This is a genomic window from Paraburkholderia bryophila (assembly GCF_013409255.1).
Taxonomy (GTDB): domain Bacteria; phylum Pseudomonadota; class Gammaproteobacteria; order Burkholderiales; family Burkholderiaceae; genus Paraburkholderia.
The window spans coordinates 1,317,056-1,374,726 of the sequence record NZ_JACCAS010000002.1 but is presented as its reverse complement, the minus strand read 5'-3'; the positions used below and the strand labels follow the sequence as shown (position 1 = coordinate 1,374,726).

At 56.2% G+C, this 57,671-nt stretch carries 46 protein-coding genes and 6 pseudogenes (2 of these 52 running past the window's edge); 29 read left to right on the top strand and 23 right to left on the bottom strand.

All coding sequences use genetic code 11. The annotated features are described in order from the left end of the window. From GGD40_RS27310 to GGD40_RS27295, 4 genes are all read left to right on the top strand, one after another. Positions 1-673: the 3' portion of a reverse transcriptase domain-containing protein gene (locus GGD40_RS27310; protein WP_179745751.1), read on the top strand. Its footprint begins 632 nt before the window's first position; only the last 673 of its 1,305 coding nucleotides appear in the window; its start codon lies beyond the left edge, outside the window; its stop codon occupies positions 671-673. A 204-nt stretch (positions 674-877) separates the two neighbouring features. Beyond that, positions 878-1,684: a virulence associated protein gene (locus tag GGD40_RS27305; RefSeq protein WP_179745750.1), complete on the top strand. Its 807-nt coding sequence runs from the start codon at positions 878-880 to the stop codon at positions 1,682-1,684. 61 nt (positions 1,685-1,745) lie between these two features. After that, on the top strand, positions 1,746-4,838 hold the full coding sequence (locus GGD40_RS27300) for a DEAD/DEAH box helicase (protein ID WP_179745749.1): 3,093 nt from the start codon (positions 1,746-1,748) through the stop codon (positions 4,836-4,838). Positions 4,839-5,127: 289 nt separating this feature from the next. Next, complete coding sequence (locus GGD40_RS27295) at positions 5,128-5,832, top strand: hypothetical protein (protein WP_179745748.1); 705 nt, start codon at positions 5,128-5,130, stop codon at positions 5,830-5,832. A gap of 644 nt (positions 5,833-6,476) precedes the next feature. Here GGD40_RS27295 and GGD40_RS27290 read toward each other — a convergent pair. The 3 genes and pseudogenes from GGD40_RS27290 to GGD40_RS27280 form a co-directional block, all read right to left on the bottom strand. Then, positions 6,477-6,857 (bottom strand): annotated as a pseudogene (locus GGD40_RS27290) (Rieske 2Fe-2S domain-containing protein); the annotation flags it as partial. A 129-nt stretch (positions 6,858-6,986) separates the two neighbouring features. Then, complete coding sequence (locus GGD40_RS27285) at positions 6,987-7,952, bottom strand: PDR/VanB family oxidoreductase (protein ID WP_179745747.1); 966 nt, start codon at positions 7,950-7,952, stop codon at positions 6,987-6,989. Further along, positions 7,952-8,089, bottom strand: a pseudogene (locus tag GGD40_RS27280) (aromatic ring-hydroxylating dioxygenase subunit alpha); the annotation flags it as partial. The pseudogene GGD40_RS27280 and the gene GGD40_RS27285, both read right to left, overlap by 1 nt. Between GGD40_RS27280 and GGD40_RS27275 the strand changes: the two are divergent. Both GGD40_RS27275 and GGD40_RS27270 read left to right on the top strand, forming a co-directional pair. After that, positions 8,080-9,219, top strand: a complete 1,140-nt coding sequence (locus GGD40_RS27275) for a PD-(D/E)XK nuclease domain-containing protein (RefSeq protein ID WP_257030602.1) — start codon at positions 8,080-8,082, stop codon at positions 9,217-9,219. The pseudogene GGD40_RS27280 and the gene GGD40_RS27275 overlap by 10 nt on opposite strands. Before the next feature lie 93 nt (positions 9,220-9,312). Next, positions 9,313-9,648 (top strand): annotated as a pseudogene (locus tag GGD40_RS27270) (transposase); the annotation flags it as partial. A 1,261-nt stretch (positions 9,649-10,909) separates the two neighbouring features. Here GGD40_RS27270 and GGD40_RS37060 read toward each other — a convergent pair. Further along, positions 10,910-11,107: pseudogene (locus tag GGD40_RS37060) on the bottom strand (SOS response-associated peptidase family protein); the annotation flags it as partial. A 98-nt stretch (positions 11,108-11,205) separates the two neighbouring features. On the opposite strand from GGD40_RS37060, the gene tnpA (GGD40_RS27265) reads away from it, so the two are divergent. Further along, positions 11,206-11,613 carry an IS66-like element accessory protein TnpA gene (gene tnpA, locus GGD40_RS27265; RefSeq protein WP_257030601.1) on the top strand — a complete coding sequence of 136 codons (408 nt, stop codon included), beginning with the start codon at positions 11,206-11,208 and terminating at the stop codon, positions 11,611-11,613. 97 nt (positions 11,614-11,710) lie between these two features. After that, a pseudogene (gene tnpB, locus GGD40_RS37440) lies at positions 11,711-11,866 on the top strand (IS66 family insertion sequence element accessory protein TnpB); the annotation flags it as partial. Here the strand turns inward: tnpB and tnpA (GGD40_RS27255) are convergent. Next, positions 11,810-12,355 carry an IS66-like element accessory protein TnpA gene (tnpA, locus tag GGD40_RS27255; RefSeq protein ID WP_257030723.1) on the bottom strand — a complete coding sequence of 182 codons (546 nt, stop codon included), beginning with the start codon at positions 12,353-12,355 and terminating at the stop codon, positions 11,810-11,812. The pseudogene tnpB and the gene tnpA (GGD40_RS27255) overlap by 57 nt on opposite strands. Positions 12,356-12,715: 360 nt before the next feature. On the opposite strand from tnpA (GGD40_RS27255), the gene GGD40_RS27250 reads away from it, so the two are divergent. Then, positions 12,716-13,045, top strand: coding sequence for an MbcA/ParS/Xre antitoxin family protein (locus tag GGD40_RS27250; protein ID WP_218901319.1), 330 nt, complete (start codon positions 12,716-12,718; stop codon positions 13,043-13,045). 87 nt (positions 13,046-13,132) lie between these two features. Here the strand turns inward: GGD40_RS27250 and GGD40_RS27245 are convergent, their stop codons facing one another. Further along, positions 13,133-13,525, bottom strand: coding sequence for a hypothetical protein (locus GGD40_RS27245; RefSeq protein ID WP_179745744.1), 393 nt, complete (start codon positions 13,523-13,525; stop codon positions 13,133-13,135). Positions 13,526-14,169: 644 nt separating this feature from the next. Between GGD40_RS27245 and GGD40_RS27240 the strand changes: the two genes are divergently transcribed. Further along, positions 14,170-14,490 carry a hypothetical protein gene (locus GGD40_RS27240; RefSeq protein WP_179745743.1) on the top strand — a complete coding sequence of 107 codons (321 nt, stop codon included), beginning with the start codon at positions 14,170-14,172 and terminating at the stop codon, positions 14,488-14,490. A 164-nt stretch (positions 14,491-14,654) separates the two neighbouring features. On the opposite strand, the gene GGD40_RS27235 is transcribed toward GGD40_RS27240, so the two are convergent. Together GGD40_RS27235 and GGD40_RS37435 are read right to left on the bottom strand one after the other, a co-directional pair. Beyond that, a complete protein-coding gene (locus tag GGD40_RS27235) occupies positions 14,655-15,905 on the bottom strand; it encodes a TniQ family protein (protein ID WP_179745742.1) in 1,251 nt (416 codons plus the stop codon). A 304-nt stretch (positions 15,906-16,209) separates the two neighbouring features. Further along, on the bottom strand, positions 16,210-17,301 hold the full coding sequence (locus GGD40_RS37435) for a TniQ family protein (protein WP_179745741.1): 1,092 nt from the start codon (positions 17,299-17,301) through the stop codon (positions 16,210-16,212). 297 nt (positions 17,302-17,598) lie between these two features. Between GGD40_RS37435 and GGD40_RS27225 the strand changes: the two genes are divergently transcribed. The 4 genes from GGD40_RS27225 to GGD40_RS27210 all read left to right on the top strand — a co-directional run bounded on the left by GGD40_RS27225 (position 17,599) and on the right by GGD40_RS27210 (position 22,616). Then, entirely contained in the window at positions 17,599-17,889 is a 291-nt protein-coding gene (locus GGD40_RS27225) for a hypothetical protein (RefSeq protein ID WP_218901317.1), read from the top strand. A 322-nt stretch (positions 17,890-18,211) separates the two neighbouring features. Continuing rightward, positions 18,212-19,228 (top strand): hypothetical protein, encoded by a 1,017-nt coding sequence (locus tag GGD40_RS27220; protein WP_179745740.1) that lies wholly within the window; start codon positions 18,212-18,214, stop codon positions 19,226-19,228. Next, positions 19,225-21,261, top strand: a complete 2,037-nt coding sequence (locus tag GGD40_RS27215; protein ID WP_179745739.1) for a transposase — start codon at positions 19,225-19,227, stop codon at positions 21,259-21,261. The genes GGD40_RS27220 and GGD40_RS27215 overlap by 4 nt, the downstream gene beginning before the upstream one ends. Beyond that, on the top strand, positions 21,258-22,616 hold the full coding sequence (locus GGD40_RS27210; protein WP_179745738.1) for a hypothetical protein: 1,359 nt from the start codon (positions 21,258-21,260) through the stop codon (positions 22,614-22,616). The genes GGD40_RS27215 and GGD40_RS27210 overlap by 4 nt, the downstream gene beginning before the upstream one ends. Positions 22,617-22,781: 165 nt before the next feature. Here GGD40_RS27210 and GGD40_RS36695 read toward each other — a convergent pair whose 3' ends face one another. After that, entirely contained in the window at positions 22,782-22,943 is a 162-nt protein-coding gene (locus GGD40_RS36695; protein WP_184000889.1) for a hypothetical protein, read from the bottom strand. A gap of 356 nt (positions 22,944-23,299) precedes the next feature. Further along, entirely contained in the window at positions 23,300-23,845 is a 546-nt protein-coding gene (locus GGD40_RS27205) for a DUF3331 domain-containing protein (protein ID WP_179745737.1), read from the bottom strand. 1,021 nt (positions 23,846-24,866) lie between these two features. Between GGD40_RS27205 and GGD40_RS27200 the strand changes: the two are divergent. Further along, positions 24,867-25,190, top strand: a pseudogene (locus GGD40_RS27200) (class I SAM-dependent methyltransferase); the annotation flags it as partial. 260 nt (positions 25,191-25,450) lie between these two features. On the opposite strand, the gene GGD40_RS27195 reads toward GGD40_RS27200, so the two are convergent. After that, complete coding sequence (locus GGD40_RS27195) at positions 25,451-26,155, bottom strand: dienelactone hydrolase family protein (protein WP_179745735.1); 705 nt, start codon at positions 26,153-26,155, stop codon at positions 25,451-25,453. A gap of 428 nt (positions 26,156-26,583) precedes the next feature. Between GGD40_RS27195 and GGD40_RS27190 the strand changes: the two genes are divergently transcribed. After that, complete coding sequence (locus GGD40_RS27190) at positions 26,584-27,423, top strand: alpha/beta fold hydrolase (RefSeq protein WP_179745734.1); 840 nt, start codon at positions 26,584-26,586, stop codon at positions 27,421-27,423. A gap of 344 nt (positions 27,424-27,767) precedes the next feature. On the opposite strand, the gene GGD40_RS27185 is transcribed toward GGD40_RS27190, so the two are convergent. The 3 genes from GGD40_RS27185 to GGD40_RS27175 form a co-directional block, all read right to left on the bottom strand. Beyond that, positions 27,768-28,385, bottom strand: a complete 618-nt coding sequence (locus GGD40_RS27185; protein ID WP_257030600.1) for a TetR/AcrR family transcriptional regulator — start codon at positions 28,383-28,385, stop codon at positions 27,768-27,770. Between the two features lie 340 nt (positions 28,386-28,725). Then, the gene (locus tag GGD40_RS27180) at positions 28,726-29,091 is read right to left on the bottom strand and encodes a winged helix-turn-helix transcriptional regulator (RefSeq protein ID WP_179745733.1); all 366 of its coding nucleotides are present in this window, start codon (positions 29,089-29,091) and stop codon (positions 28,726-28,728) included. Positions 29,092-29,378: 287 nt separating this feature from the next. Further along, on the bottom strand, positions 29,379-30,236 hold the full coding sequence (locus GGD40_RS27175; RefSeq protein ID WP_179745732.1) for an alpha/beta fold hydrolase: 858 nt from the start codon (positions 30,234-30,236) through the stop codon (positions 29,379-29,381). Between the two features lie 500 nt (positions 30,237-30,736). Between GGD40_RS27175 and GGD40_RS27170 the strand changes: the two genes are divergently transcribed. After that, positions 30,737-31,372 (top strand): TetR/AcrR family transcriptional regulator, encoded by a 636-nt coding sequence (locus GGD40_RS27170; RefSeq protein ID WP_179745731.1) that lies wholly within the window; start codon positions 30,737-30,739, stop codon positions 31,370-31,372. A gap of 514 nt (positions 31,373-31,886) precedes the next feature. Beyond that, entirely contained in the window at positions 31,887-32,819 is a 933-nt protein-coding gene (locus tag GGD40_RS27165; RefSeq protein WP_179745730.1) for an alpha/beta fold hydrolase, read from the top strand. A 215-nt stretch (positions 32,820-33,034) separates the two neighbouring features. On the opposite strand, the gene GGD40_RS27160 is transcribed toward GGD40_RS27165, so the two are convergent. Beyond that, a complete protein-coding gene (locus GGD40_RS27160; RefSeq protein WP_179745729.1) occupies positions 33,035-33,676 on the bottom strand; it encodes a TetR/AcrR family transcriptional regulator in 642 nt (213 codons plus the stop codon). 400 nt (positions 33,677-34,076) lie between these two features. Here GGD40_RS27160 and GGD40_RS27155 point away from each other — a divergent pair, with 400 nt between their 5' ends. The 3 genes from GGD40_RS27155 to GGD40_RS27145 are packed head-to-tail and all read left to right on the top strand — an operon-like array spanning position 34,077 to position 36,985. Beyond that, positions 34,077-35,240 (top strand): amidohydrolase, encoded by a 1,164-nt coding sequence (locus GGD40_RS27155; protein WP_257030599.1) that lies wholly within the window; start codon positions 34,077-34,079, stop codon positions 35,238-35,240. Between the two features lie 42 nt (positions 35,241-35,282). Continuing rightward, positions 35,283-35,492, top strand: coding sequence for a DUF3311 domain-containing protein (locus GGD40_RS37430; protein WP_179745728.1), 210 nt, complete (start codon positions 35,283-35,285; stop codon positions 35,490-35,492). Next, a complete protein-coding gene (locus tag GGD40_RS27145; RefSeq protein ID WP_179745727.1) occupies positions 35,489-36,985 on the top strand; it encodes a sodium:solute symporter family protein in 1,497 nt (498 codons plus the stop codon). Before GGD40_RS37430 ends, GGD40_RS27145 begins: the two co-directional genes overlap by 4 nt. A 591-nt stretch (positions 36,986-37,576) precedes the next feature. Here the strand turns inward: GGD40_RS27145 and GGD40_RS37425 are convergent. Next, the gene (locus GGD40_RS37425; RefSeq protein ID WP_179745726.1) at positions 37,577-38,074 is read right to left on the bottom strand and encodes a DUF302 domain-containing protein; all 498 of its coding nucleotides are present in this window, start codon (positions 38,072-38,074) and stop codon (positions 37,577-37,579) included. Positions 38,075-38,426: 352 nt separating this feature from the next. After that, entirely contained in the window at positions 38,427-38,720 is a 294-nt protein-coding gene (locus tag GGD40_RS27135; protein ID WP_179745725.1) for a hypothetical protein, read from the bottom strand. Positions 38,721-39,397: 677 nt separating this feature from the next. Between GGD40_RS27135 and GGD40_RS27130 the strand changes: the two genes are divergently transcribed. Together GGD40_RS27130 and GGD40_RS27125 are read left to right on the top strand one after the other, a co-directional pair. Then, entirely contained in the window at positions 39,398-40,231 is an 834-nt protein-coding gene (locus GGD40_RS27130) for an alpha/beta hydrolase (RefSeq protein ID WP_179745724.1), read from the top strand. A gap of 189 nt (positions 40,232-40,420) precedes the next feature. After that, complete coding sequence (locus GGD40_RS27125; RefSeq protein ID WP_156126738.1) at positions 40,421-40,906, top strand: MarR family winged helix-turn-helix transcriptional regulator; 486 nt, start codon at positions 40,421-40,423, stop codon at positions 40,904-40,906. 94 nt (positions 40,907-41,000) lie between these two features. Here the strand turns inward: GGD40_RS27125 and GGD40_RS27120 are convergent, their stop codons facing one another. Continuing rightward, entirely contained in the window at positions 41,001-41,984 is a 984-nt protein-coding gene (locus GGD40_RS27120; protein ID WP_179745723.1) for a helix-turn-helix domain-containing protein, read from the bottom strand. Between the two features lie 223 nt (positions 41,985-42,207). After that, positions 42,208-43,698 (bottom strand): efflux transporter outer membrane subunit, encoded by a 1,491-nt coding sequence (locus GGD40_RS27115; RefSeq protein WP_257030598.1) that lies wholly within the window; start codon positions 43,696-43,698, stop codon positions 42,208-42,210. An 85-nt stretch (positions 43,699-43,783) separates the two neighbouring features. Here GGD40_RS27115 and GGD40_RS27110 point away from each other — a divergent pair, with 85 nt between their 5' ends. From GGD40_RS27110 to GGD40_RS27100, 3 genes are all read left to right on the top strand, one after another. Further along, positions 43,784-44,419, top strand: a complete 636-nt coding sequence (locus tag GGD40_RS27110) for a TetR/AcrR family transcriptional regulator (protein ID WP_179745722.1) — start codon at positions 43,784-43,786, stop codon at positions 44,417-44,419. A 79-nt stretch (positions 44,420-44,498) separates the two neighbouring features. Further along, the gene (locus GGD40_RS27105; protein ID WP_218901315.1) at positions 44,499-45,632 is read left to right on the top strand and encodes an efflux RND transporter periplasmic adaptor subunit; all 1,134 of its coding nucleotides are present in this window, start codon (positions 44,499-44,501) and stop codon (positions 45,630-45,632) included. After that, positions 45,629-48,766 carry an efflux RND transporter permease subunit gene (locus tag GGD40_RS27100; RefSeq protein WP_179745721.1) on the top strand — a complete coding sequence of 1,046 codons (3,138 nt, stop codon included), beginning with the start codon at positions 45,629-45,631 and terminating at the stop codon, positions 48,764-48,766. The genes GGD40_RS27105 and GGD40_RS27100 overlap by 4 nt, the downstream gene beginning before the upstream one ends. A 198-nt stretch (positions 48,767-48,964) precedes the next feature. Here the strand turns inward: GGD40_RS27100 and GGD40_RS27095 are convergent, their stop codons facing one another. Continuing rightward, a complete protein-coding gene (locus GGD40_RS27095; RefSeq protein ID WP_179745720.1) occupies positions 48,965-49,726 on the bottom strand; it encodes an SDR family oxidoreductase in 762 nt (253 codons plus the stop codon). Between the two features lie 581 nt (positions 49,727-50,307). Between GGD40_RS27095 and GGD40_RS27090 the strand changes: the two genes are divergently transcribed. Together GGD40_RS27090 and GGD40_RS27085 are read left to right on the top strand one after the other, a co-directional pair. Then, positions 50,308-51,786: a catalase gene (locus GGD40_RS27090; RefSeq protein ID WP_179745719.1), complete on the top strand. Its 1,479-nt coding sequence runs from the start codon at positions 50,308-50,310 to the stop codon at positions 51,784-51,786. Positions 51,787-51,946: 160 nt separating this feature from the next. Then, complete coding sequence (locus tag GGD40_RS27085) at positions 51,947-52,591, top strand: HD domain-containing protein (RefSeq protein WP_179745718.1); 645 nt, start codon at positions 51,947-51,949, stop codon at positions 52,589-52,591. A gap of 546 nt (positions 52,592-53,137) precedes the next feature. Here GGD40_RS27085 and GGD40_RS27080 read toward each other — a convergent pair. Next, the gene (locus tag GGD40_RS27080; protein WP_179745717.1) at positions 53,138-54,139 is read right to left on the bottom strand and encodes a LysR family transcriptional regulator; all 1,002 of its coding nucleotides are present in this window, start codon (positions 54,137-54,139) and stop codon (positions 53,138-53,140) included. Between the two features lie 564 nt (positions 54,140-54,703). Between GGD40_RS27080 and GGD40_RS27075 the strand changes: the two genes are divergently transcribed. Continuing rightward, on the top strand, positions 54,704-55,978 hold the full coding sequence (locus tag GGD40_RS27075) for a hypothetical protein (protein ID WP_179745716.1): 1,275 nt from the start codon (positions 54,704-54,706) through the stop codon (positions 55,976-55,978). 551 nt (positions 55,979-56,529) lie between these two features. On the opposite strand, the gene GGD40_RS27070 is transcribed toward GGD40_RS27075, so the two are convergent. Together GGD40_RS27070 and GGD40_RS27065 are read right to left on the bottom strand one after the other, a co-directional pair. Continuing rightward, positions 56,530-57,273, bottom strand: coding sequence for a TetR/AcrR family transcriptional regulator (locus GGD40_RS27070; protein WP_257030597.1), 744 nt, complete (start codon positions 57,271-57,273; stop codon positions 56,530-56,532). A 37-nt stretch (positions 57,274-57,310) separates the two neighbouring features. Then, a protein-coding gene (locus GGD40_RS27065) for a glutathione S-transferase family protein (protein WP_035558319.1) crosses the window boundary here: on the bottom strand, positions 57,311-57,671 show its 3' portion. 269 nt of this gene lie beyond the right edge of the window; the window shows 361 of its 630 coding nt (coding positions 270-630); its start codon lies beyond the right edge, outside the window; the stop codon is at positions 57,311-57,313.

The following is a 57,671-nucleotide window of genomic DNA, read 5'->3' as shown; positions in this document are numbered from 1 at the left end:
TCTGTGCAACTTGCTTCTCCATGACATAGACGAGCAGCTAAATACCGGCGGCACGATGTCTGTACGCTATATCGACGACCTGATAATTTTTGCGCCCAATCGGAGTCGTGCCTTGAAAGGCTTGAAACAGCTTAAGCATGAACTCAAGCAATTTGGGCTCGATGCTTACGACCCGCCGACAAAAGCTAGTCCTGCTGCCTCGGCAAAGGCGGCGGCAGGGGAAACCAAGAAGGGATTCTCCTTTCTTGGCTGCGACGTCTCTCCTGAGGCCATCTCGCCGGGAAAACGCGCCCGCGGCTCGTTGCTAGCGAAGGTGGACGCTCTCTGCAACAAAGCGCTCACGAGTCAACGACATCTGAAGGCTGGCACATCGGAGCCGATGACGTTGGCCTCCGACCCGACCTTGCTCAGCACGCTCTGGCGCGTCTCCAACACGGTTCGCGCTTGGGGCGCAGCTTTTTCTTTCTGTACTGACCACCGCATTTTCCGACAACTCGACAATGACGTCGCGGTGAAGCTGGCCGAATTTCGCCGTCTCTGGCGGTCGAAAACAAGCTCGCTGAACTCGGCTGAACGCCAACGATTGATGGGAATGCATCTACTGGACGACACTAGGTTCGACCCGTCATTCGCTGATATGGTCACGTCGCGTGCGGGTACAAGAACCAAATAGACATTCGGGCGTGTGCAGTCATCGCTTCGACGGGCGGGAGGTACCCATTGCACATCCTGCCTTCACCTAGACGCTGAAAGCTTGTGTAGACTTGCTTCCCCGTGGATATTAGACGAAGCGACCTGTTTTTTGCGACCATGAATATCATCGCCGACACTGGTAAAACTAAAATGTCATTTGAGAGAGCAGCCCGCGCGGGTATCCATGCCTCCACCTGAACACCTCAACTGGTTGGTACAAGGGGAACCGCTGAGGACCGGTGAAGGTAAGACGGTCACTATTTTAGAATTTCAACATCAACCGGACAACGCTGTCCTATCGGCGTGGGCACGTCATTTTCGCCAGCACTACTGTTCCGATGACGACATTGACGTTCTACGAGCAGGAACTGAACATTCGCGCTCCGAATTTCTGAAAAACCTGGTGTTTCCCAATACCACCAAACCCGGACCATCAATTCGGTCTGGCGATTTTGCTGAAATATTGGTTTGTGACTTCCTCGAGTACAGCATGAATCACTGGGTTCCCAGGGGGCGATTTGCGGAGAAAGCAACACCCAATGAATCGGTGAAGGGAACTGACATCATCGGTCTTTTTTTGTCTCCGACTGGTAATTCTATCGAAGACACGCTGACGACTTTTGAGGTCAAAGCACAGTTGCGTGCAGGCAAGCCTCAGGCTAGGCTCCAAGTCGCGGTGGATGACGCAGCAAAAGACAAAGTACGGCAAGCTTACACGCTGCTCGCCATGAAGCGGAAAGCGCACATGCAGGGCGACAACGCGCGGGTAGCTCTAGTCGAGCGCTTTCAAGCGAAACCAGATAGGCCCTTTATCGAACAGACCGGCGCGGCTGCCGTGCTGAACAACCACGCATTTGATGCTGAGCTGATTGCGACGACGACAACAGCGTCACATCCTCCCGGCTCTTCTGTCCTTTTGCTGGTAATTCGAGGAGAGGATTTAATGACACTCGCCCATAGTCTCTTCGAGAGGGCCGCAGATGAGGCCTGAGGCAAATTCTCGGCGCGTGTTCGGGATAACACAAGCCAAAGCCAGAATGTATGAGTACGCGGTGCGAGAAGAGGAACATATCGATATTCCCGCCGGCACACATCCTGAAGACCTGTTTGCGCTTGCTATAGGTATTCTGGGCGACGAGGCAGCGGCCGTATGCGATAAGTTTCTCGAACAGCGCACGGTGCTCGGCGCTCCAGTGGCGACGGACCAGAATGGTCTGCGATTTGCTGCCGCATTCTTTTACGCATATGTCGAATCGAGGTTTGACGTCGACCTTGACGAAGAATTGCTGACACTTGCTGCAGCGACGTTTTACTTGGCCGAGATTCCGGGTAGTAGTTTCGTTGTCAGCAACCTGCTATCGACACGTGCCCGCCAACAGTTAGACCCTTTCTCGACGGTTCTGCGCTTAGTGCTTGCGAATCGTTGGGACGACGCGGAGGTTCCTCCCGAAACTCGATTTTCGCCTTTTCTTGTAACCATGTTGCATGCGGTGAGTGATTTGCTGTCGCGCGACGGAGGTGACGAGCGAATTCTCCTAAGGCACTGCTCTGGGCTCCGGCAAGCTGTCTATCGAAGCGGTAGCTCGCGGGATGTTGCGTTTGTGGACCTATGCGTGGCAGTCACTCTACGCAAGGTCGGCAATTCGAGCCGCCTCAACTTGCCTCGATATTCGCGGCTGGACGAAGAGCAGTGGTCAGACGTTCTCCGAAAACCCAAGTTCGTTTCAGAGCTTTGGCCAGCACAGCGCCTACTCGGAAGAGCCGGCTTATTTGCGGGAGCGTCGGCTGTCGTTCAGATGTCGACGAGTGCGGGAAAGACTCGAGCGATTGAACTTGTAATTCGGAGCGCGATGCTATCCCGCAGAGCCCGGACGGCAGTCGTGGTCGCACCATTTCGAGCGCTGTGCCATGAAATATCAAACTCTTTGCGCCAGACATTCGCAGGCGAGCAGGTGTCTGTCGACGAGCTCTCGGATGTTCTACAGCAAGACTTTCTAGAGTCGCTTGCGGACCTGCTAGGCGAGGTTATTCAGCCTTCCCCACAGGTTCTAGTGCTGACGCCAGAGAAGCTTTTATATGTTTTGCGGCAAGCGCCTCAGATTGCCACAAAAATAGGGTTGGTTGTTTACGATGAGGGGCACCAGTTCGATTCGGGGCCCCGAGGCGTGACGTACGAGTTGCTACTAACCACGCTGAAACAGTATCTACCGCGGGGAGCCCAGGTCGTTTTGGTGTCGGCGGTCATTTCGAATGCAGCTACAGTCGGAAAGTGGCTAATCGGCGAGCGTGCGCTCGTGGTTGACGGAAAGGACCTGACGCCGACCCAGCGTTCAGTTGTATTCACGAGTTGGCAGCATGCCCTCGGCACTCTTCAGTTCGATGCGCTGGGTCAGCCTGATGACTTCCCTTACTTCGTTCCACGAGTCATTGAGCCACATTCATTTCCACTTCGTGGTCGAGAACGTGTAGTCCGAGTCTTCCCCGAACGTAGTGCTTCGGACGTTGCCCTGTATCTTGGACTAAAGCTGGCGCCACAGGGTAGCGCCGCTATTTTTTGTGGAAGAAAAGATAGTGCCGCTGGCATCGTCAGAGATGCCGTCCAATACTTTGAGCGTGGCTTACCCTATCCGTCGCCGGCAGAAATCGCGAATCAGGCCGAGCTGGAAAAATTGGTGTACCTCCACGCGAAGCATTTCGGCGAAGAGGCGGTCGTCACCAAAGGCGCAAGGTTCGGTGTGTTGGCGCATCATGGCAATACACCACAAGGTCTTCGACTCTGTATCGAGCACGCGGTTAAAGAGGGCCTTGTGCCCCTGGTCGTGTGCACGTCCACGTTGGCGCAAGGAGTGAATCTGCCGCTCCGATACCTAATCGTGTCGACAATCTATCAGGGCGGCGAGCGAGTGAAGGTGCGTGACTTTCACAACTTGATGGGCCGAGCGGGCCGTGCCGGGATGCATATCGAGGGTTCCGTCATCTTTGCGGATACGCGCGTGTTTGACGGTAGGAGTGCTCGGCGTGAGCGGTGGCGGTGGGATACCGTTCGTGGACTTTTAAATGTCGCGAATGTGGAACCGACCGGCAGCTCGCTTCTCGGCCTTGTTTCTCCAATAACGAACGTTGATGGCTCGCAGGAAGTGCAGGCCGCTTTCGACGTCATCATTGCACTACTAGCGGACGAAGATAACGCACTGGCGCAAATCAATGACGACGCACATTACTTGGCCGGTATTGGCGCGACACCTGAGCATGTCGCGCAGCAGGTGAAAACCAAGGAGCGGCTCGTCAACGCTGTTGCCAGCTTCTTGCAGGCTAGTCGCGGGGAAACCGCATTCGAGGAATTTATTGAGGTGGTCAATGGGCTTGCGAAGAGTACGCTAGCGTACTCGTTGGCTTCGGATGACCAGAAAACGTTACTGGTCGACTGTTTCATCGCAATCGCGCGGGCCGTCCAAGACCGTGAGCCGGAAGCTGCTAACCAGACGCGGAATTCCCGGACGCTCTTGGGTCTGAATGCACTTGCGAAGATTTATAGATGGTGTGAGCGGAGCCGTGACCTCGTGTTCGCAGCCCAGACTGAGGTGGAGCTACTGAATGCGATTTGGCCAGTCTTGCTTGAAGTCGGTGAAGACGACCTGCTTGAGAAAGTCGTCGGCAAGGAGTTGCTCATAAATGTCGCGCAATCGTGGCTGTCGGGGGCAACGTATTCTCAAATCGGAGAAGTCATCTCGGCTGCTGGCATCGTGAAGCGATTTGGAGAGGGTGCCCGCCAGTTCACGCCTGAAGACGTCGTAGATATCTGCGATAACTGCTTCGGCTATGAGTTTTCGTTGTATCTGACCGCGTTGGTGACGTATTTTGAGCAGGATGGCGACCGCAACAATGTCAACACCGTGGAACTGATAAAGCGCCTTCAAAGCGGACTAAAATACGGCCTTCCAGACGCATTGGCTGTTGCCATCCAAGAGGCGGGTTTTTCAGACCGGATGCTTACTCAAGATTTGCGACACGTCTTCGATGGAGTTCATCCTTCTCGAGGAGCTGTTGTCACTTATGCTCGCAATAACCCAGCTGTGCTTCGCGCCGTTCTTGATAGATACCCGTCGTACTTTCAGATGGTTTTTGCCAGTCTCACGGAGGATTGAGAGACAAGCGCCTCGCCTAGCCTGGCGGGACCAGTGGCGCGGCGCATAGTGACCATGCACCGTCAGCATCCATGTTAGGAGTTGAGCTCGGGCGACAGTAATCGGCCGAAGTCATCGTCCGACACGCTTAGAAACAACGTCTTCGTTGACGAATATACTGAATCAACGCATGGATATATTGCCTGCCACAACAGAAGCAAAGGGCACTCTCGCGTGGCCCGCACGAAAGAAATACGCTGGGCGTAACCACGCTTGGAAGCTATTCCGTGTTCAAGATGACAAGAGAGACATGCATCACATCCTCGCAATGGGTACGGAGGAATCCGATGAGTCCGGGAACGAGAGAATTGACCTCGTCGCGTATCGGGTCGACACAAACCGGTTCGGCGATTGGGCGACAAGAGAGGAGGTCTGCACGATGTCTGCTCGTCGCTCATTCGGGCTCAAGCTCACCAACGGCTTCGTGGTCGTTGAGCAAGAGTCGTTGCGGAGCCTGAATATTGGCAGTCTCTGCTTCAATGAAGTCGTGAAGTGGGCGCGTCGCGTTGCCCCTGATGATTCGGTGATTCCGACAGAGTTGCTCGCTAGTCATGTCGGCTCTTACAAGCCAGAGAACCTAGAAAGACGCCATCGATTTTATAGGCAGTTCGGCCTCGAGTTCGAGTTCACAAACCGAGGGGCGCACGCATTGGCCAGTGGCATTTCGAAACCAATAGTCGGACGCGACCTTGTCACCCACCCGATGTCGAAATACCCCAACATTGTTGAAATTGAACTGGTGTCGGCCGTTCAGCAACTGGCGATGAGGCAAGAAGGCCTTGAGGATGACGTGAGCCGGCTTGAAGGGGCCGTGTCGAGGTTACTTGCCGAACGGCGACGACGTAGCGACAGAGTCGTGAAGGTGGCACAGCTATTAAGGTGGCCGCTTGTCTGCGCATCGTTTGCAGCGGGCGCGATTCTCGCGCGCCCGGACCACTTTGGACTGCATCTGTAATTGCGTGGGGAACAACGGGGTGAGTTGCGTCGACGCAATCCGGCCAATACGCAACAGAATGCGGAAGTTTGAGTACGCATCTGTATTGAACCAGATATCCGCATACCTGCAGGTCGACGCAGGAGGAAATGACAACCTCGCCCCCCGACTGCCGTGGGTCGCAGAAAGGCTCGCGCTATGGACGCTTCGTGACAAGCCGCATCTGTATGGACGGGTGCCCATGCAACTTGCCGACCTCATCCGGTGTATGAATGAAGCGTGGAACGCTATGGATACCGCAATCGAATGGACGCGGCAAGGCAATCCCATAGGCCTTTTCGTGCGTTCCGTGCTCCTGGCACAGGCCCCTCATCAAACAGCAGTGGGCTTCGGCGCGTTCGCCCGCCAAATTAACCTTCTTAACCGTCTTGACCCAGCATCGCGCCTAAGTCGCGCGCTGGAGGCGTCCGTTGGCATGGCGACGAACGACTATCTGCAACTAGCCGTGTTCTTTTGGCTCAGGGACGAAGGGCGAACCCACGAGGTATTCGAACGTAGCTACTGGCAGGTTTTGACAAATGCGTTCGGACCGTCAAATCTGCACAGCTTCCTCAAGACGATTTTTAAGAGTCGCGAGTCCGTGTGCAACGAGATGGGACAAGAGAGTCAGAATGGACCGGATAGGAGGGCGGCTCGGAAGATGGCTTGCTATCAGCACTGTCTCCAACCCAAACCCAGACAATCTGGTCACGCTCAATGGCAGGATAAGATAGGACGCGGGCTTTCGAGGGGATGCTCTCCTGGCCGGGAATCTCGATGCAAGTACCGCCCCTGTCGAATAGCAACCCGTGGTACCCGCAGCGAACGCCCTGCGCCTCGACAGAACCACAGGAAAGAGGCAGTTCCTTATGGCAGCAGTGGTCTTCAAGTGCACCGACTTCTCCGGTGGGCAGGCGAAAAAACACCATCGGTCGGTTCAGAATCTTTCGGGCAACTGGCTTGTCACTGAGTTCCCACGAAAAGGCCGCCACCCACCACTGATTCATTGGGAATGCGGTTCGGCGGAAGGTGATGGGCGTCTCTTGCGCAAGATTTTCCAATTGTCGTCTCCTTAGAGCTCAAGCCACGCTCGCGCACTGCAGCGAGGGGGCCTTTACCGGGTACTGGGCTTTGCCTTAAAGGTCCAGCACCAGGACTGATGTTTTCGAACGCGAACAGCAGGGCAAGAACTGGTCGCCGGCGGCTTTTTCTTCGTCGGTCAGGTAGGAATCGCGATGGTCCGGCGTTCCCTCCAGGACCCGCGTGAGGCAAGTGCCGCAAACCCCTTGCTCGCACGACGTGAGTAACTCGACGCCCTTCTCGGCTAACGCCTGCACGACGGTGCAACCAGGCGCGACATCGACAGTGACACCGCTGCTGAGTAGCTTCACCTGAAAAGTTTTGTCTCCGGCGGCTTGCTCGACGACTCCTCCAAAGAACTCATAGTGGAGTCGGTCCTCGGTCCATCCCTGTTTGCGGGCCTCAGCCAACACAGCGTCCATAAAGCCCCGGGGCCCGCAAACATACAGATGGCTATCCGGAGGCGCCTGCTCAAGCGTTCGAGCGATATTGAAAACCTGCTCAGAATCACCGTCATCGAAGTGGAGCTTCACGCGATGTCCAAATTCAGAGGAGCCAATGCGCTGCACGAAAGCCATGCGCTCGCGGGAGCGGCCGCAGTAATGCATTTCGAAGTTCTCGTCTACTGCCGACAATCGCTCCGCCATGCACAAGATGGGCGTTATTCCAATTCCGCCGGCGAGAAAAAGGTGATGTGAAGCATCATGCGCCAACGGAAAATTATTTTTCGGAGCACTAATTTTTATCGTGTCGCCTTCGTGGATAAGGTCATGTATCGCCTTAGAACCGCCACGTCCCTCGGCGTCACGCAACACAGCAATTTGGTAACGGTTCGACTCGATGGGGTTGTTGCATAACGAATACTGCCGAACCAGACCGACGGGAAAATGAACATCAATGTGCGACCCCGCGCTGAAGGGGGGAAGACTTGCTCCGTCTGCCGTCGTCAGCTCAAATCCGCAAATTCCCGGAACATCAGCCCACTTGCGCGAGACCTTGACCTCGAGAGTTGATGTATTCATTAGGCCTCCGACACCTTCTCAAGCGGGATGACTTTTTTTTGTGACGATGCCTTTTTTTCCTCTGCGAGCAGGCGGTCGATGACTTTGCGAGAGAGCACTCCGCCCGCGTCGATGTTCAGCTTGAGCAATGCGCGCTCACCCTACTGTGCTCCACTTCGAGCGCGCGGTAGTAATTGAGCTTTCGCACGTCGACCATTGCGACGTATGGTGCGCCGTCTTTCATCAGGACCATTTCCCTACCTGCAATGACGTCGTCTGCCAACTCAGCTACGCGCTTGCAACTACGGCACGTGACGATGCCAGACGACGCGCGTTTGCAGATGGGGTTGACTGGCTCGCCGGCCGGAAGCTCAGTTCTGGCGACAGCCACGTTGCCTTTTGCTTTGACGCCATTGCGATGCTAGGGATTGCTCTTGGTGCACGCGCCGTTGATGACATCGCGCTTACGGAGCGCGTCTCGAACTGGTTCGAAACGTTTATAGCTGATGTCGTGTCGAAACACGCTGGGCCATCATGGGCGCGCTATCTGCTGGCTTCTGTTCCTGCTCTGGTCAGCGTATCGACGGGCGTCGCCTTGCCAGATGTCGACGACGACGATGCTGACGTCAAACTCGTTCTTCAAAGCTCAATAGTGAGCAATGCAGGAGTCGACACGGCCCTGCAGAACAGGGCAAGGAGGAGAGTCAAGCGGACCGAAAACGAAGATGCTGAGCGCGCGGTCCTCCTATTGGGCGCGCTCGACTTCGTCTCCAACCTTCCCGTGACCGTGGACCTACAGCGACCGTCTATCGCACAGGTCTCGCAAATGCTGGCACGCGCTCCAGCTGCACTTCGGCGGTGGACATGGGAGGATGCGCCGAAAACACGAAATTCGGACGCAATGAAGTGGGACGTTCAGCACGAGTATTGCGTACAGAATCTTCTGTACGCAATACTGGCTCCAATTTTCACGGACTTGGTCGATGAGGAATGGATGCCGCCAGTTGGACAGAAAAATCCGCGTATCGATATAGGGATTCCGTCATTAAATCTCATTGTTGAAGCCAAGTTCTTGCGTCCAGGGGTCAGTTTTGCGAGCTTGATAGGCGAACTGGCCGAAGACGCGAGCCTCTACCGCGCACGAGGTAGTGGCGGCCGCTACTTGCATGTCTTGCCTTTCGTGTGGGACGACAGTCGGCGAACGGAGGAACACGCGAAGTTCCTGCAAGGACACGAGCAAATTGAGGGTATCGCTCACCCCGTCGTTATCGCAAGACCTAGCACATGATTTCATCATAGTCGCGGTCGTGCATTGCCGGAGAAAAGAGACTGACTACATGCCAATTGATATCAACAGATAGCTGCAATCTGCCTTTCCCGTTGCCATCTCAAGGAGCGATGTTCACCGAGCGACTATCGCCGGATCCGACGATGGGAGCACGAGAACACGCTGGAAGCGATGCAGCGCCGGCTTGACCGGAAGCCCGATGCGATGACCATCCGCCGAAGTACCGTTGAGCATGTCTTCGATACGCTCAAACACTGGATGGGTCCCGCACACTTCCTGACCAGGACGCTCAGGCGAGTAAGTACCGAGATGAGCCTTCAGGTGTTGGCCTATAACCTCAAGCGAGTCATGAACATACTTGGGGTTGCCGGGACGATGAAGGCCATGAAGATGGCTGGACCCGCGCAATCGAGTTCGCCTGCCAGCTGATAGGTCGATGCTCCGCTGAGGTGTCTTACGATATCGTTTCAGCCTCTCGCTCATGGTTGTCATTCTGCGGTGTAACAGTGGGCATATGACTGTGCTGTAGGACCGAAGTCCATCATCATCGTCCTGCTTTGCGCTTTTGCGGCACCAAGTCCATTGGAGTATCGAAGTCTTCCGACAAGTGGACGCGCCCGCGGAGGGCGCCGAAGCGCCTCGCCGAATGGCGAGGGACTGTATTTTCGTCACTCGCCCGTGTCGTTTCTCGAGCTTCGTTAGCAGTCTTCCTAGGTAGGACGACACGTGCGAACCACACTCCTGCACCGATGGCTAATGCCAATTGGAACATCCTGGTTTCCAGTCGATTCATCGGAATGCCTCAAACAGTTCCCATGCGCGCAACCGCTGGCACCAGCGCTTGAGGTGCACTCGATCGCGATTTCCATAAGTGGGTATGAGCCGATCATAGACGCATTCACGCGTCCAATAAAGCTATGTCGCAGGCGCGTTTCCGGCGAGGGTGGAACAAACTGCAAAGAAATATGGCCAGGTTCGACAAAGTGCAAAAATATGCTTCACCGAGCGGTTTTCCGTGACGCTCAGTTCCTTGCTGCATCGTTACTCAGGTGCAAAAATATGGTTCTGGCTCGCTGCAAAAATATCCTTCCTGTCTCACGTGTGACCCCGGAGACGAAAGCCAAGTGGGTGCTTAAACTGGAACGCACGCGGCAACGCACCGCAATCAGATGCATGGACGTAACCCGCGGAGAAATGGCTTTGACGACCAAGGCTCTGATGGAGCTCCTCGCCGACCCGGCCTTTGTGGCGCCGCTGCTTCGCATAAGAGTTTCGACTGCGACCGGCAAGCCCTGATTGTCGACTGGCGAACAGCCACCGAGATTGAATGGGATGCCGTGTCGCCGTCCCCCATATGCAGTCAAAGCGGATCGCCCAGAATGCGAGCCAGCTGTGGGTTGGTGCCGACAACCCGGGAGCCCACGCGATTGTGCGAACGAACCCCATGGACGCATTACGGCACCAAAGTTCTTCCGGGGCGGCATAGCCGCCAAGGCTAAAGGCGCTAGTAGTATTACCTTTCACTTGATCCAGATGGGTTTCTGGCGCGTTCCGTCGCAGCCGGCAAATGAAGAAACGGGCGCGGTGGCTGCTGCATTCGGAGAACTGGGAAACGGCTGCTGGTGCAGCCGGGGATGTGGATTGCTCACTTGACACCGGCCCGCTAACGAGTGTCAATAATTGCGAGCGTTCATGCGGCCACTCGATGCTCATAGAATGGTCCGTCTCTGTAATCAAGAATCGCGTACAAGGCCGTCAAGTAAGAAGCATCCGGACTAGGCCACGCATTAATGTTCTCGGGTTTACTCGGAATGATGCAGCGGTCGTGTCCCGCAGCCGCAACCTCCGGCGGCGGCTCGTCTGTAATGGCAGAAAACGAAAGCAAATCGTAATAATCTGATATGTACCGTTCCCCGCCTTGCGTAAAAGATGCAATCATCGGCTGAGACGGACACGAGTGACTGACTCTGTCCACAAACAGCGAGAATGGACACAGTGACTCAGACAGTCGAGTTACCCGCAAGGCGTCAGAACCGACGGCATCCATTGGAATGGAAACGATCGGTCGTCGAGCAGACGTTTGAACCCGGTGCCTCGGTCGCGCGGGTCGCCCGCGATAACAACATCAACGCCAATCAGGTGTGGGCCTGGCGCAAACTGTACGCCCAGGGCCTGCTGGTCGAGGATGAGCAAACCCAGACCATGTTGCCTGTCGTTGTAGACGTACAGTCTGATCGACCGGCTGGCGATGCGCTGGAGGCGCCAGACGCGCCGATACCTCCGGTGGCTACAAACGGCAATATTCAGCTTCAGCATGGCAACACTTCGGTCCGGATAGAAGGCGTGCCCGATGCGACGATATTGCGCCTGGTCCTCGAGCGGATTCTTCGATGATCGGTATGCCTGCAAATACACGGATCTGGATCGCAGCCGGTGACACTGACATGCGCTGTTATGCGGCTTCAATTCGCTCGCGGCAAAGGTACAGACAGTGCTTGAGACGGATCCTTATGGTGGCCATGTTTTTATCTTCAGGGGCCGTCGGGGTGATCTTCTGAAGGCGTTGTACTGGAGCGATGGCGGCCCATGTTTATTTGCGAAACGTCTTGAGAAGGGGCGCTTTGCATGGCCCCGCGACGCTGGCGTCGTGGCGTTGACCACCGCCCAACTCTCGCTTCTGCTCGAAGGGTTTGACTGGCGACAACCGGTCGACGCGGCACGCCCGCGCAGCGCTTTGTAAACGTCTGTTACGCAGCATGTCAGCGTCGACCAGGCCGTCTACCTTAACCACCGCACGGCCGATGCGGATCTCGATCGTGCCCCCAGGAGACGCTGGCTTCATATCTCGCGCTTGCGGAGCCCCCGAAGATGATGCAACGACCTGCGTCAGCGCGTCACTCAGCAGTACGACCGGGAGGAGGCTGGTAGACGGAGCTTGCTGCTCGGCAAGATATCGCCGCCGCCAGGTGTACAACATGTTCGCGTTGATGCCATTCTCCCGGGCCAGTCTCGCGACCGAGACGCCCGGCTCACGCGCTGCTGCCGCCAGCCCGTCCCGAAGCTCCCGAGGGTAATTCGGACGGCCTGCTCGACTTCCATGCTTCTTCTCTGGAGACTCTGACAAAGTGGTGTCCATCAAAGCGGAAATAATGGACATCACTTTGCTGTGTATCGCAGCAACCGCCTACGACGCTCGGGACGAGCCCCTTACCCCGCTGTTGATTTCCGCCACACCCCAAACGTTTGATTTAGCTGCGGTGCCTACGGAAGGTGCAGTCCGTTTTCGCGTCCGCTGAAAACGGACTGGTCCAACGCCCCCCGGATTCCCTACCGGTATGCTACTTCGCCCGTCCTGCCTCGTTTCTGTCGAAACTGACTTGCTATGATCGAAGCCGTTAGTGCGACACTTTCCCATCACAGATGCAAGTAAATGACCGCCTCCTCTATGCCCGAGAACTTGTCTGAGGTCGACCTAAGCCGCTTGGGTCGGATGGTCATGTCACTGTTCGATCATTGGAATCTGTCGAGCGAAGATCAGGCTGTCTTGCTGGGGTTGGCACCGGGAAATCGGCCTGCCCTAGCCCGTTACCGGAAAGGCGCTCGTATTGGTACGACGCGAGACCAATGCGACCGTGTCAGACATCTTCTCGGCATCCACAGGAGCCTTCGTCTGCTGTTCCCGCGCAATCGGGAAGTGGCCTACGGCTGGATGAAAATGCGCAACCGCGCCTTCGGCGACATGACGCCAGTGGAGGCGATCAGGAAGTACGGGTTCGTCGGGTTGCTGATGGTGCGTGCATATCTGGATCGCGTACGTAGGCAGTGAATTGGCTCAATCAACAAAATTGAAATACAGCACTTTCCGTCCGGTTCACGACCAGCCAGCGTGCATTTCATGGGGGGCCGTGCGACATCATTGACCGATGACAAAGGTGTCCGCCCCGTTCCCGGGCCAACGCGGTTGATCGTCGCGCGTCCACCAGTCTCCTTCCACGCCAGACAGTGGTAGTAGAGCTAGTAGCCGCAACAAGCTGCTCCTCCCTTCCACTTTTCGATCTTCCGCGTAGACATGGACCTCACTCGGCTCCTCGTTGAACGAGACGAAGACAAGCGGCACATCGTCTACGCGAACGTACATCGCATCGCTGTCCCGGTCGCTGACAATAGGGTTGAAACCTTTTGTCTCTATCCGATCTGCAATGGCGTTCGCAATTGCTGCCAACGATATCCGCAAAACAACAGCAGGCTCCATTTCGCCGCCCGCGGCGAGTTCCTCAGGACGAGTCAGCGTATATCGATAGATCATGATGGCGGGCGGTTTCTGCTTCCCAGAATCCCTGCGACAGCAGGTCTTATGCTGCAATGATTTCGTCGTAGTGAGCCCCCAGATTGAGAGCGGTTCGCCTGATTGTCTTGATGAACGCCGCAAACAGGTGAATTGTACAATCCATTTGCGCGAGCGCGAAAATGCATGCCGTCAACACTTATCCGGAATGGACCGTTTACCTAATAGGCCGTTCAGGGGGCGGGTACATGGCGTTGAAAAACCTGGCACAGACTCAATGACCAGTATCGCCCGCACCATCCGCCGTCGCATGCGCAGAGGGTTTGTACCCAGTACTCCCAGCGCGCTTAGCTGCCGCTGGCAGAAGCGCTGCGCAGGTTGGCATTGCGGATGCGAGGGCCGGAAGAGTTTTGGGTTTTGGCTCGCCCCGTGAACTGGACCAACACTTTGATGCAATCGCGGAAAGCGCAATCGCCTCCGTCCGATGAGTCCAAGGCTGTAATCAGAGTGAGGTGTCCCTGTCAGGTGATGGAGGAGGTGGTATCGATGCACCGTTGGCTCGCCGGATGTGCTACCGGAACCTGTTTGTGCACGGTCCACATAACCGGAAAACACGCATATGGCCGCAGTAAACACCGGGGAAAGCCCACCGAGGAATTGATTCAATGGCCAGCATTGTCGGCACCATCCGCCGGCGCGCGCAGCGGCGCTGGCTCGGCTCGGAAGCCGTGTACCTGCTGGGTCGACTGCCAATGCCGCGCACCGGACCACGTCTATTGGCCAGATGGGGCGCTCAGTGGAACACCTTTATGCTCCAGGCAGCCCCCCAAGGAAGCAGTGCAGGACAATCCGGACCCGTGACCCGCGTCGCCAATACCCCGGCTGCGATGGCCGAAGCGTGCGCGCGTGCATCCACCGTCGCGGGCCGCCTCGCCGCGCTGGGCGGCAGTGAGCCGGACATCACGGCCGGCCGTCGCCGTCGATGAAATTCACCACGTTCAGGGCGGGGCAAAAGTTGCCGTCTACGCTGATAATTCCCACTCTCAGCGTAGCGTCAATACGCAATAATTTAGGGTGACACCGTCATGTTTGCGCGTTGCGCTCTTGCCTCATATGGGCACTAGTTTGGACCGCCGGAACCGAAAAGTGGTTATGGTGTGGGCTCAGTCGGGGGGCTGTGATCCAACGAAGAATGCATTCTGTGCACATGCGTTTCGCGGACAAGCTCATTCTTTAAGCCGACGAGGATTTCATGCTGTTTCTGCGGAGATTCCTTGGCAAGGGACGGAAGCCCAACTCTACGAAATCTCTTTGAAACAGCCACCACGCTTACTCCAAAAGTTTTCGCAATTTCGGAATAAACGCCTCGGTGCTCAAGGTACGGCTCTAAAAGAGTGTGCCTGTCGGCGGCGATGCGCGCACGTTTTCGATTCTCATTTTGAGCGCGTATCTTGCGTTGTTGGGAACTTTGATTTTCACGTTGGACATGTCGTAGAGATTCAAGGAATTTTTGACTTACCGGCGAAAAGAACTCGTCCAGCGTAGTGGTCGAACAATCCGAAGTGGCTGCAAGTATCATTGCGTGCGCCATACCGGCGGCGTGCTGAGCCGATCGGCAAGCAGCATCGATTGTCGCGCACGATTTATCATTTCCCATGTTTAATAGCGAAGGGAAGTGTTCTTCGAGCCACAAGTTCGGAAAATTCCAGGCCACAAATGAGGAAAGATTTGGCCGGTTGCCGCGTAGTCCCACCCTAAGACCGTGGCGAGCGGCATGCATTCGGTGATGAACGGCGGCAGAGTGGCGCCACACCCGCTGTCCTCCTGTGAGGAACCTCTTTGCGACTGATAAATAGCGGCCAATAATGGGCAGGGAGTGGAGGCTGGCGAGGTCGGGAGAGACTGGCTGGGCCGCGAATTTCCAGGCTTCGGGAGGATATTCAAAGGCTCGTGCATCGCCGATCCACATAAGGGGCTGGCGGTGCTTTTCGCACACGTCGACCCCTGGCAATTGATGCTCTCGCCGCCAGTAAGAAAAGTGTTGCGTTTCACGGTCAAATTGTATGCAATCGAGGCAGAAATAGGCATTCGGTCTCGCCAGGGATGTGGCTATTCCTTTCTTTGCTCCAGGAGTCTCAAAATCACTAGTCGACCATTCATTCGGTGCCGCAAGTTGTAGAAACGGGACGAGTGAATGACGCCGCAAATATGTCGAGGTATCCATCCCAATTGCAGACGCGACCAATTGATGAGGAAGCTGGCGATTTTCCTCCTTCACGTCGCTGCTGCTAAGGAAGCGCAGTGACGCACAGCGCTGTGTAGTTCTAAATTTATGCAACTGGCGGAGCCGACCATAGTGTCCGCGGATGAATTCGTCCGGAAGAGGGAGTGCAATAACCATATCAGATCCTCCTGATTTATGAAGGCAGGGTTGAATGTTGCGCGGGTAGGACGTACTTATTAGAAGAAACCACTTGACGATGAAGATTTGATTCGACATCTAAACGGTGAATCAAAAGAAACGTCTCATAAATGATTTCCGATTGCATAGAGGGCGTCAGTTTGACGTCGGCATCAGAAACCCAGACGAGATGCCTGGTATGCACTCTTGAGTCGGGCATAGTGAATATGGTTTTTTAAAATCGGAAGATCACGGTTTCCCCTAATTTTTTGGGAATTTGGTTCCGGTTGCTTTATTTCGCCGCTCAGTCGAATTCTTCGTGATAAGCCTTCCTTATATTCTGAAGTTGCCTGTCTCTGGATACGCTAGACGACGCTAGATCCGATTGATTGCATCTGGAGGTTTCAAGCCAGTATGCAGCCAGGAATTTCTGCCACGTGTCGAACAGCCAGACGATTGCGAACAGATGCAGAGTCGGATGCAAGTTGCCGGCGGGTAACCAGCAAAGTCGGGAAACGTATGCGCGTGCCGTATCCGGTGAAGAAGGGAGCGGAAACAATTCGTGTATTTCTCGAAGTGGCGCCGCCATGTCAAGGATCGAGGCGACGCAACTTCCTATATCAAGTTTGCCTAACGTGTCTTTCAACCCAAGGTCAAAAAGTCTTTTCCTATAAATCTGTGTCATTCGTTGTCGGTCAAGACATACAGTTGTTGCGAGCTCTGCCAGTCCGATAGCGGCGAAAGTGAGTCGTGCAAGCAACCCACGACCACTCGTCATCAGAACGGATGAGGAGGTGACCGGAGGCTCAAGCAAACTTCGTTGCGGGAGATGCCAGTCATAGTGGTGGGTTCCTGGTTGTCGAGCAGTTGACTCAAGAAGAACGGTTCCATGTCGCGGACAGACCCAGACCAGAGGGTATTGATGTGTGCGATGCCAATAGGCCACATGAAAGCCACTGACGTCTTCGTCCATACAAGTCACGCATGCCCTTAGCGGATGATGCGCTTCAAAATGATTCGTCAACATTCCCAACTGGTACTTCAATGCTCCGACTCGATTTCCGCGCATGGCACTTAAGGCTACGTCCAGATGTTCCGATGACTTCAAAGGTAGATAGAAAGGCAGCAGTGTATGCCCAAGAATTACCTGTCGTGCGTCACCAAATACCCCTCGAGTGTTTTCGACAAATACATCAATGCGAGACGGGAGATCGTGGTGGGACCTGAATCGCGGATGTCCAAACAACTGGAGGAACGTTTGTGACGCATGGTAATTGCCCGACAGAATGTGATGTCGCCCTGCAACACTGAAGAGCGTCTCATCTGGCAGCCACGAGGTAATGGGTAAGTCCGATTCAAAATTGAACGAACCCTGACGCGGCGAGATATCGTGCATTGAGGCGGCTTGGAAGTGGGTTGATGTAAAGCTTCCGATACTGCTTCATGAATTCCTGACTGCTCCTTCTCAACATAGTACATCGCTGCGCGAATATCCAGAAAGGCACGTGATGTTGATTCTGGTCGTGGATCAGTGGAGAAATCTCGATTCATCATGAGATATTCGTACATGTGATGTTTGATTTTCAATACTGGTGATGTACGCATTAATGTTAAGGACTGGAAAGCTTTTAATTCTATGGAAATCGTGCTAGCCTGAATTCAATCGAATCCTCGCCGTTCCGACGGAAGTCGAATGAATGCGCTCAAAGACTTTACGATACGACCGAAAATGACCAAACATACCCGGACAAGGGAGGAGGTCCTGGCTGCCTTCGAGGCGCAGGGGCTATCGGTGACCGAATGGGCGGCAGCTCATGGATTTCGGCGCGAAGACGTCTACGCGGTGCTCGGGGGACGAACGCGTGGTCGGCGGGGCGAGGCACATCGCATCTCCGTGGCCCTTGGTATCAAACCGTCCGTCGAATGCTCGCTCATGGGTAGCCAGGCGGGTCCGAAAAATACCGGACTAAGCGAAGAGCACTAACGTGGAGGCGCTCGTGGAAAAGCGTCCGGATGAAAGGAGGATGTCTATGTCGTAGACGGCACGTGGGAAAGTGGGGTGCGAAAAGCACAAGGCCAGCTATCTCGTGGAAAAGATAGCTGGCCTTTTAAGGTGTGCCTGTCGGTTTGCTGCCTGACAAGCCCATCTTGCAACGGTATGGAAGTGCTGTCAAGCACTTCCAACGGCGCACTATTCTATATCGTTGGCGTGAATTCCCCCCAATTCGCTGTTTATGCCTCAAGCGCAGCTTTAGCATCGCGGCGCTTGGGCTTGGATAACTAACTGGTTATCTTGGGAGAATTCGATGTCGAGTATGTCGGAATCAGCGTCGCAACAGGCCCGCACGTTATATGACCGAAACGAGCGACTCTTCTATCGCCTGCTGTCGCGGCAACCTCGGGGCTGGACTACGCAATACGAACCGGGAATTCGTGCCAATCCAAAAGAGGCGCCTAGAAGGTCGCGGCCGTCGCTTGTGTATTCCGCCTTCCTGGGACGGGATCTCCATCTTCTTTCCGTGCCCGAACGAAAGGCTGCGCTGCTGGCTTTGTACAACCCCTGGGTATTCTCGATCCAGGAACAACTGGTCCTTTCAACCGACCCTTGGCCGCATCCGCTTTATGGCTACCCTGGAATGAGCGGGATGCCTTGGTTTCGCGGGACCGTTGATGTCGCGGTGCGGCTGGGATGCATTTCCTCGCATCCGAGGATAACGATCCGGGACCCGAACGGCGGATCAGAGATGCTTCGGGCGCCGATGCCTTATGTGGGTGATCTCCTTCTTTTTTTAAAGGGGTCTGATAGTTCTCCCTATTGTGTGAATTGGACCGTCAAAAAGGATGCGAACGGATTCCGGCGAGGACTGGGGTTGAAGCAAACGCTTGCCGGACAGGCACGTGAAGAGGAGAGATCTCAGCGGCGCCATGAAATAGAGAACATCTACTATCAGGATGTCGGAATTCCCACCGTTCGCGTGACAGAGGCGGATATTGACACGCACCTCGCGGCGAATTTGCAGGTGTCGTACACATATCTCAACAGGATAACGAAACTGGACGCTGGATCGCAGGAAATTCTGATTCAAAGCTACGGCGATATTGTGGGCTCAAAGATATCGGTTCTGGAGTGCGCGAGATCACTGAGTGCCGTGCTTGATTGCACACTTGAGGATTGCAAGGTTGTGCTTCATCAGGCGATCTGGAAACGCAAGCTTCGTGTTGATCTCTTTCGGCCAGTCCTGTTTGACCGACCTCTGAATATTGAAACGTGCGACGTTCTTGGACGATACGCCAACTGGTTCGCTAGGGGGTTGTCATCATGATGATCGGAACTCGAATTACCGCACCTAACGGATTCGGGGGGCTCGATAAAGATGCCGCCTACTATTTTCTCAAAAGCGACGCTGTTCACTCCAAGGTATGGCTCGTTCGTTTCATACTAAAGCCAAGGGCTCGTCCAAACAGCATTCTGATAGGAATGCCACGGTCCGAATTCGAGGGTGGCCTTGATACCAACGAATTGACCGTTATAAAGGAGCAGCAAACCCTTCCTCCCTGGCTAAGCGACATGAGCGAGGAGAAGATCTGGAAAGCGGACCAGGTTCGCCTCGGCAGGGAACTGACGTTGCAGGGGCGCGCTGAGAAACGGCTCGAACACATTGAACCTCTGCTTGCGCGGGAAGCGGAAATCCTGTCAGCTGAGAATCCGACACTTGAAATCAACCGCTGTGCCAGAGCAATCGGGAAGAACGAGACGCGGCTGAGAACTTGGTTTCTCAGCTACCTGGTCTTCGGGAGGAATGTCTTTGCTTTGTGCCCCGATTACTTCGGAAAAATCGGCCACTGGGATCGGACCAGCCCGGAGCGTGTCCATGGCCCGAAATATGGACGTCGATCAAAAAAACGCGGTACCGCAAGTGGCTATCGGGTTGACAAGAACATGAAGGAAAATATCATCAACTCGTACGTTCGGCGTCGTACTCTCGGCAAGCCGCTTCTGAGAATCTATAGCACGGCTATGGCTGCCGATTTTGGCTGCAAGGTGCTGACCGATGAGAAGGGCCGAAAACGCCTCTATCATCCAGATTCCAAACCATTTCCCTCCTACGGACAATATCGCTATCACGTACTGGATTTTTTCACGCCGGAGGAGGTCCGACGTGCGCTGTATGGGGACGACCGCGTGCGCAACCGCTCGTCCGCATCGGCAGGAAGATTCTCATCAGCTGTGGCCAATCTGATGGAACGGGTCGAGAGCGACGGCTACTATACCAGCGACTATCCGAGTAGCCCGGTCGGTGGAGAGATACTCCCAGCACTCTGTGTAGTACGAACTATTGACGTTGCGTCGTCGTATTCAGTTGGGATTGGCTTTTCACTGACAAAGGAGCGCAGCGACGCATATCGGATGGCGCAATTTTGTGCAGCAATTCCCAAAGTGGAATTCGCCAGACTATTTGGCATTCGCCTGAACGCCGGCGAGTGGGAGAGCGTCGGTCTGTCACCGTTCTGGGTCGCCGATCGAGGGCCCGGTTCAAAGGCCGAGCTACGCGAGCAATGCGGCGATCTGATTCCGGTCCGCGAATTACCTCCGTCTCATTCGGGACGATCAAAGGCCACCGTCGAAACTGCTAACCCACGCTCGGTGACGATCGAAGGACAGCCAACATATGTCAAAAGTGATCTCAATCCGGTTCAGATGGCGGTTCGGGAGATTTATCGCCTCATTGAAAGAAACCACTCCTGCGACGTTTCACATAAGCTAACGCCAGAGATGATTGACGCGGAAACTATGCCCACCCCCGCGGGAATATGGGCTTATCTTGACAAGAGAGGAAGAAGCGATGCGTTAGCGATCTCATTCCAGGATGCTGTCAGGAGATTTCTCACGAAATTGCCCTTCACGGTGGAGAGTGATGGTGTCTACCTTCATGGGCAGAGGTTTGACTCCTCAGAATTGCGTGCCACCGGTGTTATAGATCGGGTGGCGAGGGGGCAACGTCTGGAATGGAGTGGTTATGTACTTGACCTGTGTGTGCGATACGCATGGATTGAAATTGACGGTCGAATCATCGAAGTTGCTGCTGTGCTGCCTATTCGCGATGATGAGAGCCAGCTTTCCGTAACGATCCAGGAGTTGGAGCAGCGAGCCGCGCGGAAGTCAATCCAGCAAGCTGAATTTCGGGAGCATCAACAGGCAGTTAGATCTGAAATAGAAACCAGATTTGAAGAGTCGACCGGCATGGCATGGGATGCGGGTAGCAGGAAAACAGGAAGACCGAAAACCGGTTGTCGAAAGTCGAAGGCGGCTCAAGCTGCCTTTGTGAGCGTGGCGTCGCCAGCAAACGCAAAATGAGAGTCACTCAAAACCCGTGGGTCGAGAGATTCGTTCAATTGCTGGATGAGGAGGTGATCAAGAAGAAGGTACGATGTAGACCGCCAGCACTAGGAAATCTGGACAGTTTGGCGCCGCTCGCAGCAGAGGATCGCATTCGCACGGCACTGAAGAAAATATACGAGCCGACGCAACAGGATTGCATCATCCTGCGCGGGCTCCTTGAGCGAGCAATCGGATTTTGTATTGATCGGTACCAGGATGAGGGAGCATTCATGGAGGCGTTGTACGACAAGACGAAAATCCCCAGACGACTGGATGCCCGGGCGATCTGTCTGACGGGGCTTGCTGGCCTTGGCAAGACTGAATTGATAGAGGCGATGGGACGGTTGCTGGCTAGCGAGACTTATGTCGATATTGGTACTGGGCATAATCCGATCCTCCTTGACCCTTACTGGACCCACAATTTTCGACGGCAGCCGAGTCTTCTCAAGACGCTTCGTGAACTTGCATACGGGACCGACTTGCCGCGTGGACGGATAGATGTTTCGGATCTCAAAGATCAGGCAAGGTGGCGCGCCTTCAGAGATGGCACGGTACTGATGGCTGCTGATGAATGCCAGTTCATCAGTTTGGGAGCGAGCGCGAATACCAAGGTAACAAATACACTTATTTCATTGCTGTATTTAGATATTCCATTTGTATTTGTCGGCAATTACAACCTCATTCATCTGCTGAAAAAGCGCTGGCAACAAGAACGGGATCGTTTGTTATGCGACCCGATCGTGATGCTTCCCGAGTTGGCTGACACCGACGACTGGCGTAACTTCATTGACGAGTGTAAGCGCGTCGCGGGAAGTTGGCTGAAGATTGACGCCAGAAAAGATGCTGGGCAACTGCACGGCTATACCTTCGGAGTCAGGCGCATGTTGGTGGACTTGATTTGTGTCGGCTACCGCTTGATGCGACAGCGCAAGCTGAAAGCAGTAGATATATCTTTGATCAAAGATGCCTATGGCTCGGCTATGTACGGTCAACATCGTCGAGACGTAGAACAACTTCTAAGTCACCCTCCTACGAGCGACTCACTTCCCGACGACCTTCGATGCCCATTTGACTTGCAATTGGATCATGTGAAGCAGGATCAAGACGGTATTAGACGGCAGCAGCAGGACAATTCCCGTGCGATACTGAAAGCGGCGTTGAATACATCGGAAAAAGAAGGGCTGGGTGAGATGTGTGCCAGCAGCGGCGCTACGTTGTCTGAAGAACGACAGGAAAAACGTCCACGACGGGAGCGGGCTAACTCGGTGGAATTAATGAAGTCTATGGGCCAAGCAAGGAGCGCTCTGAACCGAAAAACGATTCGCAGCTAAATCGACAAGCTGGATCGGGTGTTACGCGATGGAAGTCGAGGCCTGTTTCGATTTTTTGTGTTTCGTCGAGCAGCATGTCGGAGCGCGTTTGGAGTTTGCCGCATCCAAAGACTCCGACGTCTTCTATGCTTGTCGTTGCTTACCAACTGATCATGCACGAAATTCCTATTCTTCGACGCGGCGCTGATCACGAACGGACGCAATCGCGTCTTCCGCGATTGCGCTGAAGTGTTGGTCCAGTTGCTCGCGCGAATCAAGGGTCCGCATTCTTCCTGCCTTCACATCCGCGAGGCCGATTTGCGCGACATCGCGGAGAGCTTCAATCAACGCGTGATTCCTACGTTCAGTCATTCTGTTGCATCTCGATACCGCTCCAGTAGCGGTCTATTCAAAATTGGCAGACGGTGCCATTGTAGGGCACATATCCCGAAACACGAATGGCCACGAGCGGCGTGTTTCAAATGTGGCCCGTGTCTTCGATAGCATGGCCGAATACGATGGGCGATCACTCTGGCGACAATGTGTGTGCTGTGTGCTGAGTGCGTGAGGCTTTGAGGCCTGCGTAAAAGTATGTGTTTACAGCGCTAGCGCAGTCAAACCGCGTACTTGGTGCGGAAATCCGTCGAGCCAAGTCTGGCCGAGAGTGTCTAACATGCAATAGCGAGAGCCGACTCGGATGTTTTTCAGTCAGTCGATTGATCGAGCGCCACGGAATCAATAACGGACGCGAGAATGACGTCTTCTTCCACCCGAACCTCGCCGCGCTGAGGGGCGGGCCTGTATACGAACTCGCCGCGGCTTATTTTCATGCCGCTCATGGCGCATCGAAATTCGCCCGTACTTCGACAAAGCGTCCAGCGCCGATCAGTGAATCTCCCACAAGTCGATCCGGCCCAAGAGAGCAACACGGTTTTTTCTTCCACTCGCTCGACGAGTGCAAACCTTTTAAAACCTCGTCCCGCTTCCTTGGCGTCGGGTAGACCCAAGGATAGCGAAGCACATTCTGCGAACGAGTGCGCACCAATCCGAGGGATAGCACGTTCGAGTTTTTGAATCTCCTTTACTGGATTCCAGTGACCGTCGCTCAGTGCCAGTTCCTCAACAACCCAACGCCACGCGGGCGCGTCAGTCATGCTCGAACGATACGTGGCATTCACCTGGCTCGCGTGACTATCGTATCTAACTGCCAGCGAAAGCGCACGGGCGTCTGGTAATCGTGCTTGCGTCATAGCGCTGACGTCCTGATGGTTCACTTCACTGGCCGACCGCCGACTCTGCCCGATATAACCGGACGCGTTGCGTCCAGACTGCGTCACGGTGCCTGTCGGGGGCCACAAGCGGCGTCTGAGCGGAACGTCGACTGATTCTTCGATGCGAGCGTCTGAAAGCCTTGGCCGCGTTTTGACGTGGGTGCCCCCAGCCTCGGATTGTATTGCGGAGCGCGGCTGTAGCCGCTCGCAAACACGGGCGTGGATGCTATCAGGAGCGCGATCAAAAGGGGCCGTCGAAGACTTTGACTGCATGACGACTCCATGAATGATATTGGCAAATTGTGCTGGTCACGTCGCGAATCTGCTTCGCTAAGCTTCGAAGAGAGAAGGTTCAGTCTACATCGCCGAGTCGACTTATTAAATTGTGCAAATTGAATACACTCTTTGTATAAGACGAAGAATCACACGGCGCCACGCCGCCTCTACGTTCGCAGTCTCATGTCATTCTCCGTTTCGCCAGTCGAGAGCTCGCGGTCATCGTCAACTGACATTTCACACTGTGATAGAAACGGTATCTAGCTAGACCTGACGACTGTACGGATTTCCTCCGCTGCGCACATCATCGCCGTGCTGGAGTTCCACGCCGACCAGCAGGCTCCTTCCTCCTTACTCGCGAGGAGCGTCGAAGCAGATTCGACGCTCGGTCGACGCGCATTGTCAACGTTGTCGAAGGCTGGTCTGGCATCGAGCGAAGCCAATTGGCGTAAGCCCGTTCCAAGTGCGTTCGTTCAATTGCCTGACTCGGATGAGCTAACGCAACGTGAAAACCTTTACCACTGCCGAGTTAGGTTCTTCGGTTTGCTTCAGCGCTACTTTCCGCAGCGATCGATCCGGAGGCAGACGTTTGGAGAGCGAAAGGTAGCTATCTGGGCAGCACCTTGCAAGCTGGAAATAGTCCAGATTGATGTCCGTAATACGTATATTTGATTGGACCCGTCATCCCCCTTCAACTACATTCAGTTTCCTCGACAACCGGCCAGGGGAGTTACCCCATTTATCGCTCGCGCTGAAGTGCATGCAAGAGGGTGGGTTGGAAGCGTTAGATGTCGAAAATCTGTGGCGTCATTACATGAAGACGCTTGAAATGTGGACAGCGGAATACGAGCGTCATGGTGCAAAGATCCGCAGCATGATTGGTGAGAAAAAGTATCGAATCTGGCGCGTGTACCTCGCCGGGTGCGCGCATGCTTTCTCAGTCGACAACGTGGCTATTTTTAAGGTTCTCTGTCAAAAGGCAGGAAAGCCGGCCACTTCGATTCCCACGTCGCGTCGGTACATGTACGAATCGGCGAGCGTCAGATAACCACAGGCCGACATCGCTGGTAGCGGTCAAATGCAGTGCGTTAGGCTGACAAACAGCTATCCGCTGCGATAGCAGATGGCATTCCTTTGGTTCTTCGTCTTTCGGCCGGTCGAGCACTACCTGTTAAAAACGTATCGACGCTCCGTCGACGTCCGGTACTCAGTGGTTGCGACGTGAACTCTTGCTCGAGACATTGTTGTCTCTGGATTGTCAGGTTCACGTCGTCATGGCTAGAAAATCAGGTCAGGTCTGGGCCGGTATTACGACCAAAGTGTCCGGCCGAAGAACGTTAGCGTTCGATCCCACGCCTGCTGCGACCAGGCAGCGTCGTACTGGGTACGCGAAATTCGTCCGTTTCCCACTGCGGTTTCATTGGCAAACCCGTGATGGGCGAGGTAGCGGTGAAACTCAAAATCCACCTTGGCCTCCCGAAAGCGTTCCTCGATCTCGCCAACCGTATCGATGGAAAAGAAAGCATCTTGGGTGGCCCAATGTCCAATCACTGCAGCCTTGATCCTGGACGCATCAATATACTCGATCGGCGGAAATCCGTACCACACGGCACCGGCCGCCAACTCCGGATTGTGGGACAGCGACAGTAACGTTAGTGCACCACCCATGCAATAACCCATTACTGCGATCCGATCGGACTTCGCCTTGAGAAATTGCACCGCGCCGGCCACATCCTGAGAGGCAACTTCGGCAAAATCCAGACCGGTCATGAGGTGGTGTGCTTCTTCCTCTTCAACGGTTGATTCGCCGCGATACAGATCAGGAACTAGGGCGATATAGCCCGCGTTAGCCAGGCGATCGGCCACGCCACGAATCTGGTCGTTCAATCCCCACCATTCTTGCAAGACGATGACCGCCGGTGCTCCGTTTTCCTCTTTGGGCAGTGCCAGATACCCTTCGACCTTCTTTCCGTCCGGACGCGGAAATGTGACTGCTGATCCTGGTGCTTGCATGGGTCTACTTCTCCTAAGGTAAGTGTCCTACGAACTGTCCCGGTCCGTAGGCACATATAAGTTCACAGGCGACTTTTGCCGGGCCGATCGTTAAGGAGCGGCAGACGCCCGGGGACTAGAAACCGCATCAGGTGACGCGGCGATGTCGTCATACGTTCGGCAAGCATGGCCAGACACATCGTCGCGGGTCGCTTTGTTGAATGCCCGACGTTGGCGGCTCGAAACCACGCATAGGTTTCTTTCAAGACCTCATCGGACAGTTTGGGGCCGTGGCAGCCCGCTCGTGACGGACGTCTTTTTTTTTCGCCAGCGCCATCAACTCATGCTTGACACTATACATGATAGTTATCATGATTGCCTTAATCATGATAACTATCATGATTAAGGATTTTCAATACTGTCAATTTTTTAGAAATCGGAGATGCACTATGTCTGTCTCGCATGTCACAGCACCGACCCAATTTGTCGAAGTCGACGGAGTTCGTTACGCATATCGACGCTGGGGGAAGAAGGGCACGACGCCCTTGTTCTTCATCCAGCATTTTCGCGGCGGCATGGATCACTGGGATCCGCTGATGACCGACGGGCTCGCAGAGGGTCGCGAGGTCATTCTGTACAACGGTCGCGGAATCGCCAGTTCGTCAGGAGCCCCTCGGAATCGTTTCGAAGATATGGCCGATGACATCGCATCGGTGATCCGTGCGCTCGGAATCGAAAAGGTCGATATCGTGGGATTCTCTATTGGTGGGTTCCAGGCACAAGAGGTCGCTCTGCGTCACCCGGAACTTGTCCGCAAACTCTTGCTTCTCGGTACGGGTCCGCGCGGCGGTGATCCCTGGATCGATCCTGGAATGGCTGAGATTGCACCCAAGCCTGTGCATAATGCAGAAGATTTTCTCTTCCTGTTCTTCGGCCGTTCGGAGCAGGCCCGAAAGGCCGGTCTGGAGTTTTGGGAACGCCGTCATCAGCGGAAAGATGCCGATCCGCTTAGCTCGCCGGAAGTGGCAGCAGCACAATGGGACGGTTACCAGGCCTATATGGTGCCAATCGGGGGCGACAAGCCCTACGAACATCTGAAAGCTATCAAGCAGCCGACGCTAGTGGTAAACGGCATTGAAGACATCATGATTTCGACAGTCAATTCGTTCTACCTCGGCCAAAACATTCCCGACTCACAAGTTATTTTGTATCCCGACGCGGGCCATGGTTCGCACTTCCAGTACCCGGAGCGCTTCCTGAAACACGCAATCCAGTTCCTGGACGAGTAAATCGAAGCATCACTTTCTCTGCAAGAGAGGTGACGCAAACATCGCTTACCAGGTAGCGATCTAAGGCGCCAGTGAGAGGCGAAGTGAGGCCAACCACTAGAGATCTGCTGGCCTGGGTTCTCGCGGCGGAGGTGCTGATTGGGTGAGGAGGCGCTGTTCCGGCGGCACATGGCGGCCGGTGACCTGTCTGCGCGTGACAGCGCGAGAATGGGCTAAGAGCTTGTGGTTGCCCCGGCGTTTCGCAGCAACCAGCGCAATTGCCCGTGCACGTTGGCGACGCTACGAGTGCTGTTCACATTCGTATTCAGGTAGGCGTACCGCTATGCCTCCCCGCAGGATGCGAATCAGTTCGACAGGGTATGAGTATTTTTGTCGCGAATCCAGGCGTAAGTTTGGTCTAGTACTTCGTCGGACAGTTTTGGGTCATCAGCAAGCCGTGCCAGCACCATTGCGCCGACCATTGCAGCCCAACTTCCAATCGCGGCGCGTCGTGCCTCTTCGGGAGTTGCGTCAGGCAAGCCTTCGCTAAATCGTTCAAATGTTCTGCGTTGCCCTTCGGTCATTGCCGCGCGAGCTTGACGAGATTGGCGGATGGTTTCTGCGCCAAGCGCCGCAGTCGGGCAGCCGCCGGCGACGTCGTCACGATGCACCGGAGCAAGGTATGCCCTAGCGTACTCGATCGGGTTTGTGGGACGCTCATCGTCCTGCGCGAGCACATGCGCCAAGGTCTGTGCTATCAAGTCGTCTTTGGACTCGAAGTAGCCATAAAACCCGCCATGCGTTAGGCCGGCTGCTTTCATCACTTCTACGACCGTGACGGCATCGAAACCTCGCTCCCGGAAGAGACGGCCCGAGGCTTCGAGGATGCTTTGCCGATTCGCGGCAACCTGTTCGCGACTGACCTTCATTCTTCCCCCAAAATGCGTTCGTTTAACCTCGATATTATACATGACAATTGTCATGATAAGAGTGCGCTGGACGGGAGCGCTATGAACGCCGATTCGGAGGAAGACTGTCCGCTAGTGAACGGAAGGCCATATAGGTTTGGTGGGAGGGAGGAGTTTTTTCGTTGAGGTTCTCAAGGCGCTTAGGAGGGGCGCGTATCACCCTAGGCCGCTACGCAAGGATCGAGAGGTTTCCGCCGCTATGGAGAGAAACGGTATCTCGCAGCGGGGCGGCGGTACAACGCGCGACGGCATCGAGTTGACACCGCCAAAATATTCGCGCGAGTAGTCGAACACGTCGGTCAACGTTCCGTTAGCCGGATCGCTCATTCGAAATGAACAGATATTATCGTATCGATTAACTTGCCGCGGTGGCCGCTTGCCATCCTGGGGGCGGTGTCAACGACTCCGGACCATATTTGAGTCCCCAATCCATGATGGCTTCGAGCACTGGTCCTAGCGCCAGGGCCTTTTCCGTGGGGTGATAGACCGATTGGCTTCTGTTTTCAGGGTCGTCTTCCTTCGTCACAAGGCCGTGTTCGACGAGATTTTTAAGTCGATCGGCCAGGATGTTCGTGGAGATGCCCTCGTCCGAACCCAGAAATTCCCGATAGTACTGCTTGTGGTTAGCCACCATGTCGCGGACGATGAGCAAGGTCCATCGATCCCCGAAGATATCGAGTGAGTAGCAAATCGGGCAGTTGCTGTTATTCCTTTGTTTCATTGAATACGATCCTGTTTTTGACTTGAAGGGCGTGACGCTCACTGCTGCTTCGCAGCGCCTCTAAGTAATCCTTCAAAACGGGTAGCAGGCCGAGCGGTAGTTTCGTCATCGGCATCATGATGCGGATAAACGATTGTACCTGCTCGGCCCGATGTGGATCAGTCGTCAACTAAGTTTTCAACGGTCGAATCGCTCGAATTTCGCGTACATCTCGTTAGGCTGGCAGTTGCCATGGGCTCCCGTTTCTGCGGAAATCTGGTCAAGCTTGAGACCATGCTACGTTCGACTCAATTCGATCCGTCCAGGAACGTGTTGACCTCGGCGACGAACGATTCGTGGAACTGGAACAGCGCGCCATGACCGGATTCGGGGTAGAGGACAAGGCGTGCATTTGCCAGATGCTGATACAGCACGTACGAGTTGACGGTCGGAATGATCAGGTCTTGCTTGCCATTGACGATGAGGACCGGCTGCTTGATATTTGCGAGTTCTTCGAAGTTCGACGGCGACATGCCCCAAGTGATCAGCGCCTTGGCCTGCGCCCCCATTGCTTCCTGGGATGCCGCTTCTTCAACGTCCACGGTATGGTTGTTAATGCGTTTGACGAATTCGTTCCCGGCAGTGATGCCGGCCGTTGTCGTCGTGAAGAAAAGCGCCACCTTGGGGTGGACATTCATCTGCTCGGCTTGCGCGAATCCGGTACTGATCACGGTCTGAAGATTTGCGATGCCTTCGCCACCTCGCGGACCGCTGCCAGCCAGAATGATTTTGCGCAGGAGTTCCGGACGATCCGTCGCGACCTGTTGCGCTACGGCTCCGCCGATCGAATAACCCATTACGTCGACCGACTTCAGGTCAAGTGCGTCGATGAAGCCTGCGGAAAATCGCGCCATTTCCGTAACCGAGTCAGGTGCGCTGCCGCCGGAGGCGCCGATGCCGGGGTTCCCCAGGATAATCACACGTCGTTGCTTCGCGAGTCCGTCGATGAGTGCCGAATCCCAGTCATCCATCGTTGCGGTGAAGTGATGGAACAACACCAGCGGCGGCACGTTCGAGTTGGACCCGATACTGCGATATGCGAGTCGCACGCCATCAACCGTTACATATTGATTCGGCGCGGTCACGTAGCCAGAGGACATGTTCATGGTAAAGCTCCTGTAAAGATGCGCGTTGTGCTTAAAGGTAAGTGAGGCAATTCTGCGGAGCGCTGTGCTTCAACTATTTGCGGTCTGCACTTCGTTTCGTCACTTGCGTTTTGCAAGTTGAGTTCACTGTAGATGCTCCGCTTGCTTTTTGCAAGTGGATTTCGTTTATTTTCCTGATTGCTTCGATTTTTCCCGGATGCGGCTTGACGAAGAGGCAACGCGGAGGGGGCAAACCATCGTCGGGTGTCGGCAGCGGCGAAATGACTTCGAGGCGGGTAGTGACCACGGCGGCCCGGCTTCCTTCCGGGTGGCAAGGACTTCGCTGACGCGGGCCGAGGTCCAAGCGGCGGCCCGGTTTGCGACTTTGTGGGGGCGGGGGGCGTGAGCGAAGGTCGCCGGCAACGACATCGACGGATGATGGCTAACCGAAAAACGGGAAAGTTACAAAACGAAGAAATGGTAACTCGCTGTCAACCTTGTATTAAGGGATAATTGTGGCCATGAGCAAGACTACCAACCAAGCGCCCGAATCGCCGTCTCCCGGCCAGCGTGGCAGTGCGGACCATGAGCGGCGCCACCAGATCATTGCGGCAGCGGATGAACATTTCCGCCTGTACGGTTATAGAAAGACCTCCGTGGCCGATCTCGGCAAGGCAATCGGTGTGTCCAGCACGTATCTCTATCGGTTTTTCAGCTCCAAGCAGGCCATTGGAGAGGCGGTTTGCGCAACGGTGCTGGAACGGATGGAAGCTGAGTTGCGAAGCGTGGTCGACGGGCCAGGCACAGCGACGCAACGCTTGCGGCGCTTTATGCAACTGACGCTTGAGCGCAGTCTGGAGATTTTCTTTGACGGCACTCGGCTTCACGAACTGGTGATCTCCGCGATGGAGGAGTCGTGGGGCACCGCGACGACACATGAGTCGGTGCTTCTCGGCATGACGCGCGAGTTGGTGCAGGCGGGAAGGTCGTCGGGTGAGTTTGAGCGCAAAACGCCCATCGATGAGGTGGTCGTTGGTATATCCGAGGCAATGCGATTATTTGCGCATCCGGTGGCCCTTCAGTTCCGTCCACGTGACCAGCTGGAAGCGGCACTTGCTGCCGTCTCCAGCCTCGTTTTGCGAAGTCTCGCCCCATAGCAAGAGAAGTAATGTGTTACGATTTGTAGAAATCGTAACATTAAAACAAAATAGCCGCTCATTTTTCATGGCATGCCATCGTGCATCTGCACGGGTTCCTCCGTACTGCGGCGCTCGGCGCGCCGTCCGGCACGTGGTAGCGACGCCTGATTTAGCGGAGCGCCGATCCCGTGGCCGCACAAATCCTGTTCGTGCGGCCATCGTCTCTTGCGCCTCTAAAGACCCGAGCACGTCCGATCCCAATTATTAGCGCGGCTGGAGTTGCGCCGGCGCTCATGACTTGTGTGATCCCTAACGTGCGTTCCGCACGACCGCGGATCTGCAAACACCGAATCTGGCAATCTGGAAGATAATCAAAATCCACTTGCAAATCGCAAGTCCGCAATCTAGAGTCGTGAACTTGCAATTTGCAAGTGCGCTGATGAAAGCTACCCCTCGGTTCCAAGGTGGGATGCAGGCAGCGTTCTCTTCTCATCGAGACATCGCAGATGTATGTCTTTACTGGATTCTAATTATGAAAATCTCTTCCTGGCTGTTGGGTGGTTTGGTTAGCGCTTTTGCTATGGTCAGCGCGGCACTGCCTGGTGCCGCAGAAGCTGCGGAAAAGTACGTGAATACGCCCAACCAATACGTAACCGTTGATGGTGTCCGGCTTGCATACCGTAGCCTCGGTGCCAGTGAAAACGCGCCACCGTTGGTGTTGTTGCAGCACTTCACGGGGACAATGGACGATTGGGATTCCGCATTGATCGATGGACTTGCCAAGCGGCGTCGCGTCATCATTCTGGCAAATCCGGGCATTGGTGCATCGGCTGGCCCGGCGCCGGACTCTGTCGCCGGGATGGCGCATCTGGCGGAAGGATTCATCGACGCGTTGAACCTGAAGTCGGTTGATATTCTCGGGTTTTCGATTGGCGGTTCGGTCGCCCAGCAAATAGTCGCCGATCGTCCGGATCTCCCCCGCAAGATGATCCTCGTCGGTGCTGGACCGCAAGGCGGCGAGGGTATCAAGGATCTCCAGAGCGTGATCGCCGATGGGATTAAACGGGCCGGCGAAATGAAGGTTCATCCGAAGGTGGCGTTGTTCTTTACAGCGACTGATGCAGGTATCGCTGCGGGGAATGCGTATGTCAAACGGAGTAACAACCATACCGTTGATGTCGAGCAGCAGGCTTCGCAGGAGTCGATCGGGGCGCAGGCCAAGGCGCTGATCACGTGGGGGATGTCGCCTTCCAATTTTGCGCAACTTGAGGCGATTAAGCAGTCAGTACTTATCGTGAACGGTAGCCACGATCTGATCATTCCCACCGTCAACTCGTATGTGCTGTTCCAACATATTCCGAACGCGCGCCTGATTCTTTATCCGGACTCGGGCCATGGCTCGTTGTTTCAGTACCACGACCTGTTCGTGGCAGAGGCCAACGCGTTCCTTGATGGCGTGCATTAATCTCGCAGAGAGATATCGACACAGGGCGGCCAACATCCGGGAGACCTCGCATTGTTGGCCATCCGCATACTTCACTGCGGCATCACCCAGATTAGACGCGATGTCGATGAACGCGTCGACCTCGTTTCCGCATTCGACATTACCCAGCCGCTGGACCGTGCTTCTGTCGCCGCAGTTGCATGCGTGGCAACTCGTCCGCGCACGCCTTTCAGCATTCATGGGCCGTGGAATGTGTGCTCGATGAGCTCGCGGACAAATCGGGTGTTCAGGCCCGGGAAGCCGAACACAAATCGATAAAAAATCGTTCCGTAGATCTGGTCATACAAAAGAAACGGTGAGCGTTTCGAGGGGATTGCGCCCGAACGTTGCCCGGCGGCGATTACGCGCCCGCCAAGTTCGCGCCGGTGATTCAGGTAGCGCTCGCAAAACACTGATGTGTCACCCGACTTCGTCAGGCACTCGGCGAGGACAACCCTCAGGACACGCCCCATCTCTCCGTTCAATTGCGAGAGGTACAGGACCGCGTGCCGATGGATCGCTCGAATCGGATCGCCGCTTTCTGAAAGCGGGACCTGACGCTGGATGTGCCAAAGGAAGGCGTCGGTAAGCAGCGCCTGCTTGTCTTCCCACCATCTGTAAATCGTCACCTTCGAGACCCCGGATGCCTTGGCGATAGCCTCGATGGTTACGTTGCGTGCATCTTCCTGGGCAGCGCATGCATACGCCGCGTTGAGAACTGACGCAGCTGCGGCCTCGGACCGAGGCCGGCCCCGGGTAGGGGCGGTCTTCTCGAGTGGTTGATCGACCTCCGAGGCTGTATCGACGGGGATCTCCCGGCTAGTGTTTGCTTTCTTCATAGCGCTCCCGAATTATTTTTCAAGGCGTTTCGTGCCACAGTCGTGCATTGTATACGCCATTCCATATATTTACTTTACGTGAAGTAACGAAAAGAGAGGCGTCGAGCGTACAAATCTCCAGATCTTCGAGGTTTAAGCAGACGAAAATGTGGCAAAGTGTCGACGCCCACAAATGCATGCATGCATTCGTACTTCGAGCGCACAACCGATCAAGAGAACGGATAAACTCCTGAGTGGGTGTGAGAGCGGAGTCGGGCGCGAGCCGTTTTCGTATGTGACATATATGTTTACCGCATCGACATATAAGTTTACGATACGTACATTAAATAGAAACACAAAGCATGTAGCGTACTGCGGGCCCACCTTGCGATCCGACCTGACGCGCCATGGAGCTACCATCATGATGAAAGCGGAATTGGAGATCGATAACCTGGTTCAGGTTCGGCGGCACGTGTGCGGAGGCCTTGGCGTCGCGCCTGAAGAGCATCGCACGGCTGCTGCTGTTGCTGCACGTCTGAAAGAGCTCGGGGTAGATGTGTACACGGGCATCGGCGAGACCGGTGTGGTGGGCGTGATCGAAGGGAGGTCGAATTCGAGCGGCTTGCGAATTGGGCTGAGGGCGGACATGGACGCGTTGCAGATCTCCGATCACCAAGATGTCGCGCATCATTTTCTTTGCGAAGGCAGAATGCACGGTCGCGGCCAGGATGTTCATACGGCGATACTTCTGGGCGCCGCCGAGGTCTTTGTGGACTCCAGAAATTTCGACGGCACGCTCATCCTGATTTTTCAGCCCGCCGACGAGGGGTCCTACGGCGCGAAGGCCATGCTCGAGGACGGATTGCTTGAGCGTTTTCCTGTCGATTCGTTTTGGGGCCTTCATGCCTGGCCCGGATTGCAATTGGGTACCGCAGCAGTGCACAGCGGCGAGTGCATGGCGGCCGTCGACTATTTTGATATCGATGTGATCGGCAAGGGCTGCCACGGAGGGATGCCTCAGGAAGGCGTTGACTCGATTTTGGCGGCGTCTCACCTGGTGACGGCCTTGCAATCGATTCCGACACGCAATGTCCATCCGCGAGACTCTGCGGTCGTGGGCGTTGCCAAAATTCACGGCGGGTATGAATATCATGTGCACCCCGAAAGAGTGACGGTAAGCGGGTCAGTGCGTGCACACAAAGAGTCCGTGCTGGAAGTGCTGGAATTGCGAGTTCGTGAACTTTCTCGCTCTGTTGCGGCGGCTTTCGGTGCGACCGTAGACATCCGGTATCAACGGAACTATCCACCGACCATTAATGACCTGGAACTGGCGCGGATCGCAGCAAAAGTAGCGGAGACCGTGGTCGGGGAGGGCAATGTTTTTCAAAGCATGCTGCCGTCCATGGCTGCCGAAGACTTCTCGTATTTCGTGCGGGAAAGACCCGGTTGTTATGTCTGGCTGGGCAGTGACGAAGGCGGAGCGTCACACCAGCGTCAGCATCCTAAGCATGAAACTAACGATCAACTCGTTGACCTCGGAGTGTCGTACTGGGTGGAACTCGTCAGAAAGCTGTTACCCATCTAGACCGAATCCGAGCATGCACGGTTTCTTTTCAGGGAGTGAGTCATGTCATGGATCGGCTACATCGCAGTCCTCCCGTGTCTAGGCATATTCGTCGGAATATTCTTTGAAAATAGGGTCAGGCCGTTTGTTTTCGGCATGCCGTTCCTGTTTTTCTGGATCGTGGCTTGTGTGATAGGGGCGTCTCTGGCTTTATTCTTGATCAACCTGCTTAGCCCTTCCGAGGCAGACGCCGAGAGTGGAGAGCGGTCGTGAATCTTTCTGTGTCTGTCATCGTCATCACGATTCTGGCATCGGTCCTTTTGAGCGCCGTCGCGCGCGTGGGGCGGCAGATGAACTTCGAACAGTGGAGCGTCGGAAATCGGCGATTTGGCACACTGTTCGTTTTTCTGCTGATGGCTGGCGAAAGTTTCACTACATTCACCGTGCTCGGCGCGAGTGGGTTCGCATATGGGCATGGCGGGGCCGTGTATTACATCCTGGCCTATGAATGCATCGCATATACGCTGTCCTATTGGCTCTTGCCGCTTATCTGGCGATACGGCACGAAACATCAACTCGTCTCCTTGCCGGATTTCTTGCGAAAAAAATACGACAACCGAGCCTTGAGTGTGCTCGCGGCTGTAGTCGGAATCATCGCGCTCATTCCGTATATCGTCTTGCAACTGAAAGGAATGGGGATAATTATCGGCACGGCCTCTTACGGTGCGCTCTCTCCGACGGTAGGGGTGCTACTGGGGGCCGTCGCCATTGGGTTGAACGTGCTGCTGTCTGGCGTTCACGGCTCGGCATGGGTGTCGTCGGTCAAGGACGTGCTAATTCTGTGCCTTGTCGTCTTTCTCGGTCTCTTCCTTCCTACCCACTTCTACGGCAGCATTCCTGCCATGTTTTCCTCGTTAGACAGCAGTAGGCCGGGCTTTCTGGCGATTTCGTCTAGCGGTTTCAGTGCCGTCTGGTTCAGCTCGACCATCATTCTGTCGGCGCTTGGATTTTTTATGTGGCCTCATGTTTTCGCCGCTACCTTCACATCCGGTGGCGTGGCGATATTGCGCCGCAATGCTTGCCTGCTTCCTATCTATAGTCTCTTACTCGCCTTGGTATTTCTCGTGGGCTTTACCGCGGTCGGTGTGCTGCCCGAACTGAAAGGATCGAAAGCAGATCTGAGCTTGTTTGCGCTGTCGATGCAAGCATTGCCCTCCTGGATGATTGCAGTTTTGGGCGCTACGGGAGCGCTCTGTGCAATTGTTCCTGGGTCAATGTTGGTACTCACAACAGCCATCCTTCTTTCCAGAAACGTTCTGGCTACTGCCTATCCCAGGTTCGCGGACGATCATTCAGGTCGTCTGGCAAAGGCGCTAGTGCCGATTATCGTTGTCGTTAGTACTGTGTTTGCGCTTTCGGGGAACCAGACTGTCGTGGCGCTGCTGTTGATGGGCTATAACTTTGTTGCTCAGCTTGCACCCTCATTGTTCGCCAGCTTGTTGCGACGAAACCCGGGTACGGCGAGGGGCGCGATTGCCGGAATTGGTGTTGGGACCATCTCAGTTGCGCTCATGACGTTTGCCAATGCTCATCTAAGCACACTGCTACGGCAGTTACCGGCTGGAGTTCGTGACGTGAACGTTGGAATTATTGCGTTATTGCTCAACGTTGCCACATTCGCGGCGGTGAGCGTCGCGGAACGCCGCATGAAAGTCCCCGTGAAATGTTGCGAAAGTGCGGACGTTGTACAGAACGGTTTGAGTTAAGACAATTGCCTGTCGACTCGCTGCTCGGCCGATACCAATTCCAGCGCGACGGACTCGCCTCGGGACGAGGGTAAGAGAAGGGCCGCTCGCGGTTAAAGTCGAAAAACAGCATAGACAGCGAGACGTCCGGGGTATCTCCACGGATGCGCTTTTCTCAAGGCTTCAGGGGAAATTAAGTTTCGCAATGACCGATCCGACTTGTTGCGAGGAGGCACAAGGAGCGGTTACTTGAGTTCGTGCGCTTGCAACGCGATCGGTTGGTTTAGAAAACCGGCAATGGAATCCCCAGCCAGACGCGGAAGTCGATTTCAGTGAATTTATCGCGTCGATAGATGATTTTGCTGGATAACGCGATGGCTGGTGCACTCGTAAGCGGCGGTGCGACTTTGGCAAATGATGCGGCTGGGGCAGCGGAGGCAGAACTCAATGCGAGTTTGAACGAAACCCATTGCGGGACACGCCAACGCGCTTGATCCTGATTGACATCTACCCACCGATTGGATTCGTTGACCTCATTCGGCCAGACGCAGATGCCCCGCTAGACGGTGCGAGATTCCATCGACGGACGGCGATCCCGCTATCGGGCAACTATCAGGCGATAGATCCCGTGACTGATTCCGCGAGCGCCATGAGCTTGGAGTCCAACTTTAGTGCGGCCTCGTGCAACGACGGATTGTTTATGCCGCTCAATAAGCTGGATGGAATGTTGTAGGTGAACCTTGTGTCACCGCTGTGATGCTCGTAGATTGCAATTCGTACGGGAACATCGAGTCCCGCTTCAACATCGTGCCGTAGCATCGTGATCGCGATGAACGGATTGCCGATGGTATACATCACAAACTTGGATGGGTGTCCTTGCAGCGCCATCCATTTCCCGTGGTCGACGGTCAAAAATCGTGTGAAGCCACTCGACCCGAGACTTTCGTTGATCCGTTGCTCAAAGGCGCCCTTATCAGACGAGTCGGAAACGACCTGTTGCCAGTCCGTTTCTTCCAGCGAACCCACTTGTGACTCGAAGGCATGGATCACGTCATCGAACGGTCTGGTTGTCGAGATCGTTACCTGTGAAACCTGGATCTGTTTGATCACATCTGGCTCCTTGAGTGTGTTTTGTCGTCAACGCGACTCGCTCGGCCGACTCCGGGCAAGGCTGGGCTGACAGAGGGCTTGCGCAACGTGAAAACACTTGTGTTTGTCGCTGCATTTGCGCCGGAGGAGGCGAAACGGCCATAGGTCTCTCTGGGCGCTTCCCGGATGACAGGTTGGAAGAAACCTTGGCGGCGCCGGTGGCACTCGCGAACGAAACCAAGGAACTTTACATCCAGCAAGATAAATTTCGTGCTCGATTCGCGGTGCACGTACCGGTAGCTACTCGGAACTTCTCGTCAACTGATTTCCTTGGGCGGCGCCGCATACTTCATCTATTCAACAGCGAAGCAGTTCAACGGATGATATAAACCGGCGGCGAATATGAGGTCGGCGTGAACACTGCTCTGGAGCCTGCCGTGGATCGTCCCGCAGCGTCACCACGGTACTCTGTGGAGCGAGTCGTCCGAGCTAGATCATCCGCCATTTCTGGAGAATTTCCCGCTTCAGTTATTCCGGTGGTTTTGCCCCCGGTGTCAATGCTATGAGAAATCACCGCGGGTTCCGCATTCGGGATGTCGTGCGCATTTGCGAGTAACGGCCCGACGCCGAAAAGCAGGGCAAGCAGCGCTTTTGTTGAGATGTTCATACTTTTTCCGTTCGGGTTGATAGAAGTGCGAATTGTCGGGTAGAAAGAGGCCGTCAATAAGTCGTCGAGGAGGCTTGGATCGATGTCATGTCTCAACGGCGGTCAGCGTGAAGGTTAGCTAAATTAGCCTTGGCGGATTCGCCATACTCAAGCCTTCGTGCGTTACAAGCGATACGCCCCGGCCACCCGGGTCCACAAATCGCTCCGCGCTCATTCAATCTTGCAACCCCATACCTTCGCACGGGAAGATCGTGATGTGGAGTATAGAACAAATCCACAAATCTTGTTGCCGGTGTTCGACCGCGTTGCGGCGAGGGCGACTTAGGTCTTGAAAGCGATGAGCGTGATCTGTTGTGCAAACGTACCAGTCTGCGATTTGAGCGCAGCCTTCGTCAGTCGGGTGGCGTCGTCTTCCGCAGTGGAGGGCTTGCGCGAGTACGCCAATGTGTTGTTGAGAAGTTGAGCCGCTCGCCGAGCTGATGGAAGGCTGGCCTCTGTCCAGCGTGACGTCGCGGGGCGGCAAGAACAATGTCGCGAAGCCTGGAGAACCGGGTGCGGACATTTATTGTTCCACGCTGACGAATTGTGTTCTGGATTAAAAGCATTTATCGGAAAGGTGCCAGACGTCAAAATCACGTCCTTGGCAAACGAAAAAGGGCGCCAGCGCCCAATCCGACATGTACGTGAGAAACGACTCGACGATCAGGACAGAAGAACTTTCTCTGGTGGGGCGCTCGCAGGTCATCGCGATGCGGAGCTACAGGCCCGACGATGGGAAAGGGCTACCTGTCGTGCTTTACTTTCACGGAGGCGGCTTTACGAGTGGATGTCTGGACGACGCAGCAGAAGCGGCCACGCAAATTTCGCGCATCACACCCGCTTGGGTCGTATCCGTCGGATATTCACTGGCTCCGCGGTTTCCGTTTCCAACAGCCCTTGAGGACACTTTTATTGCCATGCAATGGGCGGTTAGGAACGCAAAAGCCTGGGGCGCAGATCCCGGGAGAATTGGAGTGGCGGGTCACGATGCCGGCGGAAACCTTGCAACATGTCTCGCCGCTGTCGTGCGCGACCGAGCAGAATTCAAGATATCAGCTCAAGCGCTTCTCGCGCCTTTGCTTGACCCGAGCTTGACACGGGTTGCGGGAGATTGGGACGCTCGGACCTCGGATCTGAACGCTCGCCAGTGTGCGCGTGGGTATCGAGCGTATCTGCCTGATCCAGTGGTAGGGATGCATCCGTACGCGGCGCCGATTGAGTCAAGGCGCCTGAAAGGACTGCCTCCAGCGTTTATCGGATCCCCGGAAAGCGATTTTCTTCATGCCGAAAGTGAGAGATACGCCAGCCAATTGAGTGCCGCAGGCGTGCCGACGGAAATTTTTCATTGCCCGAATGCCTCACACGAGCCGGTGGCGTCGAACTTCCACGTACTTGCGGAGGTGGCGGAGTTTTTCCAGAGGTGGCTTGCACCCCGACTCGGGAGGCGTAAAGCAACGCTGCTGCAATTTTGATGTTTCTACGTCTTCATGCCCGCTGTCTGTCGCTGCGTGGCGTGACATGGTTGCCGACTCGCGGCCTCCGAACTTTCATTTCAACTCCGAATGAGTGCAACGACGTATGGATCATCGACGAGATAGACGTAGAGTCGCTCCCCCTCGCTCCATACGACTGTTTAAACCGATGTAGTTCGAAGATCTATCATGCAAGAACACGATCCCTCGGAAGAGAATGCGGAGTTCGCCAATGCCGGGCACATATCGAGTAAATTTATGCTTGCCCAGCGCGGCTTTCGGACGCTGCACCATCGCCTGTCGCTCGCTCTCGAGCCGATGCGGTTAACCCCCGTGCAGTTCTCGGTGTTGGAGCAGTTGCGGGGCACGACTGACCTTTCTGTCGGGCAATTAGCTAAGAACCTGGGTTGCGACCAGACGCGCGTCTCGGCTCAGATCGGCGTTCTTCTGCGCCGCGCGCTGCTTGAATTGCATGTGGAGCGTGATCGCCGCTTCCGACGCGTCGAGCTTACCCCGCAAGGTCGGGATTTACTTGAGGTCGCAATGCAACTCTGGGAGAGCACGATGAATGACCTCTCTCGCGAAGTCGGCACTGACGCGCAACGGGTGATAAATAGTCTGGCAGCGTTGTCATTTGCAGACTCAGGCAACGCCGGGCAGCGCCGACCCGAATGAAAGCAGGTCGACTACGCTCTCCATGATTTTTGCACTTATCCGTTTTCGAAACCGGGGCGAGTTGGGTCATTCGAATTCGCCCCCGGCCTTGTTGTCAGGAATCGACTGAACGTTGCGGCGCAGCCTGTTTTCTAAAGTCTCTGGGTGTCGTTCCAAAGGTTGTTTTGAAAGATTGGCTGAAGTGCGTCACATTATTAAAGCCCCACGCGTACGCAATATCGCCGATCGGCCGCATCGCCTGGCCATGGTCCTTCAGGTCCCCTGCACATTTGTGCAGTCTCCGTTCCCGGACGAAGCGCTCGAAAGATAGCCCGTCGCCGGCAAAGACGCTGCTTAGGTAGCGTGTCGAAATGCCCAGATGTTGAGCAACGTCCGTCGGCGAGAGCGAGGAATCCCGGAGGTTGGTTTCGATAAACGCCCGTGCGCGACAAGCAAGCATCGATCGGCTGACAGAAGACGTTGCCGGCTGATTTCTATCAAATACCGACATGAACGCCATGGCCACCATATCGAGCGCCTGTTCATTGAGGCGTCGAGCGGTCTCAGGGGCGAGCTGCTCGAAATTCTGAGTTAATGCGCGAATGAATCCGCCCGTCATTTTCCCCAATGGGCTTTCGAAGGGCACGACCGTTGCTACGAAGCGCTCCAGCGTGCCCAGTTGCTTGCGGATGAGAGTCCGGGGCACCTGGAGCACGAGTTGGGCCATTTCGAGTGAAAAGTCCGCGACAAAGGGTTTCGATGCATCGAGCAGGGTGACGTCCCCAGCACGCAGAATCCCTTGGCGGCTGTCTTGCTCGACAATGGCAACCCCTTTGATCTGGATACATACGAAGGCCCGCTCTTTGTTGGCTGACGTGGCAGTTGGATTTGCCCGCGCAATCCATCGGGTGGCAGTTTCAATTTCGATTAAACCCGCCGGGGCAGCGGGATAGGCCACGATCGAACCGAGGAAGTCGCCGTCGATAGGAGTGGAGCACTCCAGTTCGGTCAAATGACTTCTCACGTGGCGCGTCCAGAAATCCAGGCGAGATGCCGGAGGGACCCGCTCGGTCGAAACGACAGTCTTCATATCGTTCATGATCTTCCCGTTCGTTCAAAAAGGTGGGTATGCATGAATCGGCGACCTTCGGACGTGGTGCGAGGTTGATCATCGAATGCACGTCCCTCTGATCACGCCGATATGCGGGAAACAGAGGGGGCCGTGCTGCTTCTCGATCGCTGCGGTCGACGAAAGCGTCGCCGGCTTTCGAGAGCGCTTTCTTTCCTTGCGTCCGTTGAAGCTTTGCGGACGCCCCGCACATTTAGTTGCTTACGACGGTTTGCGGTGCTGTGGCGGGGTCGGCATCCCAGCCGCCGCCGAGGGCCTTGAACGAGGCGATCGCCGAGCGGGCGGTTGCGGACTGGGCGAGGATGCGCGCTTCCTGAATGCGCTGAAGCTGCGCATCGGCTTCCACGAGGTCGAGCTGGCTGTTCCTGCCGTTCCGGTAGCCAGCCGAGGTCGACGCACGTGCCTGTGCGAGCGAGTTCTCACCGTCTTTCAGGATCTGCTGCTGCTGGTCGTACTTCGCGAGCGCGGAGAATGCGTTCTCGACGTCGGCGCTGGCCTGCAGCACGCTCTGGCGGTAAGCGGCGAGCGCTTCCGCGTTGCGCCCACGCGCGGCCTTGACCTCGGCGTCCACGCGACCGAAGTCAAAGAGGCGCCAGCGCAGGCCGAACACGCCGAGCGCCTCATTGGCGGGCGACTCGAACAGGTGGCCGCCGACGGTGGTGGTCGAGCCGGCTAGAGCGGACAGCGAAAACTTCGGGTAGTAATCGGACAGGGCTTCGCCAATACGGGCGTTGGATGCGGCGAGGCGACGCTCCGCGACGACGATGTCGGGGCGGCGGCGCAGCAGTTCGGCCGGCCCTGTGGCGGTATTGATTGCGGGCGCGCCGGGAATCGGTGCGGCCGAATCAAGCGCGGGGTCGGGCGTACCGGGATTGCGGCCCATCAGGACGTCGAGTGCATTGCGGGCGGAGACGAGGCCGGCCTGCAGCGCGGGCACGGAGGCCGACACGGCGGCGAGTGCGCCTTTTGCCTGTTGTAGCTGGAAGTCGGGCGCGAGACCGCGCGCGGCGAGCAGCCCGACGAGGCGGACCCGGTCCTGCTGGGTGGCGGTTTCCTGCTGGGCGAGTTGCAGCCGCGCCTGCAGCGTGCGCGTGAGCACGTAGGTATCGGCGGCGGAGGAGATGACTTCGAGGCGGGCGGCGACCATGGCCGCCTGGCTTCCCTCGTAGTCGGCACGTGCGGCTTCGGCGCTGCGTCGCAGGCCGCCGGCGAGATCGATCTCCCAGGTGGCGCCGGCGGTGACGCTGTAGTCGTAGGAGTTGCGGTTGTAACCGGGCAGCGAGGCGGCCTGGGCGGCGACGTTGGGGTCTTCGAGCGAGAGGTGGGCGCGAGCGGCCTGGGCGTCGAACTCGGCGGAGGGCAGTAGCGCGGAGCGTGCGCTCTCGAGGCCGGCGCGGACTTCGCTGACGCGGGCCATGGCCTGGGCGAGATCGAGGTTCTGGGCGAGCGCGATATCGATGACGCGGTTCATTTCGGGATCGTCGAAGCCCTGCCACCAGGTGGAGAGCAAAGGGCCGGGCTGGGCCGTGGCACGGCTTGCGACTTCGGGGGCGTGAGCGAAGGTCGCTGGCAAGGACACCGACGGGTTGTGATAGTCGGGGCCCACCGCACATCCTGCCAGCAGGACGGCCGCAGCGAACAGCGCACTGACTGAACTGGCACTCATTTTGATTGTGGCACGCATGACAAGTTAACACCGAACAGGAAAGTTACATGTTCAACAAATAGTAACTTCCTGTCAACGTCTGATTGACGTCATAATCCGGTGCATGAACAAATCACCCAACCGGCCGCCCGAGTCGCCGACCTCGGGGCAGCGCGGCAGCGCGGACCATGAACGGCGCCACCAGATCATTGCGGCGGCGGACGAGCATTTTCGTCTGTACGGGTACCGCAAAACCTCGGTGGCGGATCTCGGCAAGGCTATCGGCGTATCCAGCACGTACCTCTATCGGTTTTTCAGGTCGAAGCAGGCCATTGGGGAAGCGGTGTCTGCGACGGTGCTCGGTCAGATGGACGCCGAGTTGCGGCAGGTCGTCGACGGGCCAGGCGCCGCGACCCACCGGCTGCGCCGGTTCATGCAGCTTGCGTTGGAGCGAAGTCTTGCGATTTTTTTCGACGGCACGCGATTGCACGAATTGGTGATCTCCGCAATGGAAGAATCCTGGAGTGCCGCGACCGCTCACGAAGTCGCGCTTCAATCCATGGCGCGGGAGTTGGTGCAAGCGGGGCGAGAGTCCGGAGAGTTCGAGCGAAAGACGCCGCTCGATGAGGTGGCGGCAGGTATTGCCGAGGGGCTTCGACTGTTTTCGCACCCGGTCGCCTTGCAGTATCGCTCGCGTGAGCAACTGGAGACCGCGCTGGCTGCCGTGGCGAGTCTCATTTTACGCAGCCTTGCCCCTTAAGTTTTCAAGTTACGAGTTGACACATACGTAACTCAACAACAAAATGTCGCTTTATCTCATTCTTGGATGGAGCGCCATCATGCACATGTACGTTTTGCGCCGGGCTGCGACACTTGGCGTTGTCGGGGTACTTGCAGGCTGCAGCCAGTCGCACCCCGCCGATCCGCGTACCGGGCCGCCGCTCGTGGAGTCTTTTACAGTGAGGCCTGCGGGAACTTCCGATCGTAGCTTTACCGGGGTCATTGCCGCCAGGGTGGAGAGCGACCTTGGATTTCGGGTCGGTGGCAAGATCATCCGTCGTTATGTCGACGTCGGTCAGCACGTGCATCGAGGCGATCCATTGATGCGGCTCGACCCGAACGATCTCGTACTGGGAGTTACCGCCCAGCAGGGCGCAGTCGACGCGGCGCATGCACGCTCAGCCAAGGCCGACGCCGATCTCGCGCGACTGCAAGGTCTGGTGCAGCAGGGTGCGGTCTCTGCGCAGGACTACGATCTGGCAGTTGAAGCGGCGCGCAGCGCAAAGGCGCAACTCGCGGCGGCGCAGGCGCAGTCCGGGCTTGCTCGTAATGCAGACGAGTACGCGATCCTCAGGGCTGACGTCGACGGCGTCGTGCTTAGCCGGAACACGGATGCAGGGCAGGTCGTGAACGCAGGCCAGACGGTGCTCGTACTGGCTCAGGACGGTCCGCGCGAGGCGCTTGTTACGTTGCCTGAAATGGTCCGTCCGGAGCTCGGTTCTGGCGCGATGGCGTCGCTGTACGGCGGCGACGGCAAGGGGGGCTTCCCCGCGAAGCTGCGAGAGTTGTCTCACGCGGCCGACCCACTCACGCGAACCTATGCCGCTCGCTATGTGCTCAGCGGAGCTGCCGCGGACGCGCCCTTTGGCGCGACAGTAACGGTTAGCCTGCAGCGAGCCGACAACGCGAACGAAATGGTTGTCCCGCTAGGCGCAATTCTGGACCGCGGAAAAGGCCCGGGCGTATGGTTGATCGGAGGCGATGGGCATTTGACATATCGCCCCGTCCAGGTTCGCTCTGCCGGTTCCGAGACCGCCACTGTGGCTTCGGGTCTTTCTGCTGGCCAGAAGGTCGTGGCTCTCGGCGCCCATCAGTTGACCGATGGCGAGCAGGTCAGGGTTGCTACGCAACAGTGGACGGAAGGAAGTGCTGACGTAAGCGGCAGTCCCGACGCGCAAGGGGACACAAAATGAGCGGCTTTAACCTCTCCGCGGTAGCGGTGCGGGAGCGGGCCGTCACGCTATTCCTGATCATTGCGTTGGTTCTGACCGGGGTGCTGACGTTCCTGAAGCTCGGACGGGCCGAGGACCCGGCGTTCACGGTGAAGGTGCTGACGGTGACGGCAGTGTGGCCGGGTGCGACTGCGCAGGAGATGCAGGACCTGGTGGCCGAGCCGCTCGAGAAACGCATGCAGGAGCTGGACTGGTACGACCGGGTCGAAACGATCACGCGGCCGGGTCTGGCGCTGATGCAGCTCACACTGAAGGACACCACACCGCCCAAGGACGTGCCCGAGCAGTTCTACCAGGCGCGCAAGAAACTCTCTGACGAAAGCGCGAAGCTGCCGCAGGGCGTGCTTGGACCGTTCGTCAACGACGAGTATTCCGACGTGACCTTCGCGCTGTACGCGCTCGAAGCGCCGGGCCTGCCGCCGCGACTGTTGACGCGCGAAGCAGAAGGCATCCGTCAGGACATGCTGAAAGTGCCGGGCGTCAAGAAGGTGACGATTCTGGGCGAGCGCCCCGAGCGCATCTTCGTGAACTTCTCGTATGCGCGCCTTGCCAACCTCGGGGTAAATCCTGCGGATGTGTTCGGGGCGCTGCAGAAGGAGAACGCGGTGACGCCGGCCGGCTCGATCGACACGAACGGCCCGCAGGTGTATGCGCGGCTTGATGGTGCACTGAACGACCTGCAGAAAATCCGCGACACGCCGATTGTGGCGAAGGGGCGCACGCTCAAGCTCTCGGACATCGCGGAGGTTTCGCGCGGCTACGAGGACCCGGCGACGTTCCTGATCCGTCACAACGGCGTACCGTCGCTCGCGCTGGGCGTGGTGATGCAGGATGGCTGGAACGGTCTTGAGCTGGGCAAGTCGCTGCAGCAGGAGCAGACGAAGATCTCGGCGTCGTTGCCGGTCGGTTACAAGTTCAGCAAGATCACCGATCAGGCCGTGAACATTGCGGACGCCGTCGACGAGTTCATGCTGAAGTTCTTCGTGGCGCTGGGCGTGGTGATGCTGGTGAGCATCGTGAGTCTGGGCTGGCGCGTGGGGATCGTGGTGGCCGCAGCCGTGCCGCTTACGCTCGCGGTGGTGTTCGTGATCATGAGTGTGACGGGGCGCATCTTCGACCGCATCACACTCGGGGCACTGATCATTGCGCTGGGGTTGCTGGTCGACGACGCCATCATCACCATCGAAATGATGGTGGTGAAGATGGAGGAGGGTTACGACCGGATACGGGCGGCGACCTATTCATGGAACCACGTGGCGCCGGCAATGCTGGCCGGGACCCTGACCATTGTGATTGGCTTCACGCCGGTGGGCTTTGCACGCTCGACCGCGGGTGAGTACGCGGGCAACATCTTCTGGATCGTGGCATTCGCGCTGCTCACGTCGTGGCTCGGGGCACAAACTTTCACGCCCTATCTCGGGGTGAAGTTGCTGCCGGATATCAAGCCGCTCGCGCACGGTTACGACTCGATCTACCACACGCCGATGTACGAGCGCATGCGGCGTCTGGTGCGCGCCGGTGTGGACCACAAGTTCTGGGTGGCGGGTACGGTGGTGGTGTTGTTCGTACTGGCTATCCTTGGCATGGGTGCGGTGAAGCAGCAGTTCTTCCCGGAGTCGGACCGTCCCGAAGTGCTGGTCGAGGTGCAGATGCCTGAAGGTACGAGCATCGAGGCGACGCGCAAGGCAACGGTCGAGATTGAACAGTGGCTCAAGAAGCAGCCGGAGGCGAAAGTCGTCACCAGCTACATAGGCCAGGGCGCGCCACGCTTCTTCCTCGCGTACAACCCGGAGCTTCCGGACCCGTCGTTCGCGAAGATCATCGTGCTCACGCCCGATGCCAAAACGCGAGAGCAACTGAAGCTGCGCATGCGTCAGGCGGTGGCCGATGGCTTGGCACCGGAGGCCCGGGTGCGGGTGACGCAACTGGTATTTGGCCCCTATACGCGCTTCCCGGTAGAGTTCCGCGTGATGGGCCCGGACCAGACGCAGGTTCGGGCGATTGCACAACGGGTGTTCGCGGTGATGCAGGCGAACAAGCACATGCGCCAGGTGAATCAGGACTGGGCGGAACGGGTGCCGACGCTGCATTTCGTGCTCGACCAGGACCGGCTGCACCAGATTGGACTGAGTTCGGAGGATGCCTCGCAGCAGATCCAGTTCCTGCTCACCGGTATTCCGATCACGCAGGTGCGCGAGGACATCCGGACGGTGGAGCTTGTTGCACGTAGCGGCGGCGACACGCGTCTGGACCCGTCGAAGATGTCGGGCATGAACTTGGTGAATCACGATGGGCGGGTGGTGCCGATTAGCCAGATCGGGCACATCGAGATGCGTCCGGAGGAGCCGATCCTGCATCGCCGTGATCGACTGTCGACGATCACCGTGCGTGGCGACATTGACGAGACGATGCAGCCGCCGCAGGTGTCGATGGAAGTGGAGAAGCAGCTCGGTCCGATCATCGCGGCACTGCCACCGGGCTACAAGATCGAGATGGGCGGCAACATCGAGGAGGCGGGCAAGGCGAACGCGGCGCTCGCGCCGATTTTCCCGGTGATGCTGATGTTGATCCTGCTGGTGCTGATCGTGCAGACTCGCTCGTTCCCGACCATGGCGATGGTGTTCCTGACCGGTCCGCTGGGCATTATCGGGACCGTGGCGACGCTGCTGCTGTTCCACCAGCCGTTCGGCTTCAACGCGATTTTGGGCCTGATTGGTCTTGCGGGGATTCTGATGCGCAACACGCTGATCCTGATCGAGCAGATCCGCAACAACGTGCACGACGAGAAGATGGACCCATACCACGCAGTGGTGGAGGCGACGGTGCAGCGTGCGCGGCCGGTGTTGCTGACGGCGATGGCGGCGGTGTTGGCGTTCATTCCGCTGACCACGTCGGTGTTCTGGGGGTCGATGGCCTATACGCTGATCGGCGGGACAGCGGTCGGCACGGTGCTCACACTGGTGTTCCTGCCTGCTCTGTACGCGATCTGGTTCAAGGTGAAGCCGCCGAAGGATGAACCGCCGACGGGCACGCATGTGATCGAGCCGCACCCGCAGGAACCGCCGCCGGCGCTGCCGGACGGCAGCCATGCCTGATCTGGCGGGAGCGTAAATGCCGGGGCCGCACGAATGCTGTTCGTGCGGCCCCGGTCTCATTGAGCGTGAGCGCAGGCGAAATCAAAGTGCGGCGCAAACAACGTGGAACACGAAAAGCGACAGACGCATTTCAAGTGCAGCAGGCGACAGAGCAGGTTGTTGCAGCTGTTCGCCTGCCGATGTTTCTTCCGGCGTGCGTCAGGCGGTCGGCAAGGGACTATCGGCAATCATCTGGTTCAGATGATTCACAAAGCCATGTTCGTTGGGACCAGCGGCATCTCTGAGTTGCTTGCCAGTGCCTACCGTGACCTCAGTAGTCGCATCTTCCAGCAGCGCCATCGTTTCTTCGATGAACACCTCAAGCGGCATTGCACGTGGGTCTCCGCTCTTGAAGACCAGATCCGTATCAACCCATGGTGGTGCGATCTCAAGTACCCGTACCGACGTGTCACGCAATGCAAAACGCTGGGAAAGCGAGTAAGAATGAATCGCCGCCTTTGTTGCTGAATACAGTGCCGCAACGGAGAACGGAATGTAGGCCAACGCCGAACTGGTGTTGATGATGTAAGCCTCGGGCTGCTTCTTCAGGTGTTCGACAAACGCGCCGCTTATGCGAGCCGGTCCAAGCAGGTTTGTGTTGATCAGGTGAATCGACTCGGCGTCGTTTAGCGGTCCCGTTACATCGTCCAGCGGCATGATCCCGGCGTTGTTGATAACGACGTTGAGGGACGGAAACTTTTTGATCAGGTCTTTCGCCACGTCGGCGATTTGAGCGGAGTCTGTGACGTCCATCTGAACGGTGTCGATCCCGGGGTTTGCCGCAGCAACTTCATCCAGCAGGGCTTTTCGGCGTCCGCTAATGATGACTTTATTGCCCTTGCGATGCAAAGCTTCGGCGAGCGCGCGACCGATTCCAGACGTTGCGCCGGTAATGAAGATTGTGTTTTCAGTAAGTTTCATAACATCCAATCCATTTAGGTTCCATCGTTCGATAGCCAATGCTCGAACGCGACAGTCTCGCGTTCAGAGCGTCCCGACAGCGACAAGTGCATATGTCAGTGTCCATCCGTCGTAGGGCGGAGCGCTGACGTCGTCAGTTCGAGAGCAGCGCTGTGGTCTTTACTTTCACACGACTGTGAGGTCCGACATCCGATCGCCGAGCTGTCCGTGCCGACAGATCTCCATCTTTCATACTCATGCAGCTCGCGCGAGCGGATGTGATCACGTTATCCGTTCCCCACGAAGACCAATATCTCTACGCGGAACGGATTTTTTGGTGTCCCGGAACATGGGCCGTCCTGCTATGTCATCCGCCATCCATTTGCGGCAAGATTGGACTATGCAATAGCGCCGTAGTCATTCGGTCCTCGCGATCGGTTTGAAGGCCGTTCGATGTGTGTTCCGGCGTGCCCGTGAGATTTTTTGAGGCACGGCGGTGGTTCCGCGATCACCTTTCCCGTCCCTCATATCAAGTAGTTCCATGAGCGTATCCCCACAGAGAAACGATAGTTCACGCCAACTTGAACCCTAGGAGAATGTTGATGAGCAAGCTGACGACTGCGTTCGGCGCACCGGTGCCAGACAATCAAAACACGATGACCGCGGGGCCTCGTGGACCGGCTCTGCTTCAGGATGTCTGGTTTCTCGAGAAACTCGCACACTTCGATCGTGAAGTGATACCTGAACGGCGTATGCATGCGAAAGGTTCGGGTGCGTTCGGAAAATTTACCGTGACTCACGACGTTACAAAATATACGCGTGCAAAGATCTTCTCCGAGGTTGGGAAGACCACCGAGATGTTCGCCCGGTTCTCGACGGTTGCGGGCGAACGTGGCGCCGCTGATGCCGAGCGTGATATTCGTGGCTTCGCCCTCAAGTTTTATACCGAGGAAGGGAACTGGGATCTGGTAGGGAATAACACCCCGGTGTTCTTCCTGCGTGATCCTCTCAAATTTCCGGACCTCAACCACGCGGTTAAGCGTGATCCGCGAACGGGTCTGCGCAGTGCCGAGGGGAATTGGGACTTTTGGACGCAGCTTCCAGAGTCATTCCATCAGGTCACCATCGTGATGAGCGATCGTGGGATTCCGCGTACGTATCGTCATATGCACGGTTACGGTAGCCACACGTTTAGCCTGATCAATTCCAGTAACGAGCGCTTCTGGGTCAAGTTTCATATGCGTACCCAGCAGGGGGTGGAAAATATGACGGACGCAGAGGCGGTCGAAGTAGTCGGCGCCGACCGCGAAACACATCATCGCGATCTGTATGAGGCGATCGAACGCAAGGAATTTCCGCGTTGGAAGATGTACTTCCAGATCATGCCCGAACACGAAGCAGCGAATTGCAAGGTGAATCCTTTCGATCTGACGAAGGTCTGGTCAAAGAAGGACTACCCGTTGATAGAGGTCGGAGAGTTCGAGCTAAACGTGAACGCTGAAAACTGGTTTGCAGACGTAGAGCAGGCGGCGTTCAATCCGGCGAACGTTGTCCCGGGCATCAGCTTCTCTCCCGACAAGATGCTGCAAGGCCGTCTGTTCTCGTATGGCGATGCGCAGCGCTACCGTCTCACCGTCAATCATCATCAGATCCCGGTCAACTCGCCGCGTGCCGCGACGCACTACAACAGCTACCACCGTGATGGTGTTTTGAGAGTTGACGGGAACAAAGGCGGCACCACCTCGTATAACCCGAACACTCGGGGAGCATGGCTCGACCAGCCTGACTTTAGCGAGCCACCTTTGTCTATCGAGGGTGCTGCCGACCATTGGAATCACAGGGTCGACGATGATTACTTTTCGCAGCCGGGCGATCTGTTCCGTCTAATGTCACGCGAGCAACAGACGGTTCTGTTTGAGAACACGGCTCGGGCCATGCACGGCGTATCGACGCCAATCCGTGAGTTGCATATCGAGCATTGCACCCGAGCTGATGCTGCGTACGGGGTGGGAGTTCGTCTGGCACTGGAGTCGCTCAACGCACCAGGTACAACGGCCGTCCGTTCCGAGCCGGAGCTTTAAGCGGATCCGAATAGCTGATAGTCGGATCTCAAGCTTCTTCCCACGCCGGTGGGGAGATGAGTTCACTCTCTTATCCGCTTGCTCGAACCCACGCGCGGACGGCGCAGGGGTTCGAGCTTCAGCCGCAACCAACGCCAGTTCACTTATCAGGAGATCACCCATGAGTTTCAACGTTGACGGAATTTCAATTCCCGACAGCAAGATAGCGCGCGAAATAACCGAGCTGGTAAGGGACACTGCTTCGCCTTTGTTGTTCCACCATTCCAGTCGCGTCTACTACTTCGGTGCATTGGCCGGAAAACAGCGGGGCCTGAAGTTCGACCCGGAGTTGTTGTACTGCGGCTGCATGTTCCATGACATGGGTCTGACGCACAAACACAGCAGCCGGGACGAGCGATTCGAAGTGGATGGGGCGAATGCCGCGCGCGATTTTCTGAAGACACATGGCATATCGCAGCAAGACATCGACACTGTATGGACAGCGATTGCATTGCATACCACGCCGGGCATTCCTCAACACATGCACCCGGTCGTTGCTCTCGTGACTGCCGGTGTGGAAATGGACGTGCTCGGATTGACATATTCGCAGTACAGCGATGCCGAGCGGCAGCAGGTAGTGCGTGAGCATCCGCGTGGCGGAAATTTCAAGGAAGACATCATCCAGGCTTTCTACGACGGAATCAAACATAAGCCCGAGACGACTTTTGGGAACGTCAAAGCCGACGTTATCGTGGATAAAGATCCGTCGTTCCGGCCGGGAAATTTTTGCAGCGTGATTCGCGGTTCGGCGTGGGATTGTTGCTAAACGGGCAAGTACCGAACTAGCCCGGATTCACGTGGAGGGCGGACGATTTTCCGCGGCTTCTGTGTTACGGCCGGAATCGACTTTTCCCTCTCTGCGATCGGGGGTGATTTTCGATCTAAAGATGGCGGTTCGTCGATTGGGCGTTAGCTCGTCGACGACCTGTTCCCACTTCAAATTGAGAATTCATCATTGACCGCCTGGAAAAAACTGGAACTTCATGTCGCGAAGGCCTGTGCAGTGAAGAGCCATGAGCTATGAAAGCCCGATGCGATCCGTGCCGCATGATTTGCAAAAAAAGCACGGCCTAAGGCCGTGCCCGCGTCAAGGATTTGACAGGATTGGAGGATCACACAACCCCGACGCGTATAAATCCGCGACTGGCCCGATGAATCGGACTCGTTGTCCGAAGTCCTTCACGGCATGAAATGTGTTGCGGAAACATGGAAATGACTGGGTGATCCTGCGTTGCCTGAGCCGAACAGCGGCTTGGCGCGATGAGACGACGCATTTGTGTGAGATCTTGTCGAATGCTTCCTCATTGTTTTGTCATAAGATGATTTCGTGAGCTTCGGCGCGAGCGCGATCGTGACTGGGATTTGATGAAGCGTTGCTCCTGTACGCATTTCCTGATTCTTTCGGCTCCAACGACATCAGGTGGCTGGTATCAAACAACGTCGCAATCCATTCTACGAAGACCCGAACTTTCGCAGCGAGATGACGATTGTGCGGATAGACCGCAGAAACAGGCATCGTCCGCGGTCTGGAATTTGGTAACACCTCGATTAATCTTCCTGAATCCAGGTGGTTCTGAATCATAAACCTGGGCGGTTGAATCAATCCGACTCCGTCGACACCGCAACTGACATAGGCTTCCGCGTCGTTGACCGCCAAGCTTCCGTTCACGTTGACGTCGGTCGTTTTGTCGTTGTATTCGAAGCAAAAATCCAGAACTCGGCCGGTTCTGCTGGAAAAGTAGTGCACCGCGGTGTGGTGTTGCAGGTCATCGATGCACTTTGGCTCTCCGAATTCAGCGATGTATTCGGGGCTAGCCGCCGTGACAGTCTGAAGATTTCCAAGGCGTCGGGCTACCAGGGTCGAATCTTCCAGGGGGCCGACGCGGATGGCGCAGTCAACACCCTCTTGTATCAGATCTACGCGGCGATCGCCGAAGCCAACCGTGAGGTAAATATCCGGATACATCTTCTTGAAGGAAGAAATCTCGGGCATCACGATGAGATGCCCGATCGATGGCGGCATTTCGACTCTTAGCTTCCCGCGTGGTCCGTTTCCAGTATTGGCCAGTGCTCCCTCAGTTTCCTCGACCTCGGCGAGAATTCGTACGCAACGCTCGTAATACTGGGCGCCCTCCGGCGTCAGGTTGAGCCGCCTTGTTGTCCGCTGCATGAGCCGAACGTGAAGATGCGACTCCAGATTCTTGATAATCGTGCTTACGGTCGCAGGAGGGAGGTCTAGAGAGTCGGCAGCGCGAGAAAAGCTGTTCATCTCGACGATGCGTGTGAATACGTGCATTGCTTGTAGCCGGTCCATGGTTCTCACCATCATCAACCTCGTAGCACCTTGAATTTCGCGCTACGAAGCATTACCTGATCGGTTCGTCAGCAATAGTTCGCAGCCGACAAGTTCAATTGAGGATTATAGGAAATTCTCGGAAGCTCGTCACCCACGACGCCAATTTTTCCAGAGCTAAGGTACATCCACGTTTGCTCTCGGGTGCGTTTCGTTGATCAGAGGATGCGCTTTAAAAAACGACGCATTGCTCCGCGTTCCGACGCGGCAAATGTCAATCTCGTTCCGGCGGCATAAGGCAGTTAGAAACGCAGAAAAACTGAATCTCGATTGTGCCCTGTGGCCCGGTCGACCAAACCACAGGTCGTGGCGATTGCCGCACGGAAGAGGGACGGCTCGAGCGGTACGCCCGCCCGATTTGCGTCTAAAGGTCTTCTGCGCCAGGGATCGACGAGGACCGGTTGCAGGTTAAAAACGTGCACTACGCATCCGTCGTCTCTTTGATAAGAGGAGTATGATTGTGAGCCAGAATAGAGGCGGCATCATCCGGGTGCTTGCCGGTGATCGCCGGGGGGGGCGCCAGGCATGATCGAAGGATCAAAATTAGGAATTGCGGAATACTCGCGGGAAATGCAGGATATCGTGGGTTCGATGGTGGAGCGTCTGTCAGTGGCTATCGGGTTGGAAAGGTCACCTGATTTGGCAATGCAGTTCTCGGAGCTTGTGCTCCGGGAGGATGGCGCGATGGTTCGGGTGATTGCGATCGATCCACGGGGACCGGTCGTCTTCCTTGATGAAAAGGGAGTAGCAGAAACCTCGCTCCTGTACCCGGAAGAACTGGCGCCTCCGTGTCGACCGCTATCAATCTTGAGTAGAGGTGAGATCGACCCGATCGCCGAGGCAATCCGGGAGATAGGTGCTCGCGAAACTGCGCAAGAATGGATACACAACGTCACGGGCGAGCCAGGCAGCCTAAGTCGATCTACCTTCAGTCAGCTTTCACGTTGGATAGATTTTTATGCGCCGCTCGCATATCGGTGGATCACGCTGGCGTCGATGCGCCTCGAAGCGGATCGAGCTGGCCTGAAGAAGAGCGTGAGGCAGCGGGATATCGCGCAAGAACATTCGGTGCAATTTTACGTGCGAACGATAGACGCGATCGGCGCCTTGATGATGCTCGTGTGTAGCAGCAAGGATAGAACCTGGCTCCAGGACATGGCGTTTGATCTGCCTTGGTATTCATGGACGCCTTCGCTTAGACTGTGCCGCGAACGGTCTTTCGTGCCGGCGATCCAGGGCGCTATTGCGGCTTCGGCATTTGGGCCGCCCGTTTTGGAGCGGTATCTGGACATTCTGGAAACTTCGAGGACACCGCTCAGTTCTTTCGACGCTGTTTTGGGCATGACTGCTATTGCACGCAAGCATCCTGACTATGCTCGCCTGGTTCATGGGTGGCTGGAAAAGCGCCTTGCCGAATCGGAGGATCGGGTGTTCGGTGAAGCGCTGCTGCGCTCAGCGAGTGCGGTATTGACTGCCCCGCATTCTGCACGATTTTTTTTAACGCAGTCGATGGGCAATATTGCGCACGAAGCGTCAGGAAGCGATGTCGACGTACTGTCCGATTTATTACTTCAAAGCCTGTGGAAAGAGGTGGATTGCCTGACAATTGTCGACGGGTATTTTCCTGCCATATTGGGAATTACTCTTTTCGATGTCGATAAGCTGGAGGAGATGTACCCTTTAAAACGGTCTCGTTCACGTGCTCACACCCTCAAATCGATCGACGCGCGCGAGGCGATCTTACGTTCAGCGACCGAGCACTTTCTCGAGCCTGCAGCGACGTCGAGAACAGTGCACTAAGCGACGTAACAGGCGAACGGTGGACCTGAAGGGCCGGCTTTTTTCGAAGCCTGACGATAAGTTTGGATCGAGGGCGAGACAGGCAGAGTTTGGGGCTCCGATACGCATCGATTGTCCCGAAAGAAATCCGAACGTCTATCATTAATAGAAAGATCAAACCGTTTAGCACAAACGCATAGTGAGTTCAGCACAAAGTGCGATCTGCTCAATACATTGCGACTCAACCCGGTGACGCGGTACTGCAACGCAAGCTGCATAGCCTGGCGAATGTGCTGGTGATCACGCAAGCTCAGATTATGGAAGTGGTGGGTGACGGCAAGAAGGTTAACGGAATTACATACAAGGACGTGCAGTCGGGCGACACGAAACAACTCGAAATTGCAGGCACATTCGTGCAAATCGGCCTTGTGCCCAACACGGAATCACTGAACGGCGCCGTCGAGTTGTCGAGGCATGACGAGGTCATCGCCGATGTTGAAGACGTCGCTGCGGGTCTCGGCGCTGTCGGCCCCCAGTTGGCTGCAGGTTATGTTGTTGCGCCAGCTTGGCCACTACCCTTGGGAGCGGCTTTTTCTGGGGGCAAACAGCGTGACGAGTTCGTCGGCGACACTGTCCAGTATCTGTTGGGAAAACTTGGGATCTGCTACCGAGCGTGACAAGGCAAGCGCGCCCACGCAAGCGCTGAACAGCAGGATTGATTTGTTCCGTCGGTTTTCCGACGTGGCCGACGGCAACGCCCTTTCCGTTGCATCAAAAATGCGTTGAAGGTGCCCAGCGAACGTGTCTCGCGCCGCATCGCTGCTTCTACTAACATCGTTCACAAGTGCTGCAAAGGCGCAACTTGTCGCGACGTTATCGCGATGGGCATCCGAGAGATATGAACGAATTGCTTTGCGCAAGCTCGTCTTAACCGTCGACTCCCAGATATCCCAATCAACCAGGGCAGCTGCTAGAGCTTCGACGACCAATGCGTCGCGCGAGCCGAAATGCTTGTAGAAGCCGCCAACGGTTAGGCCGGCCTCCGTCATCAGGTCAGCTACGCTGATGCCCTCAAGCCCCAGCTCTCTGAAACGTTGGGCTGCAACGTTGACAATACGCTCATGCGTTGCAAGCTTGTCTGCTTGAGAGTGTCCCATGGTTCTTTGCTCGGTTGAGAAGGCGGTGAAATCTAAAGCATTATCGTAATCTTGTTTGTATGTAAAGAAAAGAGGGGAGGTTGGAAGCGCTCTGGTTGGCCGGGTATCGCAGCTGGAAATCGATTGCTGACGAAAATGATTAATATCGAGCGGATTCAATCTCGACGAACGGCTCCCGGATTCGGAGCGTTGGGGCCTACGCGCCCCGTCTAAACGCCTGCATGCCCCTGACAAATCCAGGCCGGGCCGTCACCCTGTCAAACCAGGTCTTCAAATTGCCCAGCCTTTCCCAGTCGACCTCACCGGCGCTTGGAGCGATAACGGTGGCAGCGCAAATATCAGCCAGGGAATAGTGCTCACCGGCGAGATATGGGGAGTCTGCCAGGTAAAACTCGGCCAATTCAAATGCTTCCAGACTCATTTGTTGAAACAACGACGCCTGACGCGGTTGCTGCCACGCATTCAAAACATGCCCCGCATAGTTCGGCCCAATCACATCGGTGACAAAATACATGAAGCGTTCGAGTGCGATCGCATGCGAATGCTCATTCGGATTG

What these genes read in the sequence shown, in the direction of transcription:
- GGD40_RS27305 (WP_179745750.1), top strand. Translation starts at nt 878, where the DNA reads ATGCCTCCACCTGAACACCTCAACTGGTTGGTACAAGGGGAACCGCTG.
- GGD40_RS27295 (WP_179745748.1), top strand. Translation starts at nt 5,128, where the DNA reads ATGCATCACATCCTCGCAATGGGTACGGAGGAATCCGATGAGTCCGGG.
- GGD40_RS27285 (WP_179745747.1), bottom strand. Translation starts at nt 7,952, where the DNA reads ATGAATACATCAACTCTCGAGGTCAAGGTCTCGCGCAAGTGGGCTGAT.
- GGD40_RS27275 (WP_257030602.1), top strand. Translation starts at nt 8,080, where the DNA reads ATGCGCGCTCACCCTACTGTGCTCCACTTCGAGCGCGCGGTAGTAATT.
- tnpA (WP_257030601.1), top strand. Translation starts at nt 11,206, where the DNA reads ATGGACACAGTGACTCAGACAGTCGAGTTACCCGCAAGGCGTCAGAAC.
- tnpA (WP_257030723.1), bottom strand. Translation starts at nt 12,355, where the DNA reads ATGGACACCACTTTGTCAGAGTCTCCAGAGAAGAAGCATGGAAGTCGA.
- GGD40_RS27250 (WP_218901319.1), top strand. Translation starts at nt 12,716, where the DNA reads ATGTCACTGTTCGATCATTGGAATCTGTCGAGCGAAGATCAGGCTGTC.
- GGD40_RS27245 (WP_179745744.1), bottom strand. Translation starts at nt 13,525, where the DNA reads ATGATCTATCGATATACGCTGACTCGTCCTGAGGAACTCGCCGCGGGC.
- GGD40_RS27240 (WP_179745743.1), top strand. Translation starts at nt 14,170, where the DNA reads ATGGCCAGCATTGTCGGCACCATCCGCCGGCGCGCGCAGCGGCGCTGG.
- GGD40_RS27235 (WP_179745742.1), bottom strand. Translation starts at nt 15,905, where the DNA reads ATGGTTATTGCACTCCCTCTTCCGGACGAATTCATCCGCGGACACTAT.
- GGD40_RS37435 (WP_179745741.1), bottom strand. Translation starts at nt 17,301, where the DNA reads ATGCACGATATCTCGCCGCGTCAGGGTTCGTTCAATTTTGAATCGGAC.
- GGD40_RS27225 (WP_218901317.1), top strand. Translation starts at nt 17,599, where the DNA reads ATGAATGCGCTCAAAGACTTTACGATACGACCGAAAATGACCAAACAT.
- GGD40_RS27220 (WP_179745740.1), top strand. Translation starts at nt 18,212, where the DNA reads ATGTCGAGTATGTCGGAATCAGCGTCGCAACAGGCCCGCACGTTATAT.
- GGD40_RS27215 (WP_179745739.1), top strand. Translation starts at nt 19,225, where the DNA reads ATGATGATCGGAACTCGAATTACCGCACCTAACGGATTCGGGGGGCTC.
- GGD40_RS27210 (WP_179745738.1), top strand. Translation starts at nt 21,258, where the DNA reads ATGAGAGTCACTCAAAACCCGTGGGTCGAGAGATTCGTTCAATTGCTG.
- GGD40_RS27205 (WP_179745737.1), bottom strand. Translation starts at nt 23,845, where the DNA reads ATGACGCAAGCACGATTACCAGACGCCCGTGCGCTTTCGCTGGCAGTT.
- GGD40_RS27195 (WP_179745735.1), bottom strand. Translation starts at nt 26,155, where the DNA reads ATGCAAGCACCAGGATCAGCAGTCACATTTCCGCGTCCGGACGGAAAG.
- GGD40_RS27190 (WP_179745734.1), top strand. Translation starts at nt 26,584, where the DNA reads ATGTCTGTCTCGCATGTCACAGCACCGACCCAATTTGTCGAAGTCGAC.
- GGD40_RS27185 (WP_257030600.1), bottom strand. Translation starts at nt 28,385, where the DNA reads ATGACAATTGTCATGTATAATATCGAGGTTAAACGAACGCATTTTGGG.
- GGD40_RS27180 (WP_179745733.1), bottom strand. Translation starts at nt 29,091, where the DNA reads ATGAAACAAAGGAATAACAGCAACTGCCCGATTTGCTACTCACTCGAT.
- GGD40_RS27175 (WP_179745732.1), bottom strand. Translation starts at nt 30,236, where the DNA reads ATGAACATGTCCTCTGGCTACGTGACCGCGCCGAATCAATATGTAACG.
- GGD40_RS27170 (WP_179745731.1), top strand. Translation starts at nt 30,737, where the DNA reads ATGAGCAAGACTACCAACCAAGCGCCCGAATCGCCGTCTCCCGGCCAG.
- GGD40_RS27165 (WP_179745730.1), top strand. Translation starts at nt 31,887, where the DNA reads ATGAAAATCTCTTCCTGGCTGTTGGGTGGTTTGGTTAGCGCTTTTGCT.
- GGD40_RS27160 (WP_179745729.1), bottom strand. Translation starts at nt 33,676, where the DNA reads ATGAAGAAAGCAAACACTAGCCGGGAGATCCCCGTCGATACAGCCTCG.
- GGD40_RS27155 (WP_257030599.1), top strand. Translation starts at nt 34,077, where the DNA reads ATGATGAAAGCGGAATTGGAGATCGATAACCTGGTTCAGGTTCGGCGG.
- GGD40_RS37430 (WP_179745728.1), top strand. Translation starts at nt 35,283, where the DNA reads ATGTCATGGATCGGCTACATCGCAGTCCTCCCGTGTCTAGGCATATTC.
- GGD40_RS27135 (WP_179745725.1), bottom strand. Translation starts at nt 38,720, where the DNA reads ATGAACATCTCAACAAAAGCGCTGCTTGCCCTGCTTTTCGGCGTCGGG.
- GGD40_RS27130 (WP_179745724.1), top strand. Translation starts at nt 39,398, where the DNA reads ATGTACGTGAGAAACGACTCGACGATCAGGACAGAAGAACTTTCTCTG.
- GGD40_RS27125 (WP_156126738.1), top strand. Translation starts at nt 40,421, where the DNA reads ATGCAAGAACACGATCCCTCGGAAGAGAATGCGGAGTTCGCCAATGCC.
- GGD40_RS27120 (WP_179745723.1), bottom strand. Translation starts at nt 41,984, where the DNA reads ATGAACGATATGAAGACTGTCGTTTCGACCGAGCGGGTCCCTCCGGCA.
- GGD40_RS27115 (WP_257030598.1), bottom strand. Translation starts at nt 43,698, where the DNA reads ATGCGTGCCACAATCAAAATGAGTGCCAGTTCAGTCAGTGCGCTGTTC.
- GGD40_RS27110 (WP_179745722.1), top strand. Translation starts at nt 43,784, where the DNA reads ATGAACAAATCACCCAACCGGCCGCCCGAGTCGCCGACCTCGGGGCAG.
- GGD40_RS27105 (WP_218901315.1), top strand. Translation starts at nt 44,499, where the DNA reads ATGCACATGTACGTTTTGCGCCGGGCTGCGACACTTGGCGTTGTCGGG.
- GGD40_RS27100 (WP_179745721.1), top strand. Translation starts at nt 45,629, where the DNA reads ATGAGCGGCTTTAACCTCTCCGCGGTAGCGGTGCGGGAGCGGGCCGTC.
- GGD40_RS27095 (WP_179745720.1), bottom strand. Translation starts at nt 49,726, where the DNA reads ATGAAACTTACTGAAAACACAATCTTCATTACCGGCGCAACGTCTGGA.
- GGD40_RS27090 (WP_179745719.1), top strand. Translation starts at nt 50,308, where the DNA reads ATGAGCAAGCTGACGACTGCGTTCGGCGCACCGGTGCCAGACAATCAA.
- GGD40_RS27085 (WP_179745718.1), top strand. Translation starts at nt 51,947, where the DNA reads ATGAGTTTCAACGTTGACGGAATTTCAATTCCCGACAGCAAGATAGCG.
- GGD40_RS27080 (WP_179745717.1), bottom strand. Translation starts at nt 54,139, where the DNA reads ATGGACCGGCTACAAGCAATGCACGTATTCACACGCATCGTCGAGATG.
- GGD40_RS27075 (WP_179745716.1), top strand. Translation starts at nt 54,704, where the DNA reads ATGATCGAAGGATCAAAATTAGGAATTGCGGAATACTCGCGGGAAATG.